The sequence below is a fragment of the Sphingobium herbicidovorans genome (assembly GCF_002080435.1).
Lineage (GTDB): Bacteria > Pseudomonadota > Alphaproteobacteria > Sphingomonadales > Sphingomonadaceae > Sphingobium > Sphingobium herbicidovorans.
Map to the genome: position 1 here is coordinate 173,015 of NZ_CP020540.1, position 57,671 is coordinate 230,685.

44 protein-coding genes and 6 pseudogenes (2 of these 50 running past the window's edge) are annotated in these 57,671 nt (G+C 61.8%); 24 read left to right on the forward strand and 26 right to left on the reverse strand.

Annotated features, from left to right (window positions below; genetic code table 11):
- A protein-coding gene (locus B6S01_RS19910) for a TonB-dependent receptor (protein ID WP_051908094.1) crosses the window boundary here: on the forward strand, nt 1-1,226 show its final stretch. Its footprint begins 1,294 nt before the window's first position; the window shows 1,226 of its 2,520 coding nt (coding positions 1,295-2,520); the start codon falls outside the window, past its left edge; its stop codon occupies nt 1,224-1,226.
- Between the two features lie 140 nt (nt 1,227-1,366).
- Here B6S01_RS19910 and B6S01_RS19915 read toward each other — a convergent pair whose 3' ends face one another.
- On the reverse strand, nt 1,367-2,197 hold the full coding sequence (locus B6S01_RS19915; RefSeq protein ID WP_156103325.1) for an IclR family transcriptional regulator: 831 nt from the start codon (nt 2,195-2,197) through the stop codon (nt 1,367-1,369).
- Between the two features lie 73 nt (nt 2,198-2,270).
- On the opposite strand from B6S01_RS19915, the gene B6S01_RS19920 reads away from it, so the two are divergent.
- Genes B6S01_RS19920 through B6S01_RS19935 form a run of 4 tightly spaced genes read left to right on the forward strand, consistent with a single transcriptional unit; the run spans nt 2,271 to nt 6,769 of the window.
- On the forward strand, nt 2,271-3,473 hold the full coding sequence (locus B6S01_RS19920) for a CoA transferase (RefSeq protein WP_037463671.1): 1,203 nt from the start codon (nt 2,271-2,273) through the stop codon (nt 3,471-3,473).
- 26 nt (nt 3,474-3,499) lie between these two features.
- Nucleotides 3,500-5,086, forward strand: coding sequence for an acyl-CoA dehydrogenase family protein (locus B6S01_RS19925; RefSeq protein WP_037463670.1), 1,587 nt, complete (start codon nt 3,500-3,502; stop codon nt 5,084-5,086).
- A gap of 13 nt (nt 5,087-5,099) precedes the next feature.
- Nucleotides 5,100-5,957: an HTD2 family dehydratase gene (locus B6S01_RS19930; protein ID WP_037463667.1), complete on the forward strand. Its 858-nt coding sequence runs from the start codon at nt 5,100-5,102 to the stop codon at nt 5,955-5,957.
- Between the two features lie 5 nt (nt 5,958-5,962).
- Nucleotides 5,963-6,769 (forward strand): HpcH/HpaI aldolase/citrate lyase family protein, encoded by an 807-nt coding sequence (locus tag B6S01_RS19935; RefSeq protein WP_037463775.1) that lies wholly within the window; start codon nt 5,963-5,965, stop codon nt 6,767-6,769.
- A 161-nt stretch (nt 6,770-6,930) separates the two neighbouring features.
- On the opposite strand, the gene B6S01_RS19940 is transcribed toward B6S01_RS19935, so the two are convergent.
- Nucleotides 6,931-8,550 (reverse strand): GMC family oxidoreductase, encoded by a 1,620-nt coding sequence (locus tag B6S01_RS19940; protein WP_037463664.1) that lies wholly within the window; start codon nt 8,548-8,550, stop codon nt 6,931-6,933.
- Between the two features lie 438 nt (nt 8,551-8,988).
- Between B6S01_RS19940 and B6S01_RS19945 the strand changes: the two genes are divergently transcribed.
- Together B6S01_RS19945 and B6S01_RS21840 are read left to right on the forward strand one after the other, a co-directional pair.
- Nucleotides 8,989-10,242 (forward strand): MFS transporter, encoded by a 1,254-nt coding sequence (locus B6S01_RS19945; protein WP_081570610.1) that lies wholly within the window; start codon nt 8,989-8,991, stop codon nt 10,240-10,242.
- 559 nt (nt 10,243-10,801) lie between these two features.
- Nucleotides 10,802-10,945 (forward strand): annotated as a pseudogene (locus tag B6S01_RS21840) (IS630 family transposase); the annotation flags it as partial.
- A 430-nt stretch (nt 10,946-11,375) separates the two neighbouring features.
- On the opposite strand, the gene pyc reads toward B6S01_RS21840, so the two are convergent.
- Both pyc and B6S01_RS19955 read right to left on the reverse strand, forming a co-directional pair.
- Nucleotides 11,376-14,822 carry a pyruvate carboxylase gene (gene pyc / locus B6S01_RS19950; protein WP_037463658.1) on the reverse strand — a complete coding sequence of 1,149 codons (3,447 nt, stop codon included), beginning with the start codon at nt 14,820-14,822 and terminating at the stop codon, nt 11,376-11,378.
- Nucleotides 14,823-14,865: 43 nt separating this feature from the next.
- Nucleotides 14,866-15,822, reverse strand: a complete 957-nt coding sequence (locus tag B6S01_RS19955) for a TonB-dependent receptor (protein WP_051908092.1) — start codon at nt 15,820-15,822, stop codon at nt 14,866-14,868.
- Nucleotides 15,823-16,147: 325 nt separating this feature from the next.
- Between B6S01_RS19955 and B6S01_RS19960 the strand changes: the two genes are divergently transcribed.
- Nucleotides 16,148-16,945 (forward strand): IclR family transcriptional regulator, encoded by a 798-nt coding sequence (locus B6S01_RS19960; RefSeq protein WP_231567952.1) that lies wholly within the window; start codon nt 16,148-16,150, stop codon nt 16,943-16,945.
- Nucleotides 16,946-17,160: 215 nt separating this feature from the next.
- Here B6S01_RS19960 and B6S01_RS19965 read toward each other — a convergent pair whose 3' ends face one another.
- Nucleotides 17,161-18,417: a CaiB/BaiF CoA transferase family protein gene (locus B6S01_RS19965; protein WP_051908090.1), complete on the reverse strand. Its 1,257-nt coding sequence runs from the start codon at nt 18,415-18,417 to the stop codon at nt 17,161-17,163.
- 312 nt (nt 18,418-18,729) lie between these two features.
- On the opposite strand from B6S01_RS19965, the pseudogene istA reads away from it, so the two are divergent.
- Nucleotides 18,730-20,295, forward strand: a pseudogene (gene istA / locus B6S01_RS19970) (IS21 family transposase).
- A complete protein-coding gene (istB, locus tag B6S01_RS19975; protein WP_037463654.1) occupies nt 20,228-20,962 on the forward strand; it encodes an IS21-like element helper ATPase IstB in 735 nt (244 codons plus the stop codon). The pseudogene istA and the gene istB overlap by 68 nt, the downstream one beginning before the upstream one ends.
- A gap of 117 nt (nt 20,963-21,079) precedes the next feature.
- Here istB and B6S01_RS19980 read toward each other — a convergent pair.
- A pseudogene (locus B6S01_RS19980) lies at nt 21,080-22,321 on the reverse strand (MFS transporter).
- Nucleotides 22,322-22,825: 504 nt separating this feature from the next.
- Nucleotides 22,826-24,475 (reverse strand): AMP-binding protein, encoded by a 1,650-nt coding sequence (locus B6S01_RS19990; protein ID WP_037463766.1) that lies wholly within the window; start codon nt 24,473-24,475, stop codon nt 22,826-22,828.
- A 544-nt stretch (nt 24,476-25,019) separates the two neighbouring features.
- Between B6S01_RS19990 and B6S01_RS19995 the strand changes: the two genes are divergently transcribed.
- Nucleotides 25,020-25,688, forward strand: a complete 669-nt coding sequence (locus tag B6S01_RS19995) for an IclR family transcriptional regulator (RefSeq protein ID WP_037463651.1) — start codon at nt 25,020-25,022, stop codon at nt 25,686-25,688.
- A 365-nt stretch (nt 25,689-26,053) separates the two neighbouring features.
- On the opposite strand, the pseudogene B6S01_RS20000 reads toward B6S01_RS19995, so the two are convergent.
- The 9 genes and pseudogenes from B6S01_RS20000 to B6S01_RS20035 form a co-directional block, all read right to left on the reverse strand.
- Nucleotides 26,054-26,272 (reverse strand): annotated as a pseudogene (locus B6S01_RS20000) (transposase domain-containing protein); the annotation flags it as partial.
- Nucleotides 26,273-26,382: 110 nt separating this feature from the next.
- The gene (locus B6S01_RS20005; RefSeq protein ID WP_037467462.1) at nt 26,383-27,390 is read right to left on the reverse strand and encodes a site-specific integrase; all 1,008 of its coding nucleotides are present in this window, start codon (nt 27,388-27,390) and stop codon (nt 26,383-26,385) included.
- The gene (locus B6S01_RS20010) at nt 27,383-28,339 is read right to left on the reverse strand and encodes a tyrosine-type recombinase/integrase (RefSeq protein WP_007015333.1); all 957 of its coding nucleotides are present in this window, start codon (nt 28,337-28,339) and stop codon (nt 27,383-27,385) included. Before B6S01_RS20010 ends, B6S01_RS20005 begins: the two co-directional genes overlap by 8 nt.
- Entirely contained in the window at nt 28,336-29,580 is a 1,245-nt protein-coding gene (locus tag B6S01_RS20015) for a site-specific integrase (protein ID WP_037467461.1), read from the reverse strand. The genes B6S01_RS20010 and B6S01_RS20015 overlap by 4 nt, the downstream gene beginning before the upstream one ends.
- A gap of 148 nt (nt 29,581-29,728) precedes the next feature.
- Nucleotides 29,729-31,066, reverse strand: a pseudogene (gene tnpC / locus B6S01_RS20020) (IS66 family transposase); the annotation flags it as partial.
- Nucleotides 31,067-31,126: 60 nt separating this feature from the next.
- Nucleotides 31,127-31,474, reverse strand: a complete 348-nt coding sequence (gene tnpB / locus B6S01_RS20025; RefSeq protein WP_037468448.1) for an IS66 family insertion sequence element accessory protein TnpB — start codon at nt 31,472-31,474, stop codon at nt 31,127-31,129.
- Nucleotides 31,471-31,854: an IS66-like element accessory protein TnpA gene (gene tnpA, locus B6S01_RS20030; RefSeq protein WP_037468446.1), complete on the reverse strand. Its 384-nt coding sequence runs from the start codon at nt 31,852-31,854 to the stop codon at nt 31,471-31,473. The genes tnpB and tnpA overlap by 4 nt, the downstream gene beginning before the upstream one ends.
- Before the next feature lie 121 nt (nt 31,855-31,975).
- The gene (locus B6S01_RS21215) at nt 31,976-32,122 is read right to left on the reverse strand and encodes a Mu transposase domain-containing protein (protein WP_157704847.1); all 147 of its coding nucleotides are present in this window, start codon (nt 32,120-32,122) and stop codon (nt 31,976-31,978) included.
- A 30-nt stretch (nt 32,123-32,152) separates the two neighbouring features.
- The gene (locus B6S01_RS20035; RefSeq protein WP_081570614.1) at nt 32,153-33,262 is read right to left on the reverse strand and encodes an MFS transporter; all 1,110 of its coding nucleotides are present in this window, start codon (nt 33,260-33,262) and stop codon (nt 32,153-32,155) included.
- A 21-nt stretch (nt 33,263-33,283) separates the two neighbouring features.
- Between B6S01_RS20035 and B6S01_RS20040 the strand changes: the two genes are divergently transcribed.
- Entirely contained in the window at nt 33,284-34,048 is a 765-nt protein-coding gene (locus B6S01_RS20040; RefSeq protein ID WP_006949122.1) for an IS6 family transposase, read from the forward strand.
- 47 nt (nt 34,049-34,095) lie between these two features.
- Here B6S01_RS20040 and B6S01_RS20045 read toward each other — a convergent pair.
- Together B6S01_RS20045 and B6S01_RS20050 are read right to left on the reverse strand one after the other, a co-directional pair.
- Nucleotides 34,096-35,415: pseudogene (locus B6S01_RS20045) on the reverse strand (ParB/RepB/Spo0J family partition protein); the annotation flags it as partial.
- Nucleotides 35,416-35,526: 111 nt separating this feature from the next.
- Nucleotides 35,527-37,503 carry a strawberry notch C-terminal domain-containing protein gene (locus B6S01_RS20050; RefSeq protein WP_037465791.1) on the reverse strand — a complete coding sequence of 659 codons (1,977 nt, stop codon included), beginning with the start codon at nt 37,501-37,503 and terminating at the stop codon, nt 35,527-35,529.
- 229 nt (nt 37,504-37,732) lie between these two features.
- Here B6S01_RS20050 and B6S01_RS20060 point away from each other — a divergent pair, with 229 nt between their 5' ends.
- The 3 genes from B6S01_RS20060 to B6S01_RS20070 are packed head-to-tail and all read left to right on the forward strand — an operon-like array spanning nt 37,733 to nt 41,318.
- Nucleotides 37,733-38,965 (forward strand): site-specific integrase, encoded by a 1,233-nt coding sequence (locus B6S01_RS20060; protein WP_037465793.1) that lies wholly within the window; start codon nt 37,733-37,735, stop codon nt 38,963-38,965.
- On the forward strand, nt 38,962-40,317 hold the full coding sequence (locus B6S01_RS20065; protein ID WP_037465795.1) for a tyrosine-type recombinase/integrase: 1,356 nt from the start codon (nt 38,962-38,964) through the stop codon (nt 40,315-40,317). The genes B6S01_RS20060 and B6S01_RS20065 overlap by 4 nt, the downstream gene beginning before the upstream one ends.
- A complete protein-coding gene (locus B6S01_RS20070) occupies nt 40,314-41,318 on the forward strand; it encodes a site-specific integrase (protein ID WP_037465799.1) in 1,005 nt (334 codons plus the stop codon). The genes B6S01_RS20065 and B6S01_RS20070 overlap by 4 nt, the downstream gene beginning before the upstream one ends.
- A 44-nt stretch (nt 41,319-41,362) precedes the next feature.
- Here B6S01_RS20070 and B6S01_RS20075 read toward each other — a convergent pair whose 3' ends face one another.
- The 3 genes from B6S01_RS20075 to B6S01_RS20085 form a co-directional block, all read right to left on the reverse strand.
- The gene (locus tag B6S01_RS20075; protein ID WP_037465804.1) at nt 41,363-43,558 is read right to left on the reverse strand and encodes a strawberry notch-like NTP hydrolase domain-containing protein; all 2,196 of its coding nucleotides are present in this window, start codon (nt 43,556-43,558) and stop codon (nt 41,363-41,365) included.
- 66 nt (nt 43,559-43,624) lie between these two features.
- Entirely contained in the window at nt 43,625-44,491 is an 867-nt protein-coding gene (locus B6S01_RS20080) for a DUF7146 domain-containing protein (protein WP_022684358.1), read from the reverse strand.
- A 62-nt stretch (nt 44,492-44,553) separates the two neighbouring features.
- The gene (locus B6S01_RS20085) at nt 44,554-44,880 is read right to left on the reverse strand and encodes a single-stranded DNA-binding protein (RefSeq protein ID WP_017183648.1); all 327 of its coding nucleotides are present in this window, start codon (nt 44,878-44,880) and stop codon (nt 44,554-44,556) included.
- Here B6S01_RS20085 and B6S01_RS21220 point away from each other — a divergent pair.
- The 5 genes from B6S01_RS21220 to B6S01_RS20105 all read left to right on the forward strand — a co-directional run bounded on the left by B6S01_RS21220 (nt 44,864) and on the right by B6S01_RS20105 (nt 49,510).
- Entirely contained in the window at nt 44,864-45,160 is a 297-nt protein-coding gene (locus B6S01_RS21220; protein ID WP_128830639.1) for a hypothetical protein, read from the forward strand. The genes B6S01_RS20085 and B6S01_RS21220 overlap by 17 nt on opposite strands.
- 386 nt (nt 45,161-45,546) lie before the next feature.
- On the forward strand, nt 45,547-46,635 hold the full coding sequence (locus tag B6S01_RS20090; RefSeq protein WP_017183650.1) for a replication initiation protein: 1,089 nt from the start codon (nt 45,547-45,549) through the stop codon (nt 46,633-46,635).
- Between the two features lie 196 nt (nt 46,636-46,831).
- Nucleotides 46,832-48,034: an AAA family ATPase gene (locus B6S01_RS20095; protein WP_017183651.1), complete on the forward strand. Its 1,203-nt coding sequence runs from the start codon at nt 46,832-46,834 to the stop codon at nt 48,032-48,034.
- Nucleotides 48,035-48,081: 47 nt separating this feature from the next.
- Nucleotides 48,082-49,095 (forward strand): ParB/RepB/Spo0J family partition protein, encoded by a 1,014-nt coding sequence (locus B6S01_RS20100; RefSeq protein ID WP_017183652.1) that lies wholly within the window; start codon nt 48,082-48,084, stop codon nt 49,093-49,095.
- Nucleotides 49,096-49,159: 64 nt separating this feature from the next.
- Nucleotides 49,160-49,510 carry a hypothetical protein gene (locus B6S01_RS20105; RefSeq protein WP_017183653.1) on the forward strand — a complete coding sequence of 117 codons (351 nt, stop codon included), beginning with the start codon at nt 49,160-49,162 and terminating at the stop codon, nt 49,508-49,510.
- Nucleotides 49,511-49,554: 44 nt separating this feature from the next.
- Here the strand turns inward: B6S01_RS20105 and B6S01_RS20110 are convergent, their stop codons facing one another.
- From B6S01_RS20110 to B6S01_RS20130, 5 genes are all read right to left on the reverse strand, one after another.
- The gene (locus B6S01_RS20110; protein ID WP_017183654.1) at nt 49,555-50,238 is read right to left on the reverse strand and encodes an RES family NAD+ phosphorylase; all 684 of its coding nucleotides are present in this window, start codon (nt 50,236-50,238) and stop codon (nt 49,555-49,557) included.
- Complete coding sequence (locus tag B6S01_RS20115) at nt 50,238-50,636, reverse strand: antitoxin Xre-like helix-turn-helix domain-containing protein (protein WP_017183655.1); 399 nt, start codon at nt 50,634-50,636, stop codon at nt 50,238-50,240. Before B6S01_RS20115 ends, B6S01_RS20110 begins: the two co-directional genes overlap by 1 nt.
- A 96-nt stretch (nt 50,637-50,732) precedes the next feature.
- Nucleotides 50,733-51,899, reverse strand: coding sequence for a hypothetical protein (locus B6S01_RS20120; protein ID WP_017183656.1), 1,167 nt, complete (start codon nt 51,897-51,899; stop codon nt 50,733-50,735).
- Nucleotides 51,900-52,040: 141 nt separating this feature from the next.
- On the reverse strand, nt 52,041-52,604 hold the full coding sequence (locus B6S01_RS20125) for a recombinase family protein (RefSeq protein WP_037465819.1): 564 nt from the start codon (nt 52,602-52,604) through the stop codon (nt 52,041-52,043).
- Between the two features lie 169 nt (nt 52,605-52,773).
- Nucleotides 52,774-53,196: a MerR family transcriptional regulator gene (locus B6S01_RS20130; RefSeq protein ID WP_014072603.1), complete on the reverse strand. Its 423-nt coding sequence runs from the start codon at nt 53,194-53,196 to the stop codon at nt 52,774-52,776.
- 76 nt (nt 53,197-53,272) lie between these two features.
- Here B6S01_RS20130 and B6S01_RS20135 point away from each other — a divergent pair, with 76 nt between their 5' ends.
- The 4 genes from B6S01_RS20135 to B6S01_RS20150 all read left to right on the forward strand — a co-directional run.
- A complete protein-coding gene (locus tag B6S01_RS20135; RefSeq protein ID WP_014072602.1) occupies nt 53,273-53,668 on the forward strand; it encodes a mercuric transporter MerT family protein in 396 nt (131 codons plus the stop codon).
- A gap of 12 nt (nt 53,669-53,680) precedes the next feature.
- On the forward strand, nt 53,681-54,010 hold the full coding sequence (locus tag B6S01_RS20140; RefSeq protein WP_004213249.1) for a heavy-metal-associated domain-containing protein: 330 nt from the start codon (nt 53,681-53,683) through the stop codon (nt 54,008-54,010).
- A gap of 37 nt (nt 54,011-54,047) precedes the next feature.
- Nucleotides 54,048-55,466, forward strand: coding sequence for a mercury(II) reductase (merA, locus tag B6S01_RS20145; protein WP_046765853.1), 1,419 nt, complete (start codon nt 54,048-54,050; stop codon nt 55,464-55,466).
- 91 nt (nt 55,467-55,557) lie between these two features.
- Nucleotides 55,558-57,671: the 5' portion of a Tn3 family transposase gene (locus tag B6S01_RS20150; RefSeq protein ID WP_014072601.1), read on the forward strand. 856 nt of this gene lie beyond the right edge of the window; only the first 2,114 of its 2,970 coding nucleotides appear in the window; its start codon is at nt 55,558-55,560; its stop codon lies off the right edge, out of view.

Consider the following 57,671-nt stretch of genomic DNA (forward strand, 5'->3'; position numbering starts at 1 on the left):
ATGCCATGGTGGGTGGCTATTATCAAGATTCGGACCTCTACCTCGAACAGGCGTTCTTGAATGCCGGGGGGCCTGAGAACTCGGCCGCACCACGCCCGGAATGGCGCTACTTGACCGTGCGCAAGTCAAGTCACACATTCGGCAAGACCTATTCGGCATTTGGCCAGATCTTGGTGGACATCACGCCCGAACTCAACATCGCGGGCGGTGTACGATATTCGCACGAGACGAAGGATCAGCAACTTTCGCAGCCGTACGCCCATCCAGCCGCGTCGGGATCGTTCGTGGAGAAGACGTTCACTCTTACCCAGAAATTCGACAACACGTCACCGGAAGCTACAATAACATACAAACCGAATCGGAATCTCACAATCTACGCCAGCTACAGGACTGGCTACAAGTCAGGAGGCTATTCCATTTCTGGTGCGATCGGGCCAACGACAACTATATCGGACGCGGATTTCGAGCCTGAGAAGGTCAGCGGCTTCGAGGGCGGTATCAAGAGCACGCTGCTCGACAATCAACTGCGCCTAAACTTCAGCGTGTACCGGTACAAGTATACGGGCCTTCAGATCGATTACTTCAACCCGTTGACCCTCCGGTTCCTGACACTAAACGCCGGCTCTGCGCGTACCCAGGGCGCCGAACTCGATCTCGAGTACGCCCCATACAGCGTCCCTGGCTTGTCGCTGCGCGGGTCGGCGGCTTATACGGACGCCAATTATCTGCAGTTCCCTTTCGCACCATGTCTGTCCGGACAGACGCCCGCGGAGGGCTGCACTCTCAATCCGAACCCGACGACCGGTGCCTTCACTGCACAAAGTCTAGCGGGCCAGGAGATGCCGCAGGCCCCCAAGTTCACGGGGACGCTCGGTGTGGATTACGAAGGGCCTGTCGGCAGCAATGGGATGAAGTTCGGTATATCGCTGAACGGTCGCTACAGCAGCCGGTACAAGACTTACGCCTTCGCTCGCGATGATGCCGCGCGCTTCTACCAAAATGGTTACGCCGCGCTGGATGCGAGCATTCGGTTGTCCGGCAAGGATGACCGTTGGGAGTTGGCGATTCTGGGCAAAAACCTGACTAACCACTTCATCCAAGCGGCTGCGTTCGATCTTACCGGCACTGGAGCGCGCGCCGGATTGCCGACGGGCGTCCACGCAGATGTCCGCAGCTCGGTGTACGATCCGCGCACTGTGACGGTGCAAGCGACGGTCCGCTTCTGAGCCGTCGTAGGCTTGGCTAGGCAAGAGCAGCCTGCCTCGCTCGTTCTCCATTGCCTGCAAGTCCGCAGGGAATGGAGGCGAGTTCGTTCTTCAGCAGAATGAACTTGGATCGCAGAGGGCATGCGACGCGGCCCTGCCCGTCAGCCGAGCTTGCCGCACCATTCGACCAGGCCGCGACCAATCCGACCGATCTCTTCGTCGCTGCGTGAGCCGGCGAATACCGACAGCGACAGCAGGAAATCGGAGCAGGATGCCGGAAGGGCCACAGCAACCGAACAGATGCCGGCGTGCAATATCCCGTCATCTACCGCGAAGCCCCGCTCACGAGCCAGTTTGACCTCCTGGATATAGCGATCGACGCTGATCGGCCGCTCCCAACGGGTCTCTGCAAAACGCAATGCGAGGACATCATCGTCCACTCCTTGAACGGCCGACAGGATGCGGCCCACGACCCCGCCACCGAGTGGCTGGCGTTGCTCTGACGCCATCTGGATACGCATGGGCGCGCCGCTCTCCACATGTGTGACCAGCTTCAGGCGCTGCCCGGCAACCTCTTTCCAAAGGCCGATCGTCGCCTCGTAGGTCTTGCTGATTTTCTGCATGGTCGGCCGCAACCGATCGATCATGCGCTGCATCCGATCGGTGCTCAGCGGGCCCGCGGCGGACCACTCCGGCGTCAAGCGATATAACTTGGACGCAGCGCACCGTTCGAGCGCGCCCTCCGCCACAAGTGTGCGCAAGATGGCGAGGCAACTAGATGCGCTCAAGCCCTGCAAGCGCGCCACGTTGGACAACGAAAGTGGGCCGCGCTCACTAAGCAAACGCAGGATGGCAAAAGCCTGGGACACGGATCGAACCTTGCACATAACCACTCCGATGTTTTCAGCATTATGAAATTGTAATAGAGATGTTGCACAATGTCGCAAAGCGCATAAAAGGCGCTTCACGGTCGCGGCGTCTGTCGGCTGCACTTTGATCGAATCCCGCAGTTAATGTGTCGGTGATCGACGATGCTGTGGCTGCCCGGCTGGGAGAGAATGAGCCATGTACGACGTGCTTTCAGGTCTATCTTTGATCGAAGCTTCTTCCTTCGTCGCTTCCCCGTCTGCGGGACTTTACTGCGCGCAGATGGGCATGGAGGTCATCCGGGTCGATCAGATCGGCGGAGGTCCTGACTTTCATCGCTGGCCAGTCACTGCAAACGACGATTCGCTCTATTGGGAGAATCTCAATCGCGCCAAGAAGTCCGTTGCAATCGACCTAGCTAGGCCCGAAGGACGCGAACTGCTCCAAGCGCTGGTAAAAAAGTCTGGGCAGTTCATCACCAACTTTCCCGCTGACGGCTTCCTGTCGCATGAAGCCTTATCTGCCGATCGCGCCGACCTTGTCACGGTAAGGGTGATGGGTTGGCCCGACGGCCGCCCCGCTCTCGACTACACGGTGAATAATGCCGTCGGTTATCCGATGATGACGGGCCAAGGGCCCGAACCGGTCAACCACGTCCTGCCCGCCTGGGACCTGCTGTCCGGCGCACACGCGGCGTTCTCGTTGCTCGCGCTCATCCTGCATCGCACCGCCACCGGCAAGGGAGGCGAAGCCCGGATACCGCTTTCCGACGTCGCGATCGGGACGGTCGCCAATCTCGGGGGGCTTGCCGAAGTTCTCGCCACCGGGCAAAACCGACCTCGCCTCGGCAATGTGGTTTACGGCCTGTTCGGCAGGGACTTCGTCACCGCCGACGGCGTGCGTACAATGATTGTCGTCGTCACCCCTCGACAGTGGAAGAACCTGGTCGAGGCGCTCGCCTTGAACGAGGCCATCGCGGCGATCGAAGCCAAGCGCGGTGTCAGCTTCGCAAAGGATGACGGCACGCGCTTTTCGCACCGCGATGCGCTGTTTCCCCTGTTCGAACAGGCGATTGGTGCACGAAACCATGCCGATCTGACGGCGGCGTTGGATGCGGGCGGAGTTGTCCATTCCAGCTATCGCACGATGTTGGAGGCGGCCCAAGACCCTGCGCTCGTCGATGCTAACCCGATCTTCGGAAACGCCGAGAATCCCAGCGGGCTCATCTATCCCGCGGCCGGCGCATTCGCGACGATACCGCAGCTCGATCGCGGCGCTCCGCGGCCCGCCCCGCGAAACGGCCAGCATAGCGAAGAAATTCTCTCGAAATATCTGGGGCTAACGGGCGCCGCATTTGGCCGCCTGGTCGATAACGGCACCGTCGGCCGCAGCGACGCATAGCGCCATAATAGCTGAAAGGGTTCACGATGTTATCCATCCTCAATGCGGCCCGCACCTATCGAGACACCGCGCTGTCGGCGCTGCAGGCACGGCTGCAGGCTAACTCGATCGACCGGGAACAGCGCGCGGCTCACGGTTTTGCCTGGATCGCCACGAGCGTCGCTGCGCTGGAAGCCGTTCATGGCTGGAGCGAGCGCAACGGCGACGGCAACCGATCGGATACCCTGGTCGCGCGGCTCGCCTTTGCCGAGACACTGGGGCAATTGGTCGGCGGATTGCCGATGGGGCAGAATGAATTGTTCCGTCCCGCGGATCTCGGGCTGAGCGCAGCGGCCCGGACGTTGCACGAGGCGGCGCGCGATCTGCTGGACGAGGACCATGCGGCAACCCGCGCCGAATTGGCACAAGCGCTCGGTGAGGGCCAGTGGCCGAGCGAGAGCTTCGGCGACGCCGATCTGGATGCGATCCGCGATCAGTTCCGGAAGTTCACCGATGCCGAGATCATTCCCCATGCCCATAAGTGGCACCTGGCGAACGAGCTCATTCCCGACAGCCTGGTTCGCAGCATGGCTGACCTTGGAACATTCGGCGTGTGCATCCCTGAAGAATTCGGCGGGCTGGGCATGGGCAAGCTGGTGATGTGTCTTGTCACCGAAGAGCTGTCGCGCGGCTGGATCGGTACCGGCTCGCTGGGGACGCGATCCGAGATTGCCGGGGAGTTGATCGTCCTGGGCGGAACCGACGAACAGAAGGCACATTGGCTTCCGCTGATCGCAAGCGGTGAGATCCTGCCGACAGCAGTCTTCACGGAGCCGGACACGGGGTCCGACCTTGGCTCGCTGCAAACGCGAGCACAGCGCGATCCGCACCTCGGATGGACGATCACTGGCGCCAAGACTTGGATCACGCATGCCAGCCGTTCCGATCTGATGACCCTGTTGGCGCGCACGCTTCCCGATGAAAAGGGCTATTCGGGCCTGTCGATGTTGCTCGTGCCCAAACCGCGTGGGACCGACGCGGATCTCTTCCCCGCGCCGGGGTTGACCGGCAGCGAGATCGAAGTGCTCGGCTATCGGGGCATGCGCGAATACGCGCTGCAGTTCGATGGGATGCAGGCCCCCGCCGATGCTCTGCTCGGCGGCGCGGAAGGCCAAGGATTCAAGCAGCTGATGCGCACCTTCGAGGGTGCGCGGATACAGACTGCGGCCCGGGCGGTTGGCGTGGCCCGCCGCGCGCTCGAGCTCGGTCTGGCTTACGCACTCGACCGCAAGCAGTTTGGGCGCGCGATCGTGGGCTTTCCCCGCGTCGCCGACAAGCTCGCGATGAGCCTGGTCGATTACGTGATTACCCGCGAACTCACCTATGATGCGGCTCGCGCCAAGGATTCTGGAAAGCGCTGCGATATCGAAGCCGGCATGGCCAAACTGCTTGCCGCGCGCACGGCATGGAGCAATGCCGATGCGGCGCTCCAGATCCACGGCGGCAACGGCTATTCTCTGGAATACGAGATCAGCCGAGTGCTGTGCGATGCCCGTATCCTCAACATTTTTGAAGGCGCTGCCGAAATCCAGGCGCAGGTCATCGCACGCGGCCTGGCGAAGCCGCGCGGCTGAGAATGGAGACCGAATGATGCAATGGGATGACTGGCTGGGACGCGAAGAACGGCGCACGGACACCGTGAACTCGGAACTGGTGGTACGGTGGTGCGTGACGCTCGATCGGCCGCCTGCCGTCGACAGCCTCGCGCCGCAGGGACTGCATTGGTGCCTCGGGCTGCCCGATGCGCCCACTGCCGATCTTGGTCAGGACGGTCATCCGCGCCGGAACGCCTCTCCCGACAGCTTCCTCCCTCCCATCCCGCTGCCGCGCCGGATGTGGGCTTCGAGTTCAGTAGAATTCCTTCGCCCGTTGGAGATCGGCAAACCGATCGAACGCGTTTCGCGCATCGCTTCGATCACGCCCAAACATGGCGGTTCGGGCCAGCTCGTGTTCCTTGAAGTGGAGCATTTGACAACTTGCGACGGCCAGGCCTGCCTGCGCGAAGTCCAGTCGATCGTCTATCGCGATGCGCCGCCCGCCGGCACGGCCGCCGTGCCGCCGCGGCTAGGACCAGAGAAGTTCAATCCGGCACCTTGGGATGCGGTTCGGACCGTCACGACAAGCGAGCCGTTGCTGTTCCGCTATTCCGCCCTCACCTTTAACAGCCACCGAATCCATTACGATCTACCCTATACTACAAGCGAAGAGGGCTACCGTGGCCTGGTCGTTCACGGCCCATTGACCGCCACGCTGCTGCTCGACCTCGCCCGGCGAGAACTGGGCGAGCAATCCCTCGCGACGTTCGCGTTCCGGGGTGTCTCGCCGGCCATCTGTGGAGAGCCACTGCATCTGACGCTCCGCCGCGGCGAGTCTGGCATCGAACTGGGTGCCTTTGCCGATGACGGGCGCGCGATCATGAGCGCAACTGCGCGCAAGGAGGAGTGATCACGATGTTTGCTTCAAGCTGGCTGTTCGTGCCTGGCGACCGCCCCGACCGTTTCGGAAAGGCATGCTCGTCCGGCGCCGGTGCGGTCATTCTCGATCTCGAAGATGCGGTTGCTCCGGCCAGCAAGGCCGAGGCGCGTGCTGCCGTCCGCAAGTTTCTGGACCTGCCGCGCGATGCGAGCCGTCCAGCGATTGCCGTGCGGATGAACCCGGTCTCAACGCTCGCCGGACTGCACGATCTGGCGATGCTGGTCGAATTGGGCGATCGGCTGGACTATCTCATCGTGCCCAAGGCGGAGGAGGCCGCCGAACTCGCCCTCATCGGCAAGATGCTTGCGCCGACCATCGACCATCCAAGCATCATCGCATTGATCGAATCCGGTCGCGGGGTGGCGATGGCCTCGCAGCTAGCGGTCGCCAGTCCTCAGATGGCCGCGCTCATGTTCGGCGCTGCCGACTACGCTGCTGACCTTGGCAAGTCCGTCGCGCGCTATCGACCCGACTTCGCACGAACGACGATCGTCAACGCCGCGGCGGCGGGCGGCATCGCCGCGCTCGACTCGCCATGGTTCGATACCAAGGATGCGAGCGGACTGGCAGAGGAATGCGCCGCGTCAATGGCGCTGGGCTTCCACGCCAAGGCTGCGATCCACCCTTCCCAGATCGATGAGATCAACCGCGCCTTTTCGGTCAGCGATGCCGATAGAGATTTGGCACGCCGTTATATCGCAGCGAGCGTCGAAGGCGTGGCCTTAGTCGACGGCAAGATGGTCGACGTCGCCATGCTCAACTGGGCTCGCCGCATCGCGTGATCAGGCGCGCTGCGTCGTAGCGCGACCTTCTAATGCGTTCTCCGGATCGAGTTACACGATCGTGCGGCCGGACCGCCGCCGCGGTACGGGCATCCGGCTCGCGGCCTCATCCCCTGCGGCTCGTTGCCCCACCGGACCAGGTAACACGTAAACGGACCGTGTCATGCTGCGCGCACCATCTCCGCGCCCTTCTCGGCGATCATCATCGTCGGCGCGTTGGTGTTGCCGCTGGTCATGTCCGGAATGATCGATGCGTCGATCACGCGGATGTTCTGGAGCCCGTGGATGCGCAGGCTGGCGTCCACCACCGCAAGCGGATCGCTCACCGGCCCCATCTTGCACGTTCCGCAATAATGATAGCCGGCCAGCGCCTGCCGCCGGGCATAGGCCTTGAGGTCGTCGTCGCTCTGCACCGACGGGCCGGGCATCAGTTCCTCCGCGACATAGTCCTTGAGACTGGTCTCTCCCAGCAGCCGACGGATCAGCTTCTGCCCGCTCAGCAGGACCTCGCGATCCGTTTCGGTCGCCAGATAATTGGGCTGGATCGCCGGTGCCTCGAACAGGTCGGTAGACCTCGCCTTTACAAAGCCCGAGCTTTCCGGCCGCAGTTGCCATGCGCCCAGGGTCATACCGGGCATGTCGTCCAGCACGCCGAACAACCCCTCTTTGAAGCTGGCCGGCGTGAACGTGATCAGCATGTCGGGATCACTGAGCGCAGGATTGGACTTCCAGAAGATCCGGCCAAGCACGACGCCGATGCCCATGACGCTCGGCTTGTTGCGCAGCCAGTTGAACAACTGGCGCGCGATCTTCACCTTGCTGTGCGCGATCTGATTGAGCGACGTCGCACCCTGCACCTTGACCACGGTTCGCGGGGTGATGTGATCGCGCAAATTCTGGCCGACGCCGGACAGGGCGTGCAGGACGTCGACGCCGATGCTCTTGAGATGCTCGGGATCGCCAACACCGGATACCTGTAAAAGGCGGGGCGTGTTGATCGCCCCCGAGCATAGGATGACCTCGCGCCGGGCAGTCACGGTCTTCACCGTGGCACCCTGATCCTGCGTGTACGCTATGCCCCTGGCTGCCTTGCCTTCGAAGATCACCTTGATCGCTCGCGCATTGACGCGCAGGTCCACGCGCCCCGAGCGGCGCGCCGGATGCAGGAAGGCGCGCGCGGTGTTGATGCGCTTCCCCTTGCCGATATTATATTGATAGACACCCGCGCCTGCCTGGATTGCGCCATTATAGTCGGAATTGTGCGGAATGCCGAGTTCGCCCGCAGCCTTGATGAAGGCGTCGACCAGATCATTCTGCCAATTGAGCGCGACGATCGGCAACTTGCCCTCATGGCCACGGAATTTCGGGTCGCCTTTGTCGATGTTGCGCTCGGTCTTGCGGAAATAGGGCAGGATGTCGTTATAGCCCCACCCCGGATTGCCCAACTGAGCCCATTTATCGAAGTCCGCTGCTTGGCCGCGGGTATAGATCATCCCATTGATCGCCATGGACCCACCGACGACGCGGCCCTGGATCGCCGGAATAGACCGTCCATCCAGCCCGTGGCACGGCTCCGACATGAAACTCCAGGTCGACCTGGGATTGAAGATCAACTTGATGAAGCCGGGCGGAAAACCGATATTGGGGTCGGTGTCAGCCGGCCCGGCTTCCAAAATGCAGACAGTCACCCCCGGCGTCTCGGCGAGACGCGCAGCCACTAGCGATCCCGCTGTACCCGCGCCGACGATCACATAGTCGAATTCGTCCGCCGCAGCGCTCATCTCGAGCCTCCTGAATTGTACGTGTCTTCCCGGTTTCAGTTCTTGCGGCCGATCACGAGCTTCTGCGATACCGACGCCTCCTGCCGGATCCTCATCGACCCTCCGCTGACATAAATCTACGCCAGCCGGCATCTGTGTGCCCAGTTGACGGCGGCGGCCGAGGCACTCAATCGGATCAAACAAGCTATTTCGGCATCTGAGGTCGGATGCATTGCAAATTTATTCAAAATTATGATTGATCATCTTTTCAGTGACGCAAGGCCAGCGCATAGCTCCTGGTCGATCCAGAATGATAACGCTTTAGTGAAAACAAGGTTGGTCTTTACTCCGACATACGAATGCCAAACACGATCGGGAGATAACTGGCCGCAGGTTATCACGGATCATTGAGGCGCAGAGTTTGACTGAATCCAATCGATTCGCCAAGGAACATTTAATATGGCCAACCAGGGACATGAAGACGTAAGAAACTCGAGCCCTCCGGAGTGGCGGGAAGGTTGGAAGGTCGTTCTGGCATCGACCATCGGTTACGGCTGTTGCATGCCCTTGTTCGGCGTCTCCACCGGCCTGTTCATCGAGCCATTTCAACGCGAGTTTGGCTGGACGGTCAGCCAGGCCGCATTCGCGCCCAATACTACGATGATTGTTGCGTTGCTTACGCCGTTCGCGGGGGGAATCATCGACCGGGTCGGCGCCAGGCGCGTAGCGATCTTCGGCGCTCTCTTTTTCATGCTCTTCTACCTGGCAATGAGTATCTTGCCGATGACATTGGCGACCATTTATCTGGTCACGATCGTTGTGGGATTGCTGGGAGCATCAGGAGGGCCGACAGCTTTCCTACGCGGAGTGGCAAGCTGGTTCGACCGACATACCGCTACAGCCTTCGGTATAACCTCGAGTGGGACGTCCATCGCAGGTTTAGTCGCACTTCCGCTCGTTGGGGCTGCTATCCAATATTGGGGATGGCGAGCGGGATTTCTCGTTATGGCAGCGATAGCTGCTTTCGTGATGCTTCCTCTGATACTGGCTTTCTTTCGCGAGAAGCCCAACGTCACACCTTCGGATGAGACGCGCGAAGTCGTCAGCGAACCTGCTGCATCACTTAAGGGTGTGCTTTCCGACCCCCGATTCTGGTGGTTGATGCTTTTCGTCAGTTCGGCTTCACTGGCAATGGGCGTGTACCTCTACCACATGCAGCCGATATTGCGGCAGGTGGGTCTTACGGCCCTGGGCGCAGCCGCTCTGGGGACTGTCTACGTCGTGGCGATCGGGGTCGGTCGTGCCAGTGCGGGTCTGCTGATAGACCGCTTCTCGCCCTACGCCGTGACGTTCGTCATGATAGGCGTGGGCGCGGTCGGCGCCTTCCTTTTGCTCCACTTGCAGCTGGAGGATTATTGGCTGCTCGTAGCGTGCGTCGCTGCAATCGGCCTGACATATGGCGCCGAAGTCGATTTTGGCGCATATTTCAGCCTGCGGCTCTTTGGTCTGACCAATTTTGGGAAAGTGTTTGGCATAACCATGATGGTCACCGGGGTCAGCACCTCGCTTGGCGGCATGGGCGCTTCGCAACTCGTCGATCGGTTCGGGAGCTACATTCTCGCGGTTCAGCTTTCCGCCGGTTTGTTCGCATTGTCGGCTGCAACGATCTTGATGCTGCGGTTAGCAGACCTCCGGCGAACGACACAACCCTGATCCGGACCGTGACGATCCTGCCCGTGACCTACTACTCGCTACATTGTTGCCCATGCAACTGCCTCAGCCGGTGAGGGGGAGCCATCCACCATTTCGATTGGCGAACAGATCTTGGGGTGTCCCTTATTATGACAATCTCGTTGATGTTTCTGTGAGCAGGGCGCACAGCGGAGTGAAGTCTTCGCTGGCTCAAGCAAGCGTTGTGAATGGCCACCTGAGGTTTAGGCTGCGATTGTCGCGCAGTGCTATTCTGACTGCGGAGCGTCAGCGCCGTGGCGCGACTGCATGGGCTTAATCCCTCAAAAGTCTACTCCTGACGACTGGATTTTCGCGATCGGCTCGAAGTTGACCGCGTGCCTCTTGCTAACTTCAAGGCCGCATAAAGCTTCAATCGTACGGTCATAGTCGAGGTGGCTGCACCGCCAGATTCTTCGCCCGTTCGTCTAGCCCGCAAGCATCGCCGTTCGAAGGGGAGTGCGGCCGAGTTTGAGATCGACCGTCTGTCGGTGAGCATCGGCCGAGGCGCAGATGCCGGCGTGACCTGCGATACATCAACCTGCTGCCGCCGCGATGTCCCGAGGTCGATCCCGTCGAAAACGTCTGGCAGTTCATGCGCCACAACTGGCTTTCCAACAAGGGTTGCAAATCTTACGACGACATCGTCGACCACTGCTGCTTTGCATGGAACAAAGTCGTCGGCTAACCATGGCGCTTGATGTCCATCGGCATCCGGCAATGGACCCATGGGTCATGATTAATGCACGTTGGTATCAGTATCCAAGACGGCGTAATACCCCTGCCGGCGGTACAACTTTGCGCCTTGCTGGACAGTCTAGACTGCCCCCGGGTGCATGGCGGGCGCCGACCGATGCGTCCCAGATTGCCGGCTGACGGCGCTCTCCCCTCTGATTCAATAGCAGCATGCTCATGGAAGCGGACTTTCCCGAAGATGGTGGAGCGCTACGTGCGGCAGATTGCACATCCTAGCGCAGAACCCCGACACCCCGCTCGGGGCGAACTTCGTGCACACGGCCTTCACGGCGAAGCCGCTGTCACGGTAACGAAACCGCCGCAGAAGCTGAGCCTGCGCAGCATGTCGACAGCCGAGCCAATCTCCTCGGAATTGCACTGGATCAGCCCAATACCAGCAGCAAGTCCTTCGCGTCGACCGATTGCCCGGCGCGCACCACCAGTTCGCCGACGATCCCATCGCGCGGGGCGAGGATGGCGGTTTCCATCTTCATCGCCTCGAGGGTGAGCAGCAGCTCGCCGACCGACACTTTCTGGCCCTGCCGCACGCCGAGCGCGCTGACCACACCGGGCATCGGCGCCGCGATCTGGTTTTCGTCCGCGCAATCGGCGACGCGGCGGCTGGCCTTTCTAGGGCCATGACGACGGTCGGCCACCGCGACCACCCGGGGCTGTCCGTTGAGTTCGAAGAACAGGCGGACCATGCCGTCTTCCTCAACCTCGCCGATCGCTGTCAGTTGGATCACCAAAGTCTTGCCCTGTTCGATCGTGATGTTGGCCTCTTCGCCCGGCTGCATGCCATAGAAGAAGATCGGGGTAGGCAGCGCGGAGACCGGCCCGAACCGCCGCCGCGCCTCGGCGAAGGCGGTGAACACCTTGGGATACATCAGATAGCTGGCGAAGTCGGCATCGCTTAAGCTGCGATCACACTGCGCCTCCGCTTCCGCTCGGCTCGCCGCGAGGTCCTGCTCGCCGAGCTGGCTGGCCGGCCGCACGGTAATCGGCGACGCCTCGCCGAGCACGCGCTCCTGCAAAGCCTTCGGCCACCCACCCGGCGGCTGACCGAGGTCACCCCGTAGCATCTCGATGACCGAGGACGGGAAAGCGATGTCCTTGGCCGGGTCGAGCACATCCTCTGGGGTCAGATCCTGCGCGACCATCATCAGCGCCATATCGCCGACGACCTTCGATGAGGGCGTGACCTTGACGATGTCGCCGAACAGCAGATTGGCGTCGTGGTACGCCTTGGCCACTTCGTGCCAGCGCGTATCGAGCCCGAGGCTGCGCGCCTGCTCCTTGAGATTGGTGAACTGTCCGCCGGGCATTTCGTGGAAGTAAACCTCCGAGGCGCCCGAGCGCAGGTCGCTCTCGAAGGCCGCGTACTGGCTGCGCACCGCCTCCCAGTAGAAGCTGATCTGGCGGAATGCGTGGGCGGCAATGCCGGTGTCCCGCTCGGTGTGCTTCACGCCTTCGACCAGAGCTCCGAGGCAGGGCTGAGAAGTGGTGCCGCTCATCGCGTCCATCGCCGCGTCGATGCTGTCGGCACCGGCGTCGATCGCGGCCAGCAGCGTCGCTGCGCCCATGCCCGAGGTGTCATGGGTGTGGAGGGCAATCGGCAGGTCGGTAACCTCGCGCAGCGCCTTGAACAGGACCGTGGCAGCCGCAGGCTTGAGCAAGCCGGCCATGTCCTTGACTGCCAGCATCTGGCACCCGGCGGCTTCAAGCTGGCGGGCGAGATTGACGTAGTAGTCGAGGCTGTACTTGGGCCGGCTCGGGTCGATGATATTGCCGGTGTAGCACAGCGCGCCCTGGGCGATCTTGCCGCTGTCCACCACGGCATCGATGGCGACGCGCATGTTTTCGACCCAGTTTAGGCAGTCGAACACGCGGAACACGTCGATTCCCTTGGCCGCCTCGGCGATGAAGTGGCGCACGACATTGTCGGGGTAGTTGGTGTAGCCCACGCCGTTCGCGCCGCGCAGCAGCATCTGGGTAAGCAGGTTAGGCGCGGCTTCGCGGATCGCGTAGAGGCGCTCCCACGGATCCTCGGACAGGAAGCGCATGGCAACGTCGAATGTCGCCCCACCCCAGCATTCGAGGCTCAGCAGTTGGGGCACGAGGCGCGCATAAGCCGGCGCGATCGCAACCATGTCGGCCGTGCGCATGCGGGTGGCGAGGAGCGACTGGTGGGCATCGCGCATCGTCGTATCCGTGAGCAGCGGGCGCTCCTGCGCGCGGACCCAGCGCGACAAACCCCAGGCGCCCTCGCGTTCGAGGATCTGCCGGGTGCCGTCGGGCACGGGGCCGGAAACCGCCGGAACCTTCGGCGGCTTGGCATGTGCCGGCGGCTTGTTGCGGCCCTTCACGTCCGGGTGACCGTTGACGGTGACATCGGCGATGTAGGTCAGCAGCCGGGTGGCCCGGTCGCGCTTGCGGCCGAGCGTCATCAGGCCCGGGGTCTCGTCGATGAACCGGGTGGTGTAGCGGTTGGCCAAGAACTCCGGGTGGGTCAGCACGTTCTCGAGAAACGGCAGGTTGGTGGCCACGCCACGAATGCGGTATTCCCGCAAGGAGCGCACCATCCGCGCTACGACTTCGTGCGGCGTCGGTGCCCAGGCGGTCACCTTCTCGAGCAGCGGATCGTAGTGACGGGTGACCACCGCGCCGGCGTAGGCCGTGCCGCCGTCCACTCGCACGCCATAGCCGAAAGCGCCGCGATACGCGGTGATCCTGCCGTAGTCGGGAATGAAGTTGTTGGCAGGGTCCTCGGTGGTGATCCGGCACTGGAGGGCGTGTCCGGACAAAGCGATTCCGGACTGAGGCGGCACCCCGGTCTCCGCGGCGACACCGAGCCGGCCACCTTCCGCGATCCGGATCTGCGCCTTCACGACGTCAATGCCGGTGACCATCTCGGTCACGGTGTGCTCGACCTGGATGCGCGGATTGACCTCGATGAAGTAGAAGGCCCCATCAGCCTCATCCATCAGGAACTCGACCGTGCCGGCTCCCACGTAGTTCGTGGCCGCGCCGATCTTGAGTGCCGCCTCGCACAGCGCCTGCCTCGCGGACTCGTCGAGATAAGGCGCCGGCGCCCGTTCGATCACCTTCTGGTTGCGCCGTTGGATCGAGCAATCGCGTTCGAACAAGTGGAACAGGTTGCCGTGGCTGTCGCCGAGCAGCTGAACCTCGACATGGCGGGCCCGGCGGATCAGTTTCTCGAGATAGACCTCGTCACGACCGAACGCAGCCTTCGCCTCGCGCTTTCCTGAGCGCACGGCCTCGATCAGGCCCGCTTCGTCCTCGATCGGCCGCATGCCGCGACCGCCGCCGCCCCAGCTGGCCTTGAGCATCAGGGGATAGCCAATCTCACGGGCGATTTGGCGGATCGCTTCGTCGTCGTCCGGCAAAGGATCGGAGGCGGGGACGACGCGCACGTGGGCTGCGATCGCGATCTTCCGGGCTGACACCTTGTCGCCAAGCTGCCGCATCGTCTCGGGTCTAGGCCCGATGAAGAGCAGCCCGGCCGCGGCGCAGGCCTCGGCGAAGTCGGGGTTCTCCGATAGGAAGCCGTAGCCGGGATGAATCGCATCCACCTTGGCCCGCTTCGCGATATCGATAATCCGCGCCCCATCGAGATAAGCCGCGATCGGGCCGGCACACTCACCGAGATGATAGGCCTCGTCAGCCTTGAACCGGTGGAGCGACAGCTTGTCTTCCTCGGCAAAGACCGCGACAGTCTGGATGCCGAGCTCGGTTGCCGCGCGGAAGACGCGGATCGCAATCTCGCTGCGATTGGCAACGAGGATTCGGCCAATTGAATTTGCTGACATCCCTCAGGTACTCCAAAATCTGCTCTGACGTTCCTGCGCCGCACTAGCTCAGGGTAGTGCGCCCCAAAGTTAAATGTGATGTCATCGCTATCTTTCTTGTGTATCGGCGGTTCGCAATATCATAGTTCATGGAATAGCGTGGATCGAAGGTCATGTTGACCTCCCACGGCTCGCGCAGGTTAATGTGGTCGGCGCTCAGCGTGAACCGCATGGTATCATTTGGCTGAAACAGCAATTTGCCGCGGATCGTCTCACGGTGATTCTTGCCGGCCTTCTTGTTGCCCGTGGTGATGTTGGTGATGTAGCCGTCGCTGTTCCGGAACTGGCCCGCGGCGCTGAATGCCACGGTGTCGGAGATCGGTCCGGACAGATAGAGCTGGCCGCGTGACGTGTTGAAATTGCCGTAGGACAGCGATCCTTTCGCGCTCCATTCAAAGCTGGGCCTCTTGGTCGTGACAAGGATTGCGCTGCCCGTCGCATTTCGACCGTAGAGCGTGCCCTGTGGCCCTTTCAGCACCTGGATTTGATCGACATCGACGAAATCGAAGTCATAGGAATCCTGCGCGGTGACATAAACGCCATCGATATAGAGCGCGATGTTCGAGGGATTGCTGACGCCACTGATCGTTGTGCTGACACCGCGAAGCAACGGCTCGCTGAACGCGCCCAGCGTCTGAATGGTGAGGCCCGGCGTGACCGCGGCCAGTTCCATCGTCGACTTGATTCCTGCCGCCTCAAGGCGTTGGGGCGTAAGTACCGCGACCGAGAGGGGGATATCGATCAGCTGTTCGGGGCGGCGCTGAGCCGTCACCACGATATCGTCTTCCGACTGGGACGTCACGGAAGCAGCCGGCGCATCGGATTGCGCGGTATCGCTTGAAACCGGCGGTGTTGCTGTATTGTCCGCCGCGGTCTGTGCCTGTGCGGTTCCGCCTCCGATGCCGGCGAGCAGCACAACGGCGCTAGCGCCGGCGCTCATCCAATTCTTTTTCATGCTCATCCTCCCAGATCGCTTATTTTTCAAGCAGCATCGATGATCGAAGCGCAAATTCACTTCTGTCGCTGGATAGGCGCGCTTCGCTGCGCGGGAGGACCGTCTCGCGAGCAGTGCGCGCGAACGGTGGATGCATTTCCGACTCGTCCTGCGCAACAAATCGCGATCGATACTTCACAACGACCCTCTCCCTGGTGCCAGAGTGCTTTCGACGCATCGCGCATTCTGCCAGGCTTGTCAATTTCTGTGGATCATTATGCACATATAGGAATTTGACAGTGGCGTGCATATGCGCTGAAGGGCCGAGCGGGAGATTAGGGCGACAATGGCGATGGGAGCACGGACGTCAGTGGAGAATAAGGGCGAAGCGCAAGAGAACGCGAGCGCACCCAGTTCGCGCGCGATCAGCGCGACAATCGCGATCCTTCGCCTGCTAGCCGGCGAAGATCAGTCGGTTGGAGCAAAGGCAATTGCCGATCGGCTGGGATTGCCGACGAGCACCTGCTTCAAGGTACTGAAGCTCCTTGCGGCCGAAGAGCTGGTGGATTTCAACCCGATCACCAAAGGCTATGTTCTAGGGGGCGGGACAGTTTCGCTTGCCCGGCGCGCGTTGGATCCGATGAATGCCTTCGCCTTGATGCGCGATGAGCTCGAACGGATTGCCCATGATCGCGGTGCCTCGGTGACGCTCTGGCGCGCAATGCCACGCTGCCGGGCGATGATGGTCGGAGCGGCCGAGGCTAGCATGCACGTGCGGGTCCATTTTCCGATCGGCCAGCGCATCCCTTTGTTCGTAGGAGCGATGGGCATTGCCTTCGCCGCCTACACCGACATTGCTCTCGATGAGTTACGAGAGGAATTCTCTCGAATCCGCTGGCATGTCGCTCCATCCTTCAGCGACTATCGTGCCGGGATAGAGCATGTCCGACGCCACGGGTTCTCGGTAGATCGGGAGAATTACGCCAAAGGCATGTTTACGGTCGGCGTACCGATCGGCAATCGGATCGGGCACATGCGCTACGTCCTGTCCGGCACAATGGTCTATAGCGATCGCGTCGAGGAAGATGCCAAGCTGGTGGCCCGCGATCTGCTGGACGTTGCGCAACGATTCGCCGCCCACCTCGGTTGACAGGGTGGCACTTGGCCGCCTGCGACTTCGGACGCGCTCGATGATGATAGCAGGCGCCGTGCCGCCAGCGGCGCACATTATCACCAATCCGAGCTTGAGTCGCGGCGCTCGAGCGATTTGAGAAGCGTTCCGATGAGATCGCCCAGTCGTCGCGATCCGGCTGGCCGAGCGCGAGGCCTCCCGCGCAAGGTCGAGCAGTGTCCCACGCCGCCCTGCTAGATCACGCCCTCGTTTCGTAGCAGGTCGATGTCGGCCTGGTCCAGCCCGAGCCGGCCGCCAAGAACTTGTGTATTAGCGTCGCCGGGCATGCGGCCCGCGTGACGCACCTCTCCGGGGGTGCGTGATAACTTGGGCACGACCCCCGTCATGCGGAACGGACCGAGTTCCGGATCGTCCACGCTTACGACCATCTCGCGCTCGGCGAGATGCTCGTTGCGGGTAATGGTGGCTGCGTCCCAAACCGGCGTGCCAACCGCGCCGGCCTCGTCGAACAGCTGATCGACCTCCGCAAGAGTCCGCTCGGCCATCCAGGCGGCGACATGGGCGTTGAAGCGTTCACGATTGCGGTCGGTATCGGCCACGGTTCCCAGATCGGGATCGCCTTCAAGGCCGACCAGGCGGATATAGGCGGCCTGGGTGCGCGGCGTTGCGTTAGAAACAGAGAAATAGCCGCCGTCCCGAGTCCGATAGACGTTGACCGTCGGCATGCCGGGGGTTTCGCTGCCCATGCGCGCTAGGATGCGGCCGGTCTGGTCAAAGACCGGGATCTGCTGTTCAAGCATGCGCATCAGCGCCTCGTTCAGGGCGACGTCCACGACCTGTCCAACGCCGTCTCGCTCGGACGCCCGCAGGGCGAGCATTACGCCGAACGCCGCCCAGATCGCGGCGGCGGTGTCCCCAAGCGAGGCGGCGCTGTGGCTGGGAGGTCCTTCGGCCGTGCCGTTCAGCTGCGCAAAACCCGAACCGGCCTCCCCCGTCCGGCCATAGCCACGCCGGGTGCGGAAAGGACCGGTCTGTCCCCAGCCGCTGACCCGACCGATCACCAGCCGTTCGTTGACCTCCGCCAGAAGCCGATCCCGTGCGAAGCCCAGCCGCTCCAGCACGCCCGGTCGAAAGTTCTCCAGGAGTACGTCGGCTTTCGCGAGCACCTGCTCCAGCAACTCGCACCCGCGTGGGCTCTTCAGGTTGAGCGTGATGGGAAGCTTGTTGCGATCAAGCGACTTGGCCCACAGGCCCACGCCATTCTTGGGATAGACCTTGCGCAAGGGGTCAAGACTGGCGGGGTTCTCCACCTTGATGACGGTTGCGCCGAAATCCGCGAGGATGCTGGCCACCATCGGTCCAGCCACGATGTGGCCGATGTCGATCACCAGCACGCCGGTCAGCGGCCCCAGATCGGTCCTGTCAATCTTGTGGATCAGCATGTCGGCGACGTTCATATCGTCATCGTCCTTGTAGGCTGGATTGTTCATCACCTAGCTTGCCGCGCGGAATCTGCCGAGAAAATCAACCGCGCGAGTCGATGCAGACGCATACATCTAGGCTGTGCGACGGGATGCGCGATGCATCATCAAAATGAATATCGAGAAGCAAGTCGCCAGAAGAGCAAAAGCCATTGACGAGTTGAAGGTGCCAGTCAGATCCCGGAGGAAGCCCACGATGATCGGAGTCTGTGAATAAGCCTGCAATGTTGACCCCGTTTTTGGGGTGATAGGCGTCCAAAGTTGACCCCCTGAACGATAGCGGTTCACGCTCTTGCACTTTGCTGCGGGAGCGGGTGGGAGATGCTGATCGTGGAGACGGTAGCGCGCATCCGGTGCGAGTTTTTCGTTAAGGGCAAGTCGATCAAGGAGATTGTGTGAGACCTTGGCGTGTCGCGGAACACGGTTCGCAAGGTGCTGCGCTCGGGCGAGACGGCTTTCACGTACGAACGCAGCGTGCAGCCCTTGCCGAAGTTGGGTCCTTGGGCTTCGGATCTGAACAGGCTTCTGGAGGCGAACGACCGCAAGGCCCGGCGCGAGCGGCTGACGATGATCAGGTTGTTCGAGGAGTTGCAGGGTCTTGGCTATCGTGGCGGCTATGACGCGGTCCGACGGTACGCGGCAAACTGGCATCGCGAGCGCTCAGCGGTGACGGCGGCGGCCTATGTGCCGCTGAGCTTCGCACCTGGTGAAGCTTACCAGTTCGACTGGAGCCATGAGATCGTCGTCATTGCCGGGGCGACGACCACCGTGAAGGTCGCGCACATGCGGCTTTGTCATAGCCGGATGTTCTACGTGCGCGCCTATCCGCGCGAGAGCCAGGAGATGGTCTTCGATGCGCACGACAAGGCGTTTGCCTTTTTCGGCGGGGCCTGCCAGCGCGGCATCTACGACAACATGAAGACGGCGGTCGATGCGATCTTTGCCGGTCGCGAGCGCCAGTATAACCGCCGCTTCCAACAGATGTGCGGACATTATCTGGTCGAGCCAGTTGCCTGCACGCCAGCATCGGGGTGGGAGAAAGGCCAGGTCGAGAATCAGGTTGGCCTGGTGCGTGAACGCTTCTTCACGCCCCGGCTGCGCTTCAAGAGCTACGCCGAGATGAACGCATGGCTTGAGGATCGCTGCGTGGCGCGGTCGAAGCATGCCGCACATCCCGAGTTGAAGGACCGGACGGTGTGGGAGGTGTTCGAGACCGCGGATCGTCCCGCCCTGATCGCCTATCGCGGGCCCTTCGACGGCTTCCACGCTCTGCCCGCGTCGGTATCGAAGACGCTGCTGGTGCGGTTCGACTATAACAAATACTCAGTGCATGCGTCAGCGGCGGGACGGCCGGTAGATATCCATGCCTATGCCGACCGTATCATCATCCGGCAGGAAGGCGAGATAGTCGGCGAGCATGTCCGCCGGTTCGGCCGTGAGCAGACGATCTATGATCCCTGGCATTACGTCCCTGTGCTGGCGAGAAAGCCCGGCGCGCTGCGTAACGGCGCGCCCTTCAAGGACTGGTCGCTTCCGCCGGCAATCGAGCGGGTACGCCGCCGCCTTGGCGGCCATGCTGATGGCGACCGCCAGATGGTCGGCATCCTGACGGCGGTCCTGAGCGACGGGCTCGATGCCGTGGAAGCCGCCTGCGCCGAGGCGCTGATCGGCGGCACCGTCAGCCGCGACGTCGTGCTCAACATCCTGCCCCGTCAGCGCCAGCCATCGGCGCCGCTGACCATCGCTACGCCCGAGGCGCTCCGGCTCCATCACGAGCCCGTCGCCGACTGCGCCCGTTACGATAGCCTGAGGAGGTTCTATGGAACGCCACGAGATCCTGGAGATGATGGGGACGCTCAAGCTCGCGGGCATGCGGCACGCCTATGATGAGGTGATCGCCGATGCGGTAAAGCGACAACATGGCCCAAGCCGCGTGGTCGGCGATCTGCTGAAGGCCGAGATCGATGAGAAGCAGGCGCGCTCGATCAAATATCAGATGACGATCGCCAAGCTGCCGCTGGCCAGGGAAATTACGGCGTTCGATTTTGCCGACACGCCGATCAACGAGGGGCTGGTTCGCGATCTGGCCACCGGCGCTTTCCTGGCCAACCAGCGCAATGCCGTGCTGGTCGGAGGAACCGGGACCGGAAAAACCCATCTTGCCATTGCGATCGGGCGCTCGTGCGTACGCGTCGGCGCCAGGGTCAGATATTATAACACCATCGACCTGGTGAACCGGCTCGAAGCTGAAACCCGCGCAGGAAAAGCGGGGCGCATTGCCGATCATCTGTCCCGGCTCGACCTGGTGATCCTCGACGAGCTCGGCTATCTGCCGTTCGCGCTGTCTGGCGGCCAGTTGCTGTTCCACCTGGTCAGCCGACTCTACGAGCAGACCTCGATCATGGTGACCACCAACCTCGCGTTCGGCGAATGGCCCTCGGTGTTCGGCGACGCCAAGATGACCACCGCGCTGCTCGACCGGCTGACGCACCATTGCGATATCATCGAAACCGGCAACGAGAGCTGGCGCTTCAAGAACCGCGAAGCTGCTTAATAGCCCAAGAGAAACGCCATCGGCATGGGGGTGAGCCGGCTCCGGGCTACGCCCTCTGCCGCCTCACCCCCATGCCGACGATCCGGACGCACTATCAGGGGGGTCAACGTTGGGCGCTTATCCGGGGTGAATATCCGGTGCCGATTGACACGGAGTCGCCACCGAAGCGATCGTCGCAAGCGATGTTATCGTCGCGACCGCCACCGCTCGACCTTCTCGACCGATCATCTCCGGTACCAACGCCCAGAACGGGACCAGCGCACCAAATGCGCCGCCGGCGGCAATACAAAGCCCAACGATCTTCAACGACGGAGTGGGCGCCAGAAGACAGACGCCCCAACCGATTGCCGCCATCATCAGCGCGCCTGCTGCGTACAAGAAACGCTCCGCGTGACGGTCCGACAGGGCGCCGGTCACGAACATGCTGATGATCGCCGTGAGCGCCGGGAGCGCCGATAGCAGGCTGATCAGAAGCAGATCGTATCCAGAGTGCACGGCATCCTTGACGATCAACGGGGTCCAACTCGCAAGGATGCTTGTCGACGTCTGGTTGCAATAGATGATCGCGGCGAGGACAAGGACATTTTTCGTGATTGCGCTTCGCCAAGTCCCCTTTGCATGCGGCTGAACAGGTTTCGATCGCTCCAGGCTCGTCTTGATGGCTTGCTTCTCGTCGCTCGTCAGCCACCTCGCCTGGTCCGGCGTATCGACAAGCAGGAAATAAGCCACGATGCCCAGGAGAACGGTGGGCGCACCTTCCAACAGGAACAGCCATTGCCAACCCTGTAGCCCGAGCATTCCGTCCATTTGGAGGATCGGGCCTGCCAGGAGAGCCCCGAAAACGATTCCGATCGGTGCTGCGGCCAGGAACAGGCTGTTGGCCCTCGCTCTGACCGTAGCCGGAAACCATGCCGACACGAAAAACAGGACCCCCGGGATCATTCCAGCCTCTGCGGCACCAAGCAGGGCACGAAGCAAATACAGGCTTTAAGGTCCGGAAATGAACACCATTGCCATTGAGGCAAGGCCCCAGGTGATCATGATCCGGGGGATCCAGATTCTGGCCCCGAACTTCTCAAGCATTACATTGCTTGGTATTTCAAACATTACATACGTCACAAAGAACACGGACGTGGCGACGCCGAACATCGTCATGGTCAGGCCGAGGTCGGCATTCATCGACAAAGCTGCAAAGCTCAGATTCGTGCGATCCAGATACGCCATGAAGCAGCCCGCCATAAGCGGCATCAAGCGCCGGAACGCCTTCTTGATTGCAGCTGCCTCGAAATCGGAAGTAGCCATGGCCGATCCCGATGCAATGTCGCTATTATTCACGCGTACGCCGCTCCTCATACCCATGGGGTGTCATTGTCTGGCCATTCTTTTGTGGGATCGGCCCACGAACTATGGCTGGTCCGCTCCCCTGTCAAGCAAGTCGGAGAAGCGCATTGACGACCCGCGGACGTAAACGCTCGCCGCTATGAACCGTACCGGCGCGAGGTCAGCCAGCAGCGGGTGTGCGCGGTCGGATCGGCGGCATCGAAGCGCGCGCCGCTGCCGATCGCGCGAGGCAGAAGGGCGAGCACTGTCCCGCATGCTGGTGGCAACCCGCGCCAAGCAGGTGAGAATCAAATCAGAGATCGCTGTCCAAACCCGGGCCTGATGAAGATGCCTGGCCTCGTCGTGCTTGCAGGCAAAGAAAGTACGTCTGACGCGAACCCAGGCTATCATTCTTCCCGAGCTCAAAACGGGACAAGGCCACCGGACGCTGATCCCCGCTGATCGGCATCGGGCGGGGCAGGTCGGCTCGACCGCCCTTCCCCACATTTCGCATCAGGGCTGCTAAGACCACGCTGCCTGCCCCTACTTGCTGGAACGACCAGCGCTTTCCCGGTCCCAGACGGCCCCACTCGCTTCACGCTCGCGCAACTCTTTCTTTTTGACTTTCTGGGTCGGCGTTCGAGGCAGTTCGTCCAGCACTTCAAGGAAGCGCGGCACCATGAAGTGTGGCATTCGATCGTCACACCATTTGATGATTTCCTCGAACGAGGCGTGCGCCCCCGGCTTGAAGATGATAAATGCCTTCACTTCCTGTTCGCCGCCCATGTCGTTGGCACTCACGCCGATGACGGCGCTTTCTGCGATCGCCGGGTGCGCATCGAGAACTGCTTCCACCTCGAAGGACGAAATATTCTCGCCGCGTCGACGCAGGGCGTCTTTCATGCGGTCCACGAAGTAATACCATCCGTCCGCGTCGCGCCGCAGGCCGTCGCCTGTGTGAAACCACAGGTCCCGCCACGTCTCGATCGTCTTTTCGGGCATGTTCAGATAGCCGTCACACATGATCTGACTCACGCGCGGGCGTATCAGGAGCTCTCCCACCTGCCCTTCCTCCACCGGATCCCCAGTTTCCGGATCGGCCAGCCGGACTTCGTACCACTGGTCCACCAATACACCCGAAGCGCCCGGCGGGCGCGAAATGCCGGGCGGGGTCATCATAACGAGCGATGTTTCCGTGAGGCCGAAACCTTCCACGAACTCGGTGACGCCGAACTTTTCCGAGAAGGTCGACGCTAGGTCCGGTAGAAGCGGCGCGGTGTAGATCCGTTTGATCGAGTGCTTGCGGTCGTTTTCGCTCGGCGGCTGCGAGCAAAGAAACGCGAAGGTGGCACCAATCAAGTTGCAGACCGTCGCACCGCTTCGCACGGCTCGTGGAAGGAATTCAGAGACGCTGAATTTCGGGTACAGCACGCATTTCGCGCCAACGATGAGCGACGGATAGACGGTAAGGAACTGTGCGTTACCGTGGAACAGCGGAAATCCTGTCATGTATACATCGTCTGATGTGAGCCGGACAAGCTGTACGCACTGCTCCGCGAAGAAATACAGCTGCGAGTGCGACATCGTAACGCCCTTGGACGGACCGGATGTTCCTGACGTGAAGAGGATCGCGGCCGTGTCGGACGGCGCCACGCGAACGCCAAGGTTGCTTGCATCCGCGTCATAGAGTCCGGAAAACGGACTGACTGAAAATTTGAGACAAGGATCAGGATCAGCGGCTATTTGCGAGGCATCGTCGACGAGAACGCAATGTTCGACGGCTGCAAGCTCATCCTGTATTTCGGCCAGGCGCGGCGTCAGCGCCGCCGTCGTCACTATCAGCTTCGCGCCACTCAAGTTAATCTGATGCCGAAGAACCTGACCTTTATAGCTGTCCCCGACCGTAACCTCGGCCGCACCGAGCTTCGCCAATGCCCACCATGAAAGGACATATTCAAGACAATTTGGAAGGAACAACACCACTAGGTCGCCCGCCTTGACGCCGCGCTTTGCGAAGCCCCGCGCGAGGCGGTTTGCTTCGGCGTTGGCCTTGCTGAAGGAGTAAACCTCGCCGGCATCGGTCCAGCTGATGCAAGGTCTGTCGGGCATGACCTCAGCCTGGTGCTCGAGGACTCTCGGCAACGTCCAGTTTGCTCGCGGAAAATGCGGGTCGAAATGGGGGAAAGTCAACATGAAGATCACCTATCAGCCATCGAACGTGCTAAATGATTCCGACCTATTTGTAGCGATGTCGGTCTGGGTGTATCGACACGTGTCACGCTCATTGTCCAGTCGTAATTTGGAACTTGCATGTTAATGTTCATCCGTAAGCGCCGACGGAATGTTCCGTCGGCGCTTACGTTCATCCGAGCACTCGCGGGCCATTATTGCTGGCCCGGCATACGTTGCTTTCCAGCGCCGCCCCTTTGATCAATACCTTGCGACCCTGTACGCTCCGGCCGACTTTCGCGTCGATGCCCTCTGGCAAATCGGCATCGGCGGAAACCACTTGCGCCGAGATCCGACACATCATACTCCAGCATTAGAACTAATAGCGTTCTCAGCTGAGACCTCAACACAGTGAGAGGTGCGACCAGCCTCGTGAGAACAGAGGGACCCGATGACTGAATTCGTTCCGATGCCATGGAAAGCAGTGCCACCACCAACCTTAGTCCGTCCCGTTAGCAACGCAATCAACATACTTCGACTGCTCGCAGAGTCGGGGCAGCCCTCAACAGTGACCGCGATCGCCCGGGAGCTGAACATCAATGCAAGCACGTGCTTCAACATCCTGCGAACGCTTGCCTTCACCGGCGTGATCGACTTCGATCCCGTTACCCGGAGCTATTGCACAGGTCTGGGGGCGATCGATCTTGCGAACAAGGCGCTGTTGAGGGATTCGGCCACCACGCTGCTCTCACATCCCCGAGTGCAGCACCTGGCGCTCACCTACGGGGTGACGATGACGGTCTTCAAGCGAATCGGTGCAGACCGTGTCACGGCAGTATCGGTGATTGAAGGGACTGCCGCCGTACGCATCCATATCCGCTTGGGCCAGCGCTTTCCCCTACTGGTGGGTTCGTCTGGAAGAGTGTGGGCGGCCTTTGGCGGACTCAGCCAAGCGGATATTGGCCGTCAATGGTCTGCCATGCGATGGCACAACCAGCCGGATCTGGCCGACTACCTTGCGCAGGTCGCTCTGGTGGCCAAGCGCAAAATAGCGATAGACGATGGCGACCACGTGCCTGGCATGTTCAGTGCATCCGCGCCGGTCTTCCGCTCCGACGGCACCTTGCAATATTCATTGTCGGCGGCCTGGGCGCGCGGGCAGCATGACAAGCCGACCACCCGGCTAATTGTAACCGAGCTAAAAAAGATCGCCGCCGAACTGCAGGCTTTCGAGTAACTAAGCCGCTCCAGGCTGCCGCCGCCATTCTGCGCCAGGACCGGACCCACCCCGCGCTGAGCCGCTATCCCTATGAATCACCTGGTCCGTGATGAAGTGGCTGGGCCGCGATGTGGGAAACCCGCCCGAACCTGCAAAATCGAAATGCACGCTTGCTTGCTCAAGGTCGCGGTAACGTTGGAAGGTATCGCTCCAGTGAGGGCCGCCTTCCGGTGATCGGTTGATATTCGAGATAGCGCCGGGACACGGTCTGCGACGTTGCGCAGTGCGCCGGGCTTTCTCGCCAGGGCACGGTCGTAATGCCAGGGATCATAGATCGTCTGCTCACGGCCGAACCGGCGTAAGCGTGGCCTGAGGACCGCGGTTCAGGCGGCTTCGGCGATCGGTCGCTGATCTGGCCGCCAGTTCCACGGCATGAGTTCGTCCCAGCGGGCAGCAGGCCAGTCGCCAGCGATCTTGGCGATGACGTCGGCAATATAGGCCTGCGGTTCGAGGCCATTGAGCTTGGCGGTCTCGATGACGGAATAGACGGCAGCGGCGCGATCGCCGCCTGCCTTTGATCCGGCAAACAGCCAGTTTTTACGGTTATGCATACCTTTCCATAACCGAAATTATGCGAAGCGCCGGATTATGCGCAGGTGCCAACGGCGGGGCCAGTTGTTGCACTAGACCCGCAGCCATAAACTTCACATAATCACAGCGACTGCAGGAAGCTCATCAGATTGTCCGAGGCTCGGAAGCGGCCCGGCGCGGCGGCGCTTGGTTGCAGCTTCATCAGAGCCTGTTCCTTCATCGCGAGATCGGCTTCGACGTACATATGCGTCGTGGCCGTATCTTCATGACCGAGCCACAGGGCGATGACGGTGATATCGACGCCCGATTGAAGCAGGTGCATCGCTGTTGTGTGCCGAACCGTATGGGGTGTGATCGGGCGGTCAAGGAGACTTGGATTCTTGCGACCTGCGGTCACAACGGCAAGGTTCAAGCGCTGAGTGAGGTTCGAGCGGGTCATGCGGCCGCCGCTTCGGTTCGGAAACAGGAAACTATCCCCAGAGGGATCGCCGATCTGGCGGCGCCAGGACCTGATGAGCGCGGCAGTCAGACGCCAGAGCGGCACGCTGCGTTCTTTGCGGCCCTTGCCACGCAGATGCACGGCGGGCTGACCTTCAAGCACAACGTCCCGGCACCGCATGCCGATCATCTCGGAAACGCGGGCGCCCGTGTTGTACATCATGCTGAACAAGGCGCGGTCGCGGTGTCCAGCCCAGCTAAGCCGGTCAGGTGCGTCGAGAATGGCGCTGATCTCGGGCCGTGACAAAAACCCGACCATTGATCGATCAAATCGCTTGAAGGGGATTGCCAGCGCCCGTTCTATCGTTGCTAGCGACGCAAGGTCGTGATGCGATGCATATTTAAGGAACGTCCTGATCGCGGCGAGACGTGCGTTGCGGCTTCGAACGCTGTTGCCTCGATCCTTCTCGAGATGGTCGAGAAAGGCGAGCAACAACGGCGCGTCGAGATCGGGCAACGTGATAGCGCTGGGCGTTCGATGGAGTGCCACGGCCGCGTAGTTGAGGAGCAGGCGCAAGGTATCCCGATATGCCGCTACGGTCTGAGCGCTGACCGCGCGCTGCTCACCGAGATGATCCAGAAAGAAGCGCTGGACGAGCGTCGGCAATGTTGGAGGGGTACGGTCAGTCATGAACCGCCTCCCCGAAAGCAAAACTCTCGAAGCGGTTGCCTGCGGTGGCCATCAAATCCGGGATGCCGGTCAAATACCAGTAGGTGTCTGACACCTTTGCATGACCGACGTAGGTTGAGAGGGCCGCGATCGCATTGTCGATATCGACACCCTCAGCTTGCCACCGTTGAATGCGCCTGCAGATAAATGTGTGCCGGAGGTCATGGATGCGAACGTTGCGATAGGCACCGCGGGCAACGATGGCGGCTTCGTCGCGCAACTTCTGGAATGTCCAATGTACCGCACGCTTTTTTAGCGATCGTGATGGGGTCGAGACGAAAAATGGATCCTCAGCCACGCGTGGCAGGAAGCGGTCCCGCATGCCAAGATAGTCGGCGAGCGCAACGGCGACGGTGGCGTGGAGCGGCACATGCCGCGATTTGCTGAACTTCGTCATCCGGACCGTCAAACATCGACTTCCGAGGTCCACATCGGCGCAGCGCAGCTTGATCGCTTCGGAAACGCGCAGGCCGGTTGCGGCAATCAGTCCATAAAAGGCTTCGAACGCAGCAGGCCGCAGGCCACCTTCTGGGTCGAGGCGACGTGCCGCTGCAAGCAACGCCGAGATCTCGTCCTCAGTGTAGATATGGGGCGTGGCCCTGCGCTGGGACCTGCCGAATATCTGGGCCTGCGGGAACTCAGTGGCCGGATCTTCCCGCAGAAGGTAGGCGGCGAAAGGCCGAAGTATGTCGAGCCGGCGCGCCCACGCTCGCGGTTCACTGCCTCGCGCATGCCCCTTTGCCCACTCAATGGCTAGGTCCGATGTCAGCGAACCCTGGTGGCCAGAACTATCGAAGAAACTGCCGAAGGATCGAAGCTGGCTGGCGTTCGGCCCATCTCCACGGAAGCCCAGCGATGTACGCTCGGCAAGGTAGGCCTCTACCTGCGCTGTCATGGTAATCGACATCATGAGGCCCTCCCTGGCCAGGGCATGGCCACGGCCGACAGCCGACGGAGATCGATCTTGGTGTAAATCTTCGACGTGTCGAGGCTACGGTGACGCAGGATATCGGCGATGTGCTTCATGGGCGTGCCGTCGCTGAGCAGGCGGCTCGCGATGCTGTGACGAAGGATGTGGGGATCAGTCCGATCCAATCCGCATCGTGCGAAAGCCGCGATCACCGCATGCTTGGCGACGCCCGCCCTGATCGGGACGTCATACGGCGCTACATGGCGAACGAAAATCGCACGGTTACTGGTCTTCGGCCGCTCATGGCGCAAATAGTCTGCGATGGCGTCGCCGGTGGCCACCGGCAATGGAAGGCTGTCGGTGAAATGCGTCTTGGTCCTGGCTATACGAATGATCCCGTTGCGCCAATCGACGTCGTCGAGGCGAAGTTTTACGACCTCGGAACATCGTAGCCCGAGATCGGTGACGCATCTGACCATTGCGTAAGCGCGCCGCCGTGAGGGCAGATGATCGTCGAATGACGCGAGAACCTCGTCAATCTGGGTTGGCGACAACACGTCGGGCAACTCCGCCAGGCGCCAATGCGCGGCCCGCGGAATCGCCTGCAAGAGCCGACCGACATCATCGCCCAACATCTTGCGAAACTTGAAATAACATCCAACTGTGCCGCCAGCGACACGCACGGCGCCACTACTCCAACAACGGCCTTCGCCGATGACAAAGCGCCGGACGACTGCCGGGTCGAGCTTCTCAGGATCAATCTCGCCATCACCGAACCGCTCAAGGAGCAGCCGGCGAATGATATGGATCCGCTGCCGCCGCGTTGTGTCCGCCAGGCCACCGACATCGCGCATGTAGCGATCGAAGGCCGCCAGTTCACCATCGAGCCAGCCCCTCTGTTCGATCGCCGCAATCCGCCTTTGGGCACGAAGCACACGCAGAAGGTGCCGGATAGCCACGCGCAACTCGTGGTGCACCTTGCGGACCGGGTAAGGGCAATCGCAAGACGGCACATGGGTATCCAGGAACCTCCATTGCGCCGCCTCATCGATCAGCGCGATGTCCAAGCCTTCCTCGGTCGTCCACTTCGCGAAATGCGCGACGCAAGCAAAATACACTCGCACTGTGTGCGGATGATATCGGCCCGCTCGAAGATAAGAGACATACTCCTCCTCCACGGACGAAAAGACACTGTTCGTCAGCCAGCGGCGCGGACCCGGCTGCAATAGATCAGACTTCATAAAACGCTCCTCTCCAGATGGTGGTCGGAGAGGGGAGCGTATTATGTGCAGCTAAAGTTAGTCATGCTGCAACGTATGCGGCGGAAAATAGCGGACTGGGCACAACCCGCCGTTGGCACCTGCGCATAATCCGGCGCTTCGCATAATTTCGGCCCAGGGCCACACACCGCATGGCGCGCTCCGCGACGTTGTTATCGATCTCCAGACGGCCATCATCAAGGAAGCGCGTGAGCGCGACCCAGCGCTTGCGGCCATAGGCGATAGCCTTGGCCATCTCGGACTTGGGCGAGAGACGGCGCAACGCATCGTCGAGCGTCTGGCGCAGATCATCGATCAATGGCCGGGTGCGGTCCTGCCGGCTTCGTCGTCGGCTATCGGGTTGCTGGCCTCGAACCTCTGCCTCGATCTCGTAAAGCTCGCCGATGCGTTCCAGCAGATCAGTGGTGAGCGGCGTCGGCTTGGTGGCGTGGATGTCGAATATCTTCCGCCGGAAATGCGCCCAGCAAGCAACCTCAGTGACGCGGTTCGTGTCGTAGAGCTTGTCATAGCCGGCATAGCCGTCAGCCTGGAGATAGCCGGTGAAGTTGGCCAGCTGCCGCTGGGGATGCGCGCCAGTGCGATCGGTGGTGAACTCATACCAAACCAGCGACGGGGTCGTGGCACCAGAGCCGCGATCATCGACGGCGTAAGCCCAGAGCCTGCCGGTCGCCGTCTTGCCGCGTCCCGGGTCAAGCATGGGAACCGGCGTATCGTCAGTATGAATCTTCGAGGCGGTCAGGCCGACCTCGCGAATACGGCTAATGATCGGGTCGAGCAGCACGGATGCCTGTCCCACCCAGCCTGCTAGCGTCGAGCGGTCGATCTCGATGCCCTGCGCAGCCATGATCTCGGCTTGACGGTACAGCGGCAGATGATGATCGAACTTGGATACGACGACGTGGGCCAGCGTGCCAAAGGTCGCCTTGCCCCGGGCAATCGCCTTTACCGGCGCGGGCGCCTGAACGATCTTCTCGCAGGAGCGGCAGCTATACTTGGGCCGGATGGTCCGAATGACACGCCATTGCACCGGCACGGCATCGAGCATCTCATCGCTATCCTGTCCCAACGGCCGCAACGTCCCGCCGCAGTCGGGGCAGGTGCAGATGCCTTGCTCAGGCTCGATCCGCTGTTCCTCGCGCGGCAGATGGGCCGGCAGCGCGCGAACAGGCGCTGACCGATCGCCATCTGCCAGGTCGCCCCGCCGCGCGGCGGCGACGATGGCCTCACCCTCGAGCTCTTCGAGCGCCAGCTCAAGCTGCGCGATCTGGGTGTCGAGCTTCTCGGACGACTTGCCGAACTGCATCCGCTTGAGGCGCGCGATCTGCACGCGCAGCGTGTCGATCAGGATATCGCGAGCAGAAATATCGGCGTGGGCGGCCGCCAAAGCAGCTTCGAGCTCGGCGATCCGAGCGTCTTTGTCAGAGGTGGAAAGGCCTGCGTCCGACACCGCGATCCTATAGCGAATCGGACACTCCAAAGCCAGCAAAACTGCCGGAAAATGGGCGTTTTATCCCGCGAGCGATGGGGTAAAAGTGCGTTCCGGCCGCCGCCAGTCGATGCCTTCCAATAGCATGGAAAGCTGCGCGGCCGTCATCATCACCGACCCGGCCTTAGTCGATGGCCACACGAACCGACCCCGGTCCATCCGCTTGGAGAAAAGGCACATGCCCTGGCCGTCATACCAGAGCAGCTTCACCAGATCGCCGCGCTTCCCGCGAAAGGCGAACAGCGCACCGGAATGCGGGCTCTGTTCCAGAACTTGCTGCGTCATCACAGCTAGGCCGTCAAAACCCTTACGCATGTCTGTCGCGCCACAGGCCAGGAATATCCGCGTCGATGGTGGCAGCGGGATCATCGCGTCAGGATACCGATAACCCGCGACAGAGCATCAGCATCGACCGTGGCATCCACCGTCACCCTGATGCCCGATGGCAGATCAATCCCGATCGAACTGCTGATAGGCGAGGAAACCAACGGAGCGGGCAACGCGGGCGGCTCGCTGATCTGCACCTCTGCAAACACGGGCTCGATCGGCTTGCGTACCCCGGTCAGTTCGCCAGACATCGCCTGACGGCGCCAAGTGTAGATCGAGCCGCTGCCGACGTCATGGCGTTCACAGGCCGCGCGCACGGAACCCTCCGGACCGAATGCATCCCGCAGCACTGCCAGCTTCTGCTCCACCGTCCAGCGCCGCCGGCCCGACACCCGGCTAATGATCTCTATCCGACTACTCATACGACTGCTTGTATGAGTGCTTGCTCCATCGCTCGCTGAATACTCGATCTCGTCCAACACCGGCCACCCCGCTTAAAGAGCGGCAATCATCCCGGCGGATGCGCGGCGTGCAAGGCGGCCGTCAGACCCCGCTTACGAACCGGCGGACATACTCGCCGACTATCTCGCCTTCCTGCCGGATAACATTGCGATCGGCATAGGCATGGATATCCACCGGCCGCCACGCCGCCGATGTATGCACCGAGAATTTGTTATAGTCGAACCGCACCAGCAGCGTCTTCGATGCCGACGCACGAGGCTACGCTGTGCGGCCGGGTGTACGTTGCGACATCAGGATGGCAACCGAGAGAGCGATGGCCGCAAGGGCAAAAGCGATGGATGAGTTAAAGGTGTCAGTCAAATCTCGGAGAAAGCCTACGATAATTGGAGTCGCCACGGAAGCGATGGTCGCAAGCGATGTTATCGCCGCGACCGCCACCGCCCGGCCTTCTCGACCGATCAGCTCCGGCACCCATGCCCAGAACGGAACCAGCGAGCCAAATGCTCCGCCGGCGGCAAGACAAAGCCCAAGGATCTTCAACGCCGGAAAGGGTGCTAGGAGACAAACGCCCCAACCAATGCCGGCCATTACCAGTCCGCCCGCAGTGTAGAAGGAGCGCTCTGCATGTCGGTCTGACAACGTGCCAATCACGAACATGCTGATGATGGCCGTGAGAGCAGGGAGGGCCGATAATAGGGTGATCAAAAGCACATCGGATCCAGAACCCACAGCGTCCCTAACAATTAACGGGGTCCAACTCGCAAGGATGCTTGTCGACGTCTGGTTGCAGTAGATGATTGCGGCGAGGACAAGGACATTCTTCGTGATTGCGCCTCGCCAAGTCCCCTTTGCATGCGCCTGAACAGGTTCCGATCGCTCCAGGCTCGCCTTGATGGCTTGCTTCTCGTCGCTCGTCAGCCACTTCGCCTGGTCTGGCTTATCGACGAGCAGGAAATAAGCCAAAATGCCAAGGAGGACCGTGGGGAAACCTTCCAGCAGGAACAGCCACTGCCAACCCTGTAGCCCGAGCATTCCGTCCATTTGGAGGATCGGGCCTGCCAGGAGTGCCCCGAGAACAAGCCCGATTGGCGCTGCCGCCAGGAACAGGCTGTTGGCCCTCGCTCTGGAAGCGCCTGGAAACCAGGACGACATGAAAAACAGAACACCAGGAAGCATTCCCGCCTCCGCGGCACCAAGCAGGGCACGAAGCAGATACAGGCTGTAAGGTCCGGAAATGAACACCATTGCCATCGAGGCAAGACCCCAGGTGATCATGATCCTCGGGATCCAGATTTTGGCCCCAAACTTCACAAGCATTACATTGGGCTCTGTTGCAAACTCTGACACGGTTTCCAAGATTGGGCTCATGTACTGTCAAGGTCAGTTGCGATGAACGATTTCAAAGGACGGCATTTTACCGGCGAGGTCATCCTATGGGCGGTGCGCTGGTATTGTCGATACGGCATCAGCTACCGTGATCTCGAGGAAATGCTGTCCGAGCGTGGGATCGATGTCGATCATACGACGATCTATCGCTGGGTGCAGCGCTACGCGCCGGAGATGGAGAAGCGTCTCCGCTGGTTCTGGCGGCGCGGCTTTGATCCGAGCTGGCGTCTGGATGAGACCTACGTAAAGGTGCGGGGCAAATGGACCTACCTGTACCGGGCGGTCGACAAACGGGGCGACACGATTGATTTCTATCTGTCATCGACACGCAGCGCCAAAGCGGCGAAGCGCTTTCTGGGCAAAGCTCTTCGTGGCCTGAAGGACTGGGAAAAGCCGGCCAAACTCAATACCGACAAGGCACCCAGCTACGGCGCAGCAATCGCTGAGCTGAAACGCGAAGGCAAACTGGCGGCGGAAACCGAGCACCGGCAGGTGAAATATCTGAACAACGTGCTCGAGGCCGACCACGGCAAGCTGAAGATGCTGATCAAGCCGGTACGTGGCTTCAAGTCGATGCCAACGGCCTACGCCACGATCAAGGGCTTCGAGGTCATGCGCGCCCTACGCAAAGGACAGGCCCAGGCATGGTGCCTGCAGCCAGGTATCATGGGGGAGGTGCGCCTGGTTGAAAGAGCATTCGGAATTGGACCCTCGGCCCTGACCGAAACCATGATTATGCTCAATAAGCATTTCGCCAATGCTGCCTAATCCCCCAACTGGGTGACGCCGCGCGGCCGTGCCCCATGTTTGCAACAGAGCCATATCGCGAGGTCGAGCGCGAACCCCGCGTCCGAGGCGACATGGGACGCCAGGATCTGCCGCCGCTGGGTCGCGAGTTCGTCAACCAGCGTCGCGCTGAGCCGGGAGGCCGCGACCTTGCCGGACGGTGCTTCGGGTTCTGCGTCCGCGCCCGCCTGACGAATGGCGCGCTCGCTGAACATGCGGCTGTGCACCCGCGGACTGCCATCGGGCGCCAGATAGATGAAGGTGCCCAGCTGGTCCTTGATCGCATCGTCGACCATCGTGCGCGCCGCCTCGATCGCATCGAGTTCCCGCTCGATGTCGGCGAGCCGCACCGAAGCCGCCTCGGCCTCTGGTGTGCCGTCCTCAAGTTCGGTTTCCAGTTCACGGATGAGCGCATCGCCCTCATCGGAAAGACTGTCGACGCGATCCTGCTCGTCCTCGCTCAATTCGCGCAGCGCCGGATGATATTCGTAGAGCTGGCACTCCATGTCATAGGGCACATGGGTCGCGAGGACCGGTGTCACGAATGCCAGCTTCTGCTCGGCAGCGAGTATTTGTGCCGCTGCTTCGAGCTTCTGGGCGGCAAGCTGCTCGATGATCTCCACGTCGATCCAGCTCTCGTCCGCATCATCGCCGAACAGGTCGCGCTCGATCCGGCCGCCCGCACCGACATAGGCATCGCGGCCAACGAACCGCGCCTTCGCATCGGTCGCCTTCACCGTCCCGTTGAGGAGCGCACGGCGGACATTGTCGGGATTGTCACCATAATAGGACCGGCTCATGCTCTCGAACACGCGCGCCTGGCGATCGACGTCGGGCGTGACGGCATAAGCCTGGGCGACCCCCAGCGTGATCTCGCCCGCCGCCAGCGCCGCGAAGACTACCGGAGCCAGTTCGGCAAGCCGGACCCGCTGCTCGACGAAGCGGGTCGTGACCCCGAAGCGTTTCGCCACATCCTCGGCGCTCGCCCCCCGGTCGAGGAAGTGCTTGAAGGCCGAGCATTCATCCGCCGGGTTCATCGCGACGCGATGGAAATTCTCGGCAAGGCTCGCTTCGGCCGATCCGGCATCATCCTCGAGCACCAGCACCTGAACCTCATGGTCCGCGGCAAGCCGGTTCGTCTCAATCAGGCGTTGGAGCGCCCGCAAGCGGCGGCCGCCCGCCTTGACGGTGAAGTGCCCCGCTTTTTTTAGCGGCGTGACCACGAGATTCTGCAACAGGCCATGCGCAGCGATATTCTCGGCCAGACTGTCGAGGTCGGCATCGCGATTGGATTTGCGGACATTATCCTTGGAGAGCGAGAGGTTCTTGACCTTCACGGACTGGATCATCGGTTGTCTCCTTCGAGGGTTGCGCCGACGTCGTCGGCCGGCTTGAGCCACTCAGGCCCACCCGGCCGAAGGCCCCCTCCCCTCTCTTCGATCGCTTGACGCTGCCGCTGCTCAGCCTGCTATCTCGCCAAGGATCTCGACGGCGCGGCTCGGTGGGACGAAGAGCCGCGTGCGGTGTTGGATGATCTCGGTGAAGCAGCCCGCCGCCTTGAGATGAGGAAGGGCGTCGGACTTCCAGTCGAGCAATTCGAGGCGTTGGTCGCCGGCGACCAAGGCCCGCTTCAGCCGGAGCGACCCGATCGGCATGATCTCGCCCGAGGTGCGAACGTGCTCGACCCGCGCGCCTAGATCGATCGCGACATGGGCGGCGATGCCGAATGCGCTGGCGATCCGCTCCACCAGCGGCGCCGGAATAAGACGCCCGAGAAGCGACTGGCCGTCATCGCTCGTCAACCGCCAGACCTGGACATGATCGTCGGGCAGCTTTCCCCAGACCGGGAGCAGCAGGCCCGTGACCAGATAGATGATCTGCGTACGCGTCTGCGCGGCCATCGCGTCGCATTCGGCCTGCCAGGCTTCGTCGAAGCTCGCGCGGTCCACGTCGGTCCAATGGGTTTCGGCGAAGAGGTCCTGCCGGTGCCGTTCGGTGCGCGTTGGACGCACCAGCTCGTAGCGGCGCACGGTCCGCCCCTCTTCGTCCGTCAGCGAGAAGGTCGGCCGGCAAATGGCGGCCTTGCCGGAACGCGGGTTGATCAACCCGCGCGCTTCCGGGTCGGCCAGAAGCCAATGCGCTCGTTCCAGAGTCAGCGGCCGATATCGTTCCTCGGTTTCGATACGCAGGATCTCGGTTTCGGCGCCGCTCACGGGATCGCGCCGGATCACCGTGCGGTCGAGGATCGAAATTCGGTCGGCCGCGATCGTTTCGACGCCAAGATCGAGGGTGCCAGCCTCGCGGGCCTTTTCCACCCGTGCTTCGATCAAGCCCAGATATTCGTCGAAGATCGCGTTCTGCAGGTCGATGCGCAGTGCCAGGATGCGGTTCAACCACCGCTGGATCGTGGGCAAGGTCTCAGTGAGCCCCCCACCCTCCCCGGCCAGGTTCAAACCGGTGAGCGACTGGAATTGATCAAAGCGCACCGATTGGAGCTTTCCCTGGAACAGTAGGCGAAACCACTGGTCGAGCGATTCCCGCGCGAAGTCGGACTCCAGATTGTCGCGGGGGTCGAAAAGTCCCTGCCCGCCGGTCTGGCGTTGGCCGCGGGTCAGGGCGCCCAAGCTGTCGAGGCGCCGGGCGATGGTCGAGATGAACCGCCGTTCGCCGCGGCAATCGGTGGAAACGGGCCGAAACAGGGGTGGGCTGGCTTGGTGGGTGCGGTGCGTGCGGCCCAGCCCCTGGATCGCCGCGTCAGCACGCCAACCGGGCTCGAGGAGATAGTGAATGCGGCGCCTCTGATTGAGCGCGTCGAGGCTGGCATGATAGCTCCGTCCCGTGCCGCCGGCGTCGGAAAAGATCAGGATACGCTTTTCGCCGCGCATGAAGCTGTCGGTCTCCGCGAGGTTCGTGCGCGCGCTGCGCCGTTCGATCCGCTGACGGCCCTCGGCATCGACGATGATCCGCCGGCTGCGACCCGTCACCTCGGCCACTGCCTCCGTCCCGAAATGCCCGATGATATGATCGAGCGCCGAGCCGACCACCGGCAGCGCACAGAGTTGCTCGAGGAGCTGGTCGCGCATGGCCATCGCTTCCCGGCACAGCACGGGCTGCCCAGCCTCGTCGATCATCGGTTCCGAGCGCACCGTGCCGCTATCGTCGGTATAGGTGCGCATCTGGCGCACCGGAAAGGCCGCCGTCAGATAGTCGACCAGGAATTCGCGCGGGGACAGCTCGATGTCGAGCCAGGCGCGCTCCTCAGGGGACAGGTCGGCAAGGGCACGATCGAGCATCGCTTCCGACGTCGACACGAGCTGGACCACGGCGCAGTCGCCCCGCGCGAGATCGGCGGCGATCGCCGGGATCAGCGACGGCAGCTTCATCGACAGCAGGATCTGGCCGAAGAAGCGTTGCTTGGTCGATTCGAAGATCGACAATGCCGCGGCCTTCGCGCCGCTATTGTAGGTGGCACCGCTGAAACCGTCGGTGACGCGCGTGGCGGCGAGCGCGGCCTGCAGATTGTTGTGAATGATCGCTTATCGCGAGGAAGCGGTAATGCGAAGGAACGCGGCGTAGTCGCGGGTTTCCTGGGGCGCGGCAGGAAGTTGCTGCGCATTATTTTGGTTGCGAACCTCGGCGGTCTCTGGACCAGCTGAGGAGTCAATCATGTTGAAACTTCACGACGAGTTGATAGCCAAGCTCTCGAACCTGCTCACCGCGCAAAATTACAACCCGGTGGTCATCGCCAACAACCGCCTCTACGGTCGTGCCTTTCTCGATTATCTGGTGGAATGCGATATCCCGGTCGAAACTGTCGTGCCGGCGCAGGTCGATCAGTATTTTGTCTATGCGATCCAGGACTTTGAAGCCCAGTACGGGCGACCTCCCAGTCCTCGCTGGCATATGTTGCCGCGCTCCGCGATCGCCAAGGTCCTTCGGCTCGCCCAAGGCAAATGGCCCCCGGACGCCGAAATGGTCGGTCCCGATTCCGAGCATCGACACGAAATCTGCAATGAATATGAGACGTGGCTGCGCGATGAGCGCGGACTGGCAAGCGCGAGCATTGCGGCGCTTATGTGGGAGGCGCGAAACTTCCTGCGATGGCAGTTCGACCGCGGTGGCGTAGCCAGTCTCCAGGCATTGGCCGTGACTGATGTCGATCGCTACATGGATATGCGCGCGCCGGGTCTGCGGCGAAAATCATTAGCCGATGTCGCTGAGCGCCTCCGCTCGGTGGTGCGCTATCTGCATCGGACGGGACGCATCCCGACCGATCTCACGCCGCACATCATCGGCCCCATGCTCTATGCCTACGAAGATGTGCCCTCAACGCTGGACAAGAGCCAAATCGCCGCGGTGCTGGGGGCGACGAAGGAGGACCAATCGCCGCGCGGACTACGCGATTATGCGATACTGCAAATGCTTGCCACATATGGCCTGCGCGAAGGTGAGATCTGCCGCCTTCGGCTCGAGGACGTGAACTGGCGCGGGGAATCCCTGCGGATCCGTCACACCAAGACCAATGCGTACTCCTACATGCCGCTGTTGGCGCATGTTGGTGAAGCGCTTCTCGACTATCTTCGACTTGGGCGTCCCGGGACCGAGATCCGGGAAATCTTCATCCGGTCCCTCGCGCCCTATACCGCAATCACCAACCTTTATGGCATGATCCGAGGCCGGTTGGCCGCCGCAGGCGTCGAGCCGGCAGGAAAGCGAGGGCCGCATGTCTTCCGCCACGCTCGTGCGGTGGAAATGCTGCGGGCGTCGGTACCGCAAAAGATCATCGGCGACGTGCTCGGGCATCGATCCACCGAATCCACCAACGCCTATCTCAAGCTGGCAACAGATGATCTCCGCGCCGTGGCACTCGATGTGCCTGGAACGGAAGTGCTGTCATGAGCGACTGGCACGATCCCGATCGCACCGTCGTCGACGCCTTCCTGGCAAAATCGCAGTTCCGGCCGGGAAGCGTACCGACCTATCGCTGGTTCCTTCGCAGCTTCGAGGAGGTAGCCCGGCGTCATCCGGCGGTTGACCGGCGGATGCTCGAGACCTGGCTGAAGGAAATGGAAAACCGATGGCGATTGCAGACGCTGCTCAATCAGGTGTGCATTGTCGACCGCTTCCTCGACCACCTCGTCGAAATCGGGCTGATCGTTGATAATCCGGTCGCCACCCTGCGCAGTCAGTACAACGTCAAGCAAAGCAAGCCGATCTGGCGGGCGCTGGCTTCTCCCAATCCCGATGAGGCCTTGGCTGCGTTACGACGGCCTGCGCCGTTCGGCAGCGTTCTGGGCGACTTCATGCGCGACCATGTCATGCTGATGCGTAGCCGGGGATATCAATATGAAGCGCAGGCTCACTGGCTGATGCGGTTCGATCGGTTCCTTCAGGCCCGGCCCGACCTCGCCGAGAAGCCACTTGAGGCCATGCTGACGAGTTGGGCGGCCGCCAAGCCGACACGTAATCACGCGGCAGAATGCCAGAAGGTGGCGCGAATCCTGACCAAGGCGCGGTTCCGTCTTGATCCGAGCATCCCGCCGAGGCGCTTCAACATCCGGCCAGAGCGGGAGGTCAGACGTGAGCACAGGCAGCCGCATATCTTCGGGCCAGCTGACGTTCGGTGCATGCTCGATGTGGCCCGGTCTTATCCATCACCGGACGCTCCGCTGCGGCCGTTGACGCTCTTCACCATGATCATGCTGGCCTATTGCGCCGGGCTGAGGCGAAGTGAACTGGCCTGGCTTGATCTCGGCGACGTGGACCTGCAATCCGGCACAATCACGATCCGGGAAACGAAGTTCTACAAGACCAGGATCTTGCCGCTATCCGCCAGTGTCGTGGTCGAACTGCGCGCGTACATCGATGCGAGACGGCGCGCTGGCGGCCCACAGGACCCGAAATCGGGGCTGTTCTGGCATGCCCACTTCAATGACCGCTACAGGCCCGAGGCGGTTACGACGATGATTACCAACGTCATGCGCCGTGCCGGGCTCAAGCCCGCTTCGGGGCGGACCGGGCCGCGGGTCCATGATCTTCGTCACTCGATGGTGGTGAACCGGATCCTCCAGTGGTACCGATCCGGCATTAACCCGCAGGAAAAACTGCACTTCCTCTCGACCTACATGGGGCACCGGGATCTCCACTCCACACTGGTCTACATCACCGTCACGCAGGATCTGTTGCAGGAAGCCAGCGAACGGTTCCGCGCGCTCGGCGCCCCGTGCCTCGTCATGGAGGCGCGGCCATGAAGAAGGGCAATCCCTTGCCCGCATTGTTGCGGGCGTTCTTCCAGGAGTGGCTGGCCGAGCAGCGCAGCGCGTCAATCCATACAATCCGTTCTTATCGCGACACCTGGCGGCTGCTGCTTCGGTTCGTCGCGGAGCGAAAAGGCTGCGGGGTAGCGCGGCTGACGCTCACCGACGTCTCGGCCGACGAGGTGCGCGCGTTCCTCCATCATACCGAACATGGCCGTAAGACCACGATCGGCACACGGAACTGCCGACTGGCCGCCATCCGTAGCTTCTTCAGCTTCGTTGCAGACAAGAATCCGGAATACATCGCGCAGTGCTCAGCGGTCTTGGCTGTTCCGTTGAAGCGGGAGCCCACTTCCGCGCCGTGCTACCTCGAACCTGAGGAGGTCGAGGCCATCCTCGCCCAGCCCGACCGATCGACGCTCGAAGGGATGCGCGACCATGTGCTGCTCTCGTTCCTTTACAACAGCGGCGCGCGCATCCAGGAGGCGCTTGACCTCTGTACCGAGGCGATCCGGTTCGAACCGCCGAACTTCGTGCGTCTTTACGGCAAGGGGCGCAAGGAACGGGTCTGCCCGCTTTGGCCAGAAACCGTGGCATTACTCAGGAAGCTGTTGGAGCGACAACCGCGTGCGCCCGATGAGCGGATCTTCGTCAATCGATACGGTGAGCCGCTGGGGGCCTCGGGGGTGCGGTTCAAGCTCAGCGCCTATGTGGAACAAGCCGCGAAATCGACGCTGACCCTCCAGTCAAAACACGTGACGCCGCACAGCTTTCGGCACGCGACCGCTGTCCACCTCGTTGCCGCCGGGGTCGATATCACCGTCATCCGCAGTTGGCTCGGCCACGTCAGCCTCGACACGACCAATCACTATGCTCAGGCCAATCTGGAGACCAAGCGAAAGGCCCTGGAGCAGGTGGGCGCACCGGCGGCGAGCAATGTGCCACCTTCGTGGAAGCGAGATGCCAGTCTGATGGAGTGGCTCGACACCCTGTAGAATAATGTGAAGGACCCGGCGAAGTGTTCCGCAGCCTTGCAGGACTACGCCGCGTTCCTTCGCATTACCGCTTCCTCGCGATAACAGGTGTTATGCGCAGCTAAGCATAAGATCGCCCAGGCATCGGCATAGGCATTGTATACGGCGATCTGTTCTTCGCTGAGCCGATGCTCGAGGATGTCATATTCGACGCCGGCGAAGCTGAGCGCCCGCGCGGCATAGAGGCCCTGCGCCTTGAGGTCGCGGGCGATCAACTCCATCGCTGCGATGCCGCCGCGGCGAAGCGATTCCACGAAGGCCCGCCGGTCGGCGAAGGCCGTCTGCGGTCCCCACAATCCGAGGCGTGTCGCATAAGCGAGGTTGCTGACGTCCGAGGCGCCCGTCGCCGAAGCGTAGAGAATCCGGGCGCGCGGAGCGAGATTTTGGAGGCGGACGCCGGCGATGCCCTGTTCGGATCCTTTCGTGGCGCCGAACCGGCCCTCGCCACCGGCCACCCCGGCCATCTCATGCGCCTCGTCGAAGACGATGACGCCGCTGAAATCCTCACCCATCCATTCGATCAGCTGGCGCAGCCGCGTGCCCCTGTCACCGCGGTTGGAGCGCAGGGTGGCATAGGTCAGGAAGAGGATCCCATCGCCCAGCGCGATCGGGGTGCCGAGCTTCCACTGGTTGAGATGCTGGATGTCGAGCGGCAAGCCGCCAAGCGCCGACCAGTCGCCCCGCGCGTCTTCGATCAGCGTCTCGCTCTTGGATATCCAGAGGTGGCGGCGGTTGCCGCGCAACCACTGGTCGAGGATGACGCCCGCCACCTGCCGCCCCTTGCCGGCGCCCGTGCCATCGCCAAGGAAAAAGCCCGTCCGATAGGCATTGCCGGCCTCTGCCGGCAACAGCGAAAGCCCCTCCTCGCTAGATACGAACCGGCCCGGAAGGTCACGCTCGAACGCCGCGCCAGCGTAGATCAGCGTTTCGAGCTGCGCGTCCGAGAGCAGGCCGTCGTCCAAGATCCTGGCCGGCAGCACGGGTTCATAAGCGACCGAGGGTGCGGCAATCGATCCCATTGCCTGCGATTCGACCAGCGCGCTTGGGTGCTCACGGGCATCGGCAATCAGCAGACGGCTCGGCCGATAGGGCAGGTAAATCCCTTGCGGTTCGCCCGCGGGCGCCGGCGCGTCGAGACGGTGATAGGCGACCGCGCGGATCGTGGGCAGGGTTACCGCCACACGCGAGCTTACGGGGCGGGTCCGCCGCGTAAGGCCCCGGAACAATCCGCTGGGGCGGGAGATCGGTTGCGGCGTGGGGGCGCACGGGGTCGCCATCGCATCGACGGCCGCGAGCGCAGCGCCGAACGTCGTACAGGTCTGGCGTGAGACGCAATCCCCTGCCCCGCCCTTTTCGAGGAGAATGAGCTGAACCGCTTGCCCGGTGCCGTGCTTGGTATAGGCATTGGGCGGCAGGTCGAGATGCAGCCGGAGATGTGCGCCCGCGGTGGCGTGCAGCCAATCCGCGTCCCCTGTCTCGATGCGATCGGGAAGAATGACGGCGCAGCGCCCGCCTGGTGCGAGGCGCAAGAGCGCGGAGCGCAGGTGGCGAAGCGCAGCGTGGCGGTCGCGCCCCCGTCCCTGGCTCCGCGAGAAGGGCGGGTTGATGAGCACGACGCTCGGCACCAGTTGCGGATCGAGCATGTCGTCGATCAATTCGCCGTCATGCGTGCTCAATGTGCCCTCGGGAAGGGCATGACGCAGCAAACGCGCGCGCCAGGCATCGATCTCATTGAGGAGAAGGCGAGCGCCGGCAAAATGACCGTGTACGGCCAAGAGCCCGGTCCCGGCCGAGGGCTCGAGTACGATATCGCTTGCCGTGATCGCGGCTGCCCTGGCGGCAAGGAAGCCGATCGGTGCCGGTGTCGAGAATTGCTGGAACGCGACCTGCGTTTCGCTACGCACGCTGTGCGTCGGAAGCGCCGCCGTCATGGCGATCAGCTGGGCGAGCCGCACATTCGCATCTGCCGGGAGTGTTGTGTTCTTCAGATGGAGTATCTGCGCGAGTTCGAGCACATCATAGGCGTCGCGCAATGACCATGAGCCATCCGCGCTCGAGCCACCGAAGGCGGAGGTCATCCCGGCAAGGAGGTCGTTACGTGCAACCGAACGGCCTTCGGACAGCCGGTCGGCTATGCCTTGAGCAGCGGTCCGGGCGGGATCATCGAGCGGCAGCGTGAGCGCGAGGGGTTGTGTGGCCATGGGGTATCTCCGGGTCTGACACCTGGCATCAGCGCCAGGTCATCAGCCTGAAGGCCCCCTCCCCTCTCAGGCCGCCTCGGTGGCCCGGCGGACACGCCAAGCATCATTCCAGTCCGCGTGCCGTTCCGGGAGGCGGAGCACCAGTTCGCGTCCATGGGCTGTGAGATGCGGCCGAGCTTTTTTGAGCATGGCGGCAGCGGCGGCACCGCGATCGCCATAGACGATGATACGCTTGACCCGTTCGGGGATGGCGACAAGCCCAAGGCGTTCGACCCCGCCCAGTGCCCAGGTCGGCGTTCCGAACCAGGCCATTGCTGAAAGGGCGTCCTCGATGCCTTCGGCAAGGCCAAGCTCCTCGTCGGCCGGCGCCAGACGAATGGCCGCGTCGCCGAGAAGGCCAAGGGCAATCTTCGGTTTTGGCAAGGGTTTGTGCAGGATGTCGGCGAGATCGAGGCAGGTCCGCTGGACGGCGACAACTCCCAGATCATTCTCGACCGCGGCGATCATCGCCGGAAAGTACCGGCGACGCTCACCGGCCCCGACGATGGTGCGCGGATTGTAGCGCAGACAACGCGGATAGGGAGGAGCAAGACCGCGTGCGGCAAGGTAATCGGCCGCTGGCGAGCCGGCTATGGGCTGGCTTGCCTTCCATAGCCGAAGCGCGAGAGCGCGATGGTCGGCCATCGCCTTCGGGCGCGGCATGGTGAGCGGCACCGCATCGTGAAGTTTCCGCCGGCGCAGGGCAGTCAGAACGTCGCGCGTATCGCAGCCAGCAAAGCAGTGGAACAAGATCGCCCGTTCGCCCAGGCGCACTGACAGGCTGGGGCCATGATCGTCATGAGCCGGGCAACGGCATTCGCCGCACGTCCCGCGCCACGTTCCGCCGAGGGCTTCGACAATGGCTTTGGCGCGATGGGAAGCAGCTAGGGGCATCAACTAATCCTTGCAAAGTGGTGGAGCGCCGCTGCCGGTTGCGCCCTCCCCTCTCCGCCAATTCAGCCAGGCATGCCCTTGGCTGCGAGGATACCGAATTCCTCGACGATGCGATCGGTTGTGTAATGGGTCACGCCGTCGCGTTCATAGGAGCTGTCCTTGAGCCGCCCGGCAATCCGCACCAGATCCCCGACTTGGGCTCGGTCGGCGATATGCTTGCGCTGGCCCTCGCTGAAGACGCTCACGCGGTTCCAGTGACTGTCTTCCTGCCATTCGTCATCGTCACCCTTGCGGCGGTAATTCGCGCAGACCGACAGCAGGGTGACTTTCGGTCGCGCATCGATTTCGCCGATCCGGCCGATGATCTCGAACTTGGCGAAGTTGATCATGCACCCTCCATTCGTGACGTCCTTTGGTGAGGAAGCCTATCGTGGACGGCCAACTTCGCGTATCCCTCCAGGCAGGGGGATTGAAGGTTTGCTTCAAGCGCAGCGCCAATCTCTTTCTCAAAATAAAAATATCAAAACGCCGCTGCTCGCAGCGGAAGCTTTTCCGATTCAAAAGGATTCAGATTCGGGAAGCCGAAAGCCCAGCGTTTCTGCGGGCTTGAGCAAGCCTATCCTGACCGGACGGGGGATTTTGCCTGCCCTTGTGGGGGCTCATTCCTGACCGATCGGGGGATGCAACCTGACCGGTTGGGGCTTTCCTGACCGCATGGGGGCCAGGCTCTGTTGGGCGCGATTCGCTCGTCATATCGCTCGTCAGGGACGTTCTTCGCCCTCCCCGCGGCCGTTTGCGAGGGTCAGATCGCTTTGAAACGCGACTCGGCGTACTTCCTTGTGTTTTGTCGTTTCGGGGTGAAGTTCCATCCTGACCTCTTGGGGGCCGAAACCGCCGTCTATCCTGCCCTGACTTGACGCAAGAGGACAGGTCAGGCAGATTTTCTTCCACGCCGGACGAATCGGTGCAGACTTCATGGCATGGATGACGAACAAGCCCTAGACCACGCTGTAACGCCCTCCCCCGCCGGTGATGATGCTTCTCCGGGGCGGGCGATGCGGGTGGCTGCCGCCCTGCAGGCCAAGGGCGGCGACGAGTTCGCCAAGCCCGGCAGCATCGTTGAGGTCAAGTTCGTCAAAGGCCAGTCGCTGAGCCTGACCGCTTCGCGTTTGCTTGCGCTGATGATTTTGACTGCGGGCGGTGATGCCTGGGAGGACCGCCCGCACAAGATGCGAAAGGCGGATATTCGCCGCGGCCACAAGGGCAATGAGCGCATCTCGGATATGCTCGAGGAACTGCATCGCACGCTTTTTGCGGTCGATGATAAGTCCTGGCGCGGCAAGAAGGCGACGCTGCGCTTTTCTCTGATCTCATCATCGCGCGAAGAAGTGGAGGACGAGGAGGGCGCTGAGGCAGGGTGGATCGAGTGGGAGTTCACGCCCGACGCTCGGAAACTGATTCAGGAATCGGAGACCTATGCGGTCCTGAACCGGCAGGCGGTGCTCGGCTTTCGGTCGACCTATGCGCTAAAGCTGTACGAGATCGGGGCATTGCGGTTGCATCGACGCCAGTCGCTATGGAAGGGCGACATGACGGCACTGCGTGCGCTGCTCGGCATCGCGCCAGACGTTTACAAGGACTTTGCGCAGCTGCGCCGCAAGGTTCTCGAAAAGGCGAAGGCCGAAATCGACCAGCTCGCTCATTTCCGTGTGGAGTGGCGGGAAATCCGTCAGGGTCGAACCGTCACCGAGATCGAATTTCGTTTTGAGCCAAAGGATGCGCCTGAGCAGATAGCGACCGTGGATGAAATTGCCCGACACTCTGCGGGGAGGAAGGCGAGGCGCGAGGACGAGGTCGAGACTGTGGCCGTCGAAGCCGTCACGCAGGCGGCGGTGGCGGCCTTGGTGTCAAAGGATAAGACTGGGGCAGGGGAGGTTACCTTCCCAAACGGCACGATCCGATTTGGGTCGGACACGCTCGCGGCCATTGGCCGTTCGGCCGGCGGTGGTTGGGACATCGACCTGATTGCCGACGCCTATCGCGCGCAGATGGGTGAGAGGCTGGCGAAGCTGAAGGGCGCCAAGCTGATCGCGTCCTGGACCGGCTTTTGCGAGAGCTTCCTGGCGCGGCGCGGGCGCCCTTGAGCCGAAATTGCACCGGTGCAATTTCAGGGTGGCTAGCCCCCAAGAGGTCAGGTTGTAGGCGTGCGCACGAAAGGCTGGCGACGCAATTCGAGGCAATTGGGCCGACCGGGCCTACTCACTTGCGAAAATAAGCCTTTCATTGACCTAAAAGTGCAAATTGAGCTATGGCCCCTACAGTTTCGCAAGGGGGCCTATCTTGGCTGCATCACTCGATATTGAGGGCACGCAGGATCTGCTGTCCGTCTCAACGCTTGCACAACGGACCAGCTCTGTTCTCGAGCGGCTCCGCGACTCTGCGCGTAGCGCCCGGGCGGACGAACGGCGCGAGCCCACCTTCCCGATCGGTAAAGCGGCCGAACTGGTCGGCCGGACCGCGGCGGCCATTCGCGAGGCCGAGAAGGACGGCCGCTTGCCGCCGCCTCCGCGAACCGAAAATAATCGGCGCGTCGGTTATACCTTGGCGCAGCTCAATGACATGCGGGGATTGTTCGGCACCCGGCCCTGGCGGGCTGCCACCGACCCCTGCTGCGTCATCGCGGTGCAGAACTTCAAGGGCGGGGTCGGGAAATCGACCCTATCGGTGCACTTGGCTCAATATCTCGCGATCAAGGGCTATCGGGTGGCTCTCATAGATTGCGACAGCCAGGCGTCGGCAACGACGCTCTTCGGCTATGTTCCCGACCTCGACCTGACCGAGGAGGACACGCTCTATCCGTTCCTGCGGCACGACGACATGGAGTCGCTCGACTATGCCTTGCGCAAGACCCACTTCGACGGTCTGGAGCTTGTCCCGGCCAATCTGCGGCTCTTCCAGTCGGAATATGAAATCGCGGCGCGCATGGCGCGGGGGCAGGGGAACCTGATCGACCGCATGGCGCAAGGCATTGCGAGCATTGCCGATCGGTTCGATGTCGTCGTTCTCGATCCGCCGCCTGCGCTCGGTGCGATCTCGCTTTCGGTGCTGCGTGCGGCCAATGCACTGGTCGTGCCAGTGCCGCCGACGGTGATGGACTTCTCGTCGACTGCAGCCTTCCTCGCCATGCTCGACGAGACCATCGAGACCCTGGCTGATCGCGGCTTGGCCCCGTCGCTGCAGTTTCTGCGCTTCGTGGCCTCCAAGGTCGACGAGAACAAGTCGATGCAGAAGGAATTGCTGAACTTGATGCGGACCCTTTTCGGCCACGCGATCGTGCGCACACCGCTCAAGGATTCGGCGGAAATCGACAATGCGACGGCGCGGCTGATGACGGTCTATGAGCTTGACGGACCTGTCACCAGTTCGGCGGTGCGCAACCGCTGCCTCGCCTATCTCGACGGCGTGAACAGTGAAATCGAGGTCGACATCCGGTCGATGTGGCCCAGCCATCTGGCGCGCTTGCGCAAGGAGGGCCTCGCCTGATGCGAGCAAAATTGCACCGGTGCAATTCCGGGTAGAAGGGGTGGATGATGAGCAAGAAAAACGCCAACTTCGCGGCTGATCTGGTCGCCGGAATCGACCCAGGGGCGCAAGCCCCAGCGGCGCGGCGCCCTGGCATCGGTGCGAGCGTCCTGGCGGGTCGAGAAAGCCGGCTCGCCGAATTGGCGACGGGCAGTGTCGTCTCACGCACCCATGAACTCGTTGATCCGGCACGTTGCCGGATGTGGGTCGGCCACAACCGCGAATATGCGCTGCTTAACGAGGAGCGGTGCGCCGATCTCATCGAAAGCATCAAGGCGCAGGGAAAACAGGAAATGCCTGCCATCGTCCGGCGGGTGAAGGACGATCCTGCTGTCGATTTCGAGGTGATCTGCGGCGCGCGCAGGCATTGGACGATCAGCTGGCTTCGTGCCCATAACTATCCGGATTTCCGCTTCCTCGTCGATATCCGTAGCCTTACCGACGAGGAGGCGTTCCGGCTTGCGGACCTGGAAAACCGGGCGCGCGATGATCTTACTGACCTGGAACGGGCGCGCGACTATTTGCGCGCCCTCGACGCCTATTACGAGGGGCGCCAGAAGGTCATGGCCGAGCGAATCAATGTGACGGAAAGCTGGCTTAGCCGTTATCTCGACCTTGCTCGGCTGCCGGCGGAACTGATGGCGGCCTTCGCCCTCCCGCAGGATCTGAGGATCAAGCATGTCACGGCGATCAAACCGCTTCTGAAACCGGAGGACCGGCGTCAGCGTGTATTTACTGAGGCGACGCGGCTCGCGGAGGCGCAGGCCAATCGCGGGATGCCGATGCCGGTTCCTGAGGTCATCCGCGCGCTCGCTCTGGCCGCCGATCCCCCCAAGAGGTCAGGTTCCCCCAAGAAGTCAGGAAAGCCGGAAACGATCGTGTCCGAAGGGGGAAAACCGCTGCTGAAAGTGGAGGCGGTGGATCGCAAGGGTCTCAAGCTAATCCTGCTTCCGCATGCCGGTGGTACGCGGGCTGAAGCGGAGGCCGCGTTGAAAGCCCTGCTCGATCAGCATTGGAGCTAGGACAATCTTCAGCGGTTCTGAGATGTGAGAGTTTTGTCTTCACATGTTAAATATGGACTGCCCAATGACTGCGGCCTTCCAGGATGACATTCGCGAGAATGAGATCATCGCGCCCCGTCGTCTGGCGGAGCGCCTGCGCTTCTCCATGGCGCATTTGGCTCGCGTTGCTCGCCTGGATCGTAAGGCCATGACTCTGTATCCCTCCGCCCCGACCGTGCAGATTAAACTGGAGGAAATAGCCCGAGTTATAACGCGAGCGGCAGAACTTGCAGGCGAAGAAGGCAAGGCGGTTATCTGGTTCAAGCATCAACCCCTTTCTGGAGTTGGGAAAACGGCTGCGGAATTGGTTGCGAATGGCGATATCGATATCGTCATGGAAGATCTCGATCGTATGGCTGCCGGGGTCTATTCCTGACAGGCGTCACTCGATGCCGAAAGGCTAGCTTGTCCGCAGGACCTTTAGGTGAATGTCTTCTTCTCGTAGACGGTGACAATCGCCCGGCCATCCCAAACGTAGCACAGGTGCCGCTCCTGTCGGCAGTTTGCGAGTAGGCGAGGGCGGAACACCGCGGCGCACTCGCCGTCGGTGTCGCGCACGCTTTGGTATACGATGCCATCCGAACCTTGCTCACGCAGGTGTCGGCCAAGCGCCTGACCGGCGGCATAGCTGTCCGGGGCATAGAGGGCAGGGCGTTCATCCCGCAGGCCGCGAATATCGTGGAGCATGGCGTCCAAGTCGACCGCGTAGACGCGCATGTCGAGTTCCTGCGCCGGTTCGTGGGTGTACGCCATGAAGCGGGTTCGGTGATGGCTCGTCTCGGCAACCGCAGTCTCGATGGTGTTGGCAGCATAGAACAACCCGAAACTGCCGTCACAGAATCGGCTGCCATCTGGATTGAGGTGGGTGAAGGCTGCCATGATTGCCGATGTCCCGGGTCCCGATACGCGGTCCTCCGATGGGACGAGCGCGAGGTCCCCGACCTCGTCGCGAAGCCGGTCGTTGGTCATCGCCTCGATCGCATAGACCGCTTCTAAATCGGCCGGATCCGCTACGTCTTCAAACAGCGATATGGGCGGGAACCGGCTTGCGACGATCCGATAGCACGGTTGCCACCGCACTTGCGTCGTCGCAATAGCATCCATCAGCCGCGCTGCGCGTCGATATATTGGCGCACCACGTAGAGATCGGCGACATTGCCCGAGGCCATCCGCTCGATCGCCGGGCGTCCGGCGAACAGCGGCGCCTCATTGGGTTTGCGTACCCATTCGTTGGCGGTACGGGGCAGGAGCATCTTCAGCCCCTTGTAGATCCCCATGACATAGGAGATGCGCTCCAGCGCATCCTTGGGAATCGCCGCGACGGCGCCGCGCTTCCAGGTCTGGAAGGTCGAGCGGCTTTCGAGCCCGAGAAGCTTCATCTGCTCGGCTTCCTTAAGGCCCCAGGCGTCGGCAATGCGGAAAAAGGTGCGCAGCGCCGGACCGCTCAGATCCTTGCGGCTAGGCGCTTTGGCGGGGACGCCGGAATGGGCAGCTGTGGCCATTGGCCATCTCCTTCTTTCTCTGTCTATGTATGATATCTGTACATAACGTCAAGAGGAGATCAGTTTTCATACACGCCTAATGCGCGCGAGGCCGCGTCAGGGATGGCCAGAACTGCCGGCGAGCAACCGGTCGATCTCGCCCATCGCCGCGTCGAACTCGGCGAGGGCCGGATGGGGGAGCGCGAGAGCGTGGTCCAGGGGTGCCGACAACCGATCCCTTCGCGGAGCTTCGGCGACCAGCAGAACCTTGCCCTTGATGCTCGCGCGCCGCGCGAGGCCCGCTGTGACTAGCGCGTCGCCGATCGCATAGGTGCCGCGCCGGCTGATCCCGAACGCCGAGGTCATCTGATCGAGCCCGAGCGGCGCAAAACCAGCGAGCAGGATCCACACCTGCGGTGCCCGCGCGCTCGAGCGCAGGTGCCCCAGCTGCTCGCGCATCAGCGCCGCGCGCCGTCGCGCTTTCGCGACCAGCTCTGCAAGCCGGGTAGCGCTGGCGTGGAGAGTTCGCGCTGAGACAATGGCGCGTTCGCCAGGCCAGAGCTGCGGCTGAAGCGTTTCGGCGGTCACCGCGCCGGGGCAGGGGAGGGCAAGCTGCCACGCGCCGCACGCGGTCAGCAGCCGCCCCAGCGAGGCATCGACCGCCCAGAGCGGTGTGCGCGGGGCGGCCTGCTCGATCGCCACCGCGCGGTTCCCAAGCGAACGGATGTGCACGGTGCGCTCCAGCAGCGCGAACAGCGGATCGGCGCGCAGCAGCGCGTACAGGTGGCCCAGACCCGCGAAGGGCAGGGGAATCTCGTCATCCGCGCCGGCCTGTTTCACCAGCGTGAGCGCTCTGCCGATCGCCTCCTCCGCCAGCGCATCTTCGGCTTGCATCGGGCGGTCGGCCCCGAAGCGAGCGGCCAGAGCGATGGTCTGCGCGGCGTCGGCAAGCGGTTCCCACGGATGATGGCTGAGTTCGCCCAGCAGGGCGCGGACCACGGCATAGGCGGAGCAGGCGGTGAGGGGCGTCTCTTGGGGGGCGCGATCGAGCCCGGCGAACCAGGCGTTGAACCGGTGTTCGGCGTCAGCAAATCCCGCCTGCGCCAAGGCCGAGAGGAGCACCTCGCGCAGCAGCCCTACGCAGAACAGCCGCTTTTCGGTATCGGTGAGGCCGGTGAGGAGCCCGTCGAGGCGGCCGAGCGCGAGCGCGCATTCCGCCTGCGCCTGGCCAAGCGCCTCGGGCGGAGCGTCGGTGTCGGCGGCGAGGGGATGGAAGCGCTCCATGCCGAATGTGTAGTGAATGCCAAAACACTGCACAACTGCTCGGAGGGTCCGTAAATGAACATGTGATAATTGCAGTTATCACATAAGCAGATTTGACCGTTCTTTATAGGGGTCGTCTCAGAAAACGGAAAATAAAGCACGTTAAGCTCCAATCTCGCGCAGGTACTGGTACAGCGTTTCTCGGCTGATGCCAAATTCACGGGCCAGCTTTGCCTTTTGCTCGCCGGCTTTGACGCGTTGCAGAAGTTCAGCCGCGCGGTCGGGCGAAAGCGCTTTTTTGCGGCCCCTGTAAGCTCCGCGCTGTTTGGCGAGCGCAATACCTTCTTTCTGTCGCTCACGGATCAACGCCCGCTCGAATTCGGCGAACGCACCCATAACCGACAACATCAAGTTCGCCATCGGTGAGTCCTCGCCAGTGAAGGTCAGGCATTCCTTGACGAACTCGATGCGCACACCGCGCCTGGTCAGCTTTTGCACAAGGCGGCGCAGGTCATCGAGGTTGCGGGCCAAGCGATCCATGCTGTGCACCACTACCGTATCGCCTTCGCGCACGAAGGCCAGCAGTGAGTCAAGCTCGGGGCGCTGGGTGTCCTTGCCCGACGCCTTGTCGGTGAACACCTTTCCGACTTCGACCTGCTCCAGTTGCCGCACCGGGTTTTGGTCGAAGCTGCTGACCCGGACGTAGCCGATACGTTGGCCTTGCAAGATGCCTCCAAATAGAAAAGTGTCAGGAAGAAATCTATGGCCTCGCGCAGCTTGTGTCAATAAATTAAGCGATGGAGTCTATCCGGACGTTTCTGGGTAGGCTGTCCTGACGTCAGGTTAGGGCATACTCCAAGCTGACATCACAAAATCAAATCCCTCAAAGATGGCGTCAATTGCCTTGATGGGGTAAAAACTGGAGTGCTTCCAGGATGGGACATTCGGCAACGTCATCTCCAGTGCATCTGGCTAACGTGGTCGCCAGCGTCACCTCTATCTTCTGCAAATCTGCAATGCGGCGGCGGACATCTTCAAGGTGGAGTTCGGTTCTCGCCATAACCTCCGCGCAGGTTTGTGCACCGGTATCGGTGAGCGACAACAATGACCGTATCTCATCCATTGCATAGCCAAGGTCGCGCGCGCGCAGGATGAACTGCAACCTTTGCACCAGTTCCGGCGAATAGACGCGGTAGCCGTTGGAACTGCGAGGCGGCCCCGGCAGCAATCCCACCTTCTCGTAATAGCGGATGGTTTCGAGATTGCAGCCTGTTTTCCGGGCAAGCTGGGCACGCAAGATGCCGACCTGTTGCTCCATGAAAATACCTCTTGAGTCTGTAGTGGCTACAGAGCCTACACTGCGAATCACTCAGTTGGAACAAGGGATTCAAGCCATGGTCTCAACGCCGGAAGCGGGACAGCCAGCCCTCACCGAAAACCACGAGCCGAAGCAGGCAAACTGGGTTGCGGCGGGCGCATTGATCGGCGCGGGGCTCGCCTCGGCTTGCTGCGTCGTCCCGCTACTGTTGGTTATGCTCGGAATTTCCGGCGCGTGGATCGCCAACCTGACGGCGCTCGAACCTTACAAGCCCTATGTCGCAGGCGTAACGCTCGCGCTGCTCGGCTACGGCTTCTGGCATGTCTATTTCAAGCCGAAACCGCCCTGTGAAGACGGTTCCTACTGCGCTCGTCCACAATCGGCTTGGACCACCAAGGCGGTGCTGTGGCTGGGCCTTGCCGTCGCCATCCTGGCGCTCACCATCGACTGGTGGGCACCCTGGTTCTATTGAAAGGAAATACCCATGAAAAAGACAGTATGTATCGCTATGGCCGTGCTGGCTATGGCTGGCGGCGGGGTCGCCTATGCAGTTAGTGGCACGGCGCAAGATCGCCCCGCGGCTACCGCAACCGCTCAGAAGCAAACCACCTTTGCCATAGAGAACATGACCTGCGCCACCTGCCCGATCACCGTGAAGAAGGCGATGGAAGGCGTCGCCGGGGTAACGGCGGTCACGGTCGATTTCGCAGCCAAGACCGCGCGCGCAACCTATAACCCGCGCCGCACCAATGCTGCTGCGATTGCCGCTGCATCAACCAACGCGGGTTATCCGGCGCGCGCTATTCAAAACTGAGCGGGGCGCCGCCAGCGCCTCAAGAAAGCGATAAGCAATGAACGACTGTTGCAACCGCCCCGGGCAGGAAGGATTTGACGTGGCCGTCATCGGCGCGGGTTCTGCCGGGTTCTCCGCCGCGATCGCCGCTGCCGATCTGGGCGCGAAAGTGGCGCTCGTCGGTCACGGCACGATTGGCGGCACCTGTGTCAATGTTGGCTGCGTTCCTTCCAAGACGCTGATCCGCGCCGCCGAAGCGGTGCATGGTGGGCTTGCCGCCGCGCGCTTTCCCGGCCTTGGGGGCGCTGTCCAGATGGATGACTGGTCCGTATTGGCGGCGTCGAAGGACGATCTTGTCACGACGCTGCGCCAAAAAAAATATGTCGATCTGCTGCCCGCCTATGACGGTGTGAGCTATATCGAGGGCAAGGCACGCTTTGCCGATGGTGCGCTGATTGTCGGCGATGCGCCCATGAAGGTCGGCAAGGTCATATTGGTGATGGGTGCGCACGCCGCCGTGCCGCCGATTCCGGGGATGGACAGCGTGCCCTACCTAACCAGCACATCGGCGCTGGCGCTGGATCGCTTGCCCAAATCGCTGCTGGTGATCGGTGGCGGGGTGATCGGGGTAGAACTGGGACAGATGTTTTCGCGTCTGGGCGTTGATGTCACCATCTGCTGCCGAAGCCGCCTGCTCCCCGAAATGGACCCGGAAGTGAGTGCCGCGCTGAAAAACTATTTGGAAGCCGAGGGCGTGCGGGTTTGCGCAGGTGTCGGCTATCAGCGTATCGCCCAAACACAGAGCGGGGTCGAATTGACCTGCGAGGGGCATTGTGACACCGTCGCGGCGGAACAGGTGCTCATCGCCACCGGACGCCGACCCAATAGCGACGGGCTTGGGCTGGAGGAGCGCGGCATAGTGCTTGCCCGTAATGGTGGAATCGTCGTCGATGACCACCTCGAAACGTCGGTTCCAGGCATTTACGCGGCGGGCGATGTAACGGGACGGGACCAGTTCGTCTACATGGCCGCCTATGGCGCAAAACTGGCCGCGCGCAACGCGGTGACGGGCAACCAATACCGCTACGACAATTCCTCCATGCCATCCGTCGTCTTCACCGACCCGCAAGTCGCCAGCGCCGGCCTCACTGAAACGACAGCACGGGCGCAAGGCCTGGACATCAAGGTTTCGCTGCTCCCGCTCGATGCTGTGCCAAGGGCACTGGCAGCACGCGATACGCGGGGTCTCATCAAACTGATTGCCGACAAGGCGAACGACCGTTTGCTGGGCGGCCAGATCATGGCACCCGAAGGCGCGGATTCGATCCAGACACTGGTGCTGGCGATCAAACACGGCATGACCACCCTGGAATTGGGTGCAACGATATTTCCTTACCTGACCACTGTGGAAGGCCTCAAACTGGCGGCCCAAACGTTTGATAAGGATGTCGCCAAACTGTCTTGCTGCGCCGGGTGATTGCTCGGGGATCAACCGGCAACGAATGGCCTCCCTCCAGTGCAAGCCGCTTTGGTGTCAATTTTGTTATTCGCCTCAGCGGGAGAGCAAAATGGCACGACGCCGACTTCTGACCGGAGACGAGCGCCGGCGCCTGTTCGATCCTCCTGTCCAAGAAACCGCGATCATTGGGCATTATACCCTTTCTGCGGAAGATGTTGAATTGGTTGGGCGCCGCTATGGTCCAGCAAATCGCCTCGGTCTGGCTGCACAAATCGCTTTGATGCGACATCCCGGCTTTGGTCTGCAACCCGAGATCGGGCTTCCCGACGTCATTCTTCAGTACCTCGCGGCACAGTTATTCGTCGATCCTTCCTCCTTCTCTGCATATGGTCAGCGCGCGCAAACCCGTACCGATCATGCCGATCTCGTGGCGCGTTATCTTGGCATACGCCCGTTTCGACGCGGCGACCTGGCACTTGCCCTGAATCTTGCCGCGCAAGCCGCCGAGTATACAGACAGAGGTGAACCGATTGTTCGCGCCCTCATGGTTGGCCTGAAGGGTGAGCGGTTCATTCTTCCGTCAGGCGACACACTGGAACGCGCCGGTCTTGCTGGCCGGGCACGCGCACGCAAAGCTGCCGCAGCCGCAATCGTCGAAGGCCTCAGCTCTGCTGAACTGACACGGCTAGACGAACTCGTAATCAACAACCCGGATTTCGGCATGACACCGCTGGCGTGGTTGCGTAATTTCGAAGAAGCCCCGACTGCGGCCAATATCAATGGCTTGCTTGAGCGCCTGCGCTATGTTCGCGGCATAGGTATCCACCCGGTAGTTGGGGGCGCCATTCCGGAATTCCGCTTTGCCCAATTTGTCCGCGAGGGCGGCGTGGCACCGGCATTCCTGCTTTCGGATTACAGCGTCAATCGCAGGCGGGCGACGTTGACGGCCGCAGTGATCGACCTTGAGGCCAGACTTGCCGATGCCGCGATCCAAATGTTTGACCGACTTATCGGCGGCATGTTCACGCGCGCGCGGCGTGGGCGCGAGCGTCGCTACCAAGATAGTATTCAGTCGGTGGGGCAACTCATGCGGCTGTTTGGCGCCACGATTACAGCACTTGATGAGGCTGTCCAGAATGGCGGCGATCCGCTCGAATTGATTGACGAAGCGGTGGGCTGGCACCGGCTTGTTGCGGCAAAGGCCCAAGTAGATGCCCTTGCTGATCTTGCCGGCGAGGACGCACTGGTAACGGCAACCGAGCGTTACGCCACGCTACGGCGTTTCAGCCCGGCATTTCTGGACGCCTTCACCTTCAAGGCGTCTGGAACAGGGACGGCACTGATCAAAGCCATCGATGTCATTCGCGATGCGAACACACGAAAGTCGCGCGACCTTCCCGATGGCGTTCCACTGCCATTCCCCAATCGGCAGTGGAAGCGTCTCATCACCGAAAGCGGCCGTATCGACCGCCGACGTTATGAAATTGCGATCATGGCAACCTTGCGTGATCGTTTGCGCGCCGGTGATGTATGGATCGAGGGAACCCGCAACTATCAGCGCTTCGATGCCTATTTGCTGGGTCGGCGCGACGCCGCCAAAGTGGCGGATGTGCTTCCGTTCGATTCAAATGCTGCATCCTACCTCGCTGACCGGGCACGAAATCTTGACTGGCGGCTGCGCCGATTTGCCAAGCAGTTGAAAACAAACAAGCTTGAGGGAGTGTCGCTCGAACGAGACCGGCTCAAGCTTCAGCAAATGCCGCCTGTCACCCCACCGGAAGCTGAAGCCCTCGATCGCAAGCTCGATACCCTGCTTCCCCGCGTGCGCATCACCGAGCTGCTGCTTGAAGTCGCCGAACGCACTGGTTTTTTGAACGCATTCCGTGACCTGCGCTCAGGCAAGGAGCACGACAACCCCAGCACGGTACTCGCCGCAATTCTGGCTGATGGCACCAACCTCGGGCTGGAGCGGATGGCCAATGCCAGCGAAGGCGTCAGCTATGCCCAACTCGCATGGACCCACAACTGGTATCTTTCACCCGAGAACTATCAGGCCGCGCTGGCCATGATCATCTCAGCCCATCACGAATTACCCTTCGCGCGGCATTGGGGCGCTGGCACCAGTTCGTCGTCCGATGGCCAGTTCTTCCGGTCGGGGCGGAGCCGTTCAGGGGCGGCGGACGTCAATGCCAAATATGGCGCCGAACCTGGCGTGAAAATCTA

Excerpts from the sequence above, each read along its gene's own strand:
- B6S01_RS19920 (WP_037463671.1), top strand. The coding sequence starts at position 2,271 with ATGTACGACGTGCTTTCAGGTCTATCTTTGATCGAAGCTTCTTCCTTC.
- B6S01_RS19925 (WP_037463670.1), top strand. The coding sequence starts at position 3,500 with ATGTTATCCATCCTCAATGCGGCCCGCACCTATCGAGACACCGCGCTG.
- B6S01_RS19930 (WP_037463667.1), top strand. The coding sequence starts at position 5,100 with ATGATGCAATGGGATGACTGGCTGGGACGCGAAGAACGGCGCACGGAC.
- B6S01_RS19935 (WP_037463775.1), top strand. The coding sequence starts at position 5,963 with ATGTTTGCTTCAAGCTGGCTGTTCGTGCCTGGCGACCGCCCCGACCGT.
- B6S01_RS19940 (WP_037463664.1), bottom strand. The coding sequence starts at position 8,550 with ATGAGCGCTGCGGCGGACGAATTCGACTATGTGATCGTCGGCGCGGGT.
- B6S01_RS19945 (WP_081570610.1), top strand. The coding sequence starts at position 8,989 with ATGGCCAACCAGGGACATGAAGACGTAAGAAACTCGAGCCCTCCGGAG.
- pyc (WP_037463658.1), bottom strand. The coding sequence starts at position 14,822 with ATGTCAGCAAATTCAATTGGCCGAATCCTCGTTGCCAATCGCAGCGAG.
- B6S01_RS19955 (WP_051908092.1), bottom strand. The coding sequence starts at position 15,822 with ATGAGCATGAAAAAGAATTGGATGAGCGCCGGCGCTAGCGCCGTTGTG.
- B6S01_RS19960 (WP_231567952.1), top strand. The coding sequence starts at position 16,148 with ATGGGAGCACGGACGTCAGTGGAGAATAAGGGCGAAGCGCAAGAGAAC.
- B6S01_RS19965 (WP_051908090.1), bottom strand. The coding sequence starts at position 18,417 with ATGAACAATCCAGCCTACAAGGACGATGACGATATGAACGTCGCCGAC.
- istB (WP_037463654.1), top strand. The coding sequence starts at position 20,228 with ATGGAACGCCACGAGATCCTGGAGATGATGGGGACGCTCAAGCTCGCG.
- B6S01_RS19990 (WP_037463766.1), bottom strand. The coding sequence starts at position 24,475 with ATGTTGACTTTCCCCCATTTCGACCCGCATTTTCCGCGAGCAAACTGG.
- B6S01_RS20005 (WP_037467462.1), bottom strand. The coding sequence starts at position 27,390 with ATGACTGACCGTACCCCTCCAACATTGCCGACGCTCGTCCAGCGCTTC.
- B6S01_RS20010 (WP_007015333.1), bottom strand. The coding sequence starts at position 28,339 with ATGATGTCGATTACCATGACAGCGCAGGTAGAGGCCTACCTTGCCGAG.
- B6S01_RS20015 (WP_037467461.1), bottom strand. The coding sequence starts at position 29,580 with ATGAAGTCTGATCTATTGCAGCCGGGTCCGCGCCGCTGGCTGACGAAC.
- tnpB (WP_037468448.1), bottom strand. The coding sequence starts at position 31,474 with ATGATCCCGCTGCCACCATCGACGCGGATATTCCTGGCCTGTGGCGCG.
- tnpA (WP_037468446.1), bottom strand. The coding sequence starts at position 31,854 with ATGAGTAGTCGGATAGAGATCATTAGCCGGGTGTCGGGCCGGCGGCGC.
- B6S01_RS20035 (WP_081570614.1), bottom strand. The coding sequence starts at position 33,262 with ATGAGCCCAATCTTGGAAACCGTGTCAGAGTTTGCAACAGAGCCCAAT.
- B6S01_RS20040 (WP_006949122.1), top strand. The coding sequence starts at position 33,284 with ATGAACGATTTCAAAGGACGGCATTTTACCGGCGAGGTCATCCTATGG.
- B6S01_RS20060 (WP_037465793.1), top strand. The coding sequence starts at position 37,733 with ATGTTGAAACTTCACGACGAGTTGATAGCCAAGCTCTCGAACCTGCTC.
- B6S01_RS20065 (WP_037465795.1), top strand. The coding sequence starts at position 38,962 with ATGAGCGACTGGCACGATCCCGATCGCACCGTCGTCGACGCCTTCCTG.
- B6S01_RS20070 (WP_037465799.1), top strand. The coding sequence starts at position 40,314 with ATGAAGAAGGGCAATCCCTTGCCCGCATTGTTGCGGGCGTTCTTCCAG.
- B6S01_RS20075 (WP_037465804.1), bottom strand. The coding sequence starts at position 43,558 with ATGGCCACACAACCCCTCGCGCTCACGCTGCCGCTCGATGATCCCGCC.
- B6S01_RS20080 (WP_022684358.1), bottom strand. The coding sequence starts at position 44,491 with ATGCCCCTAGCTGCTTCCCATCGCGCCAAAGCCATTGTCGAAGCCCTC.
- B6S01_RS20085 (WP_017183648.1), bottom strand. The coding sequence starts at position 44,880 with ATGATCAACTTCGCCAAGTTCGAGATCATCGGCCGGATCGGCGAAATC.
- B6S01_RS20090 (WP_017183650.1), top strand. The coding sequence starts at position 45,547 with ATGCGGGTGGCTGCCGCCCTGCAGGCCAAGGGCGGCGACGAGTTCGCC.
- B6S01_RS20100 (WP_017183652.1), top strand. The coding sequence starts at position 48,082 with ATGAGCAAGAAAAACGCCAACTTCGCGGCTGATCTGGTCGCCGGAATC.
- B6S01_RS20105 (WP_017183653.1), top strand. The coding sequence starts at position 49,160 with ATGACTGCGGCCTTCCAGGATGACATTCGCGAGAATGAGATCATCGCG.
- B6S01_RS20110 (WP_017183654.1), bottom strand. The coding sequence starts at position 50,238 with ATGGATGCTATTGCGACGACGCAAGTGCGGTGGCAACCGTGCTATCGG.
- B6S01_RS20115 (WP_017183655.1), bottom strand. The coding sequence starts at position 50,636 with ATGGCCACAGCTGCCCATTCCGGCGTCCCCGCCAAAGCGCCTAGCCGC.
- B6S01_RS20120 (WP_017183656.1), bottom strand. The coding sequence starts at position 51,899 with ATGGAGCGCTTCCATCCCCTCGCCGCCGACACCGACGCTCCGCCCGAG.
- B6S01_RS20130 (WP_014072603.1), bottom strand. The coding sequence starts at position 53,196 with ATGGAGCAACAGGTCGGCATCTTGCGTGCCCAGCTTGCCCGGAAAACA.
- B6S01_RS20135 (WP_014072602.1), top strand. The coding sequence starts at position 53,273 with ATGGTCTCAACGCCGGAAGCGGGACAGCCAGCCCTCACCGAAAACCAC.
- B6S01_RS20140 (WP_004213249.1), top strand. The coding sequence starts at position 53,681 with ATGAAAAAGACAGTATGTATCGCTATGGCCGTGCTGGCTATGGCTGGC.
- merA (WP_046765853.1), top strand. The coding sequence starts at position 54,048 with ATGAACGACTGTTGCAACCGCCCCGGGCAGGAAGGATTTGACGTGGCC.